A 50,731-nucleotide genomic window follows, 5' to 3' on the forward strand; every position below is an offset into this window, starting at 1 on the left:
ATCGGGGTGCGGGGGGTGTGGTTGCCTTGGGTGGGTGCATCGGCTGCGGTTGGGTGGGTGGGTGGGTGCTTGGGTGAAAGTACGTGAGGGGAACCCTGAGGGAATCTGATTCCCTCAGGGTTCCCCTCACGTGCATTGGGTGCGGCTTATTCCGTTTCTGCCATGGCTTCTGCGAATTGGGCCGCGTAGAGGCGGGAGTACGCGCCGCCCGCGTTGATCAGCGTTTCGTGGTTTCCCTGTTCCACGATGTTGCCGTTTTCCATGACCAGGATTACATCTGCGTCCCGGATGGTGGAGAGGCGGTGGGCGATCACGAAGCTCGTCCGGCCGGTGCGCAGGGAGTTCATCGCGTGCTGGATCAGCACCTCGGTGCGGGTGTCCACCGAGCTGGTGGCCTCGTCCAGGATCAGGATCGCTGGCTTGGCCAGGAAGGCTCGGGCGACGGTGATCAGCTGTTTCTCGCCCGCACTGACCGTGCCGCCCTCGTCGTCCAGGACTGTGTCGTAGCCGTCTGGGAGGGTGCGGACGAAGCGGTCCACGTAGGTCGCCTTCGCGGCTTCGATGACCTGTTCGCGGGTGACGTTGTCCGCGCCGTAGGCGATGTTTTCCGCGATCGTGCCGCCGAACAGCCACGCGTCTTGCAGGACCATGCCGGTCTTCGAGCGGAGTTGTTCGCGGTCCATGGCCTTGATGTCGACGCCGTCCAGGGTGATCCGGCCGCCGTCGATTTCGTAGAACCGCATCAGGAGGTTGACCAAAGTGGTCTTGCCCGCGCCGGTCGGGCCGACGATGGCGACGGTGTGGCCTGGTTCGACCGACAGCGACAGGTCTTCGATGAGTGGGGTGTCTTCCAGGTACCTGAACGACACGTGCTCGAATTCGACCTGCCCGTGCACGACCTCGGGGAGTTGCGGGTGCTCCGGCTCCGGTTCCTGCTCCTTGGCGTCCAGCAGAGCGAACACCCGCTCGGCCGAGGCCACGCCGGACTGCAGGAGGTTCGCCATGCTCGCGATCTGCGTGACGGGCTGGCTGAACTGGCGCGAGTACTGGATGAACGCCTGCACGTCGCCCAGCGTCAACGTGCCCGAGGCGACGCGCAGCGCGCCGACGACGGCGACCAGGACGTAGCTCAGGTTGCCGATGAACATCATGACCGGCTGGATCGTGCCGGAAATGAAAGCAGCCTTGAAGCTTGCCTGGTACAGCGCCTCGTTCTGCTGCCGGAAGACCTCCTCGGCCTCGTTGCGGCGGCCGAAGACGTGCACCAGCGAGTGGCCGGTGTACATCTCCTCGATGTGCGCGTTGAGCTTTCCGGTCGTGCCCCACTGCCGGATGAACTGCGGCTGCGCGCGTTTGCCGACCTTGGCCGCGACGAACACCGACACCGGCACCGTCAGCAGCACGATCACGCCCAGCAGCGGAGAGATCACGAACATCATCACCAGCACGCCCAGCACGGTGAACAGCGAGGTGACGATCTGCGACAGCGTCTGCTGCAGCGACTGCGCCAGGTTGTCGATGTCGTTGGTGACCCGGCTCAGCACCTCGCCGCGCGGCTGACGGTCGAAGTAGCGCAGCGGCAGCGTCGCGAACTTCGCCTCGATGTCCTGGCGCAGCCGGAAAACCGCGCCCTGCACGAGATCGGTGGTGAGCCGCGCCTGGATGACGCCCAGGAACGACGCGAAGACGTACAGCGCCAGCACGATCATCAAGACCTGGCCGACCGCGGTGAAGTCGACGCCGTGGCCGGGCATCAGGTCGACGTTGGTGAACATGTCGGCGAGCGTGGTGTCCCCGCGCGCCCGCAGGCCCTCGATCACCTGCTCCTTGGTCGCGCCCGGCGGCAGGTGCCTGCTGGTGATGCCGGCGAAGATCAGGTCCGTCGCCCTGGCGAGCACCTTCGGCCCGAGCACGGTCAGCGCGACGCCGATCGCGCCGAGGACCAGCACCCCGGCCAGCGCCGCGCGTTGCGGGCGGAGCAGCCGCAGCAGGCGGGCCAGCGAGCCCTTGAAGTCGAGCGCTTTTTCCGCGGGCATGCCGGCGGACATCATCCGGCCGGGCCCTACCGCGGGCGCCTGCGGCCGCGTCTTGTCCCGGGCGACGGCGGCGGGTTCGTCGGCGTCGGGCGCGGTGGCGGTTTTCGTTTCCTCGCTCACGCCGCCTCCTGTGTCTTGCGGGACACCCGCACCCGGTCGGCGTCGTGAGTCGGCTGGCGCAATTGTGTACTCACGCCGCCTCCTGTTCGGTCAGCTGCGAAAGCACGATTTCCCGATAGGTTTCGTTGGTGTCCATCAGCTCGTGGTGGGTTCCGGTGCCGACGACGCGGCCGTCGTCGAGCACGATGATCCGGTCCGCGCCGCGGATCGTGCTGACTCGCTGCGCGACGATGACGACGGTCGCGTCGCGGATTTCCTCGGCGAGCGCGCGGCGCAGCGCGGCGTCGGTGGCGTAGTCGAGTGCGCTGAACGAGTCGTCGAACAGGTAGATCTCCGGCCGGTGCACCAGCATCCGCGCGATCGCGATCCGCTGCCGCTGCCCGCCCGAGACGTTCGTGCCGCCCTGGGCGATGGGGGAGTCGAGGCCCTGTTCCATCCGTTCCACGAAGTCCTTGCCCTGGGCGACTTCCAGCGCGTGCCACAGCTGTTCGTCCGTGGCGTCCGGATTGCCGTAGCGCAGGTTGCTGGCGACCGTGCCCGCGAACAGGTACGGCTTCTGCGGCACCATGCTGACCGCCGACGACAGCACCGTCTGGTCGAGCCGGCGCACGTCGACGCCGTCCACCCGGACGGAGCCCTCGGTGGCGTCCATCAGCCGCGGGATCAGGTTGAGCAGCGTCGTCTTCCCGCTGCCCGTGCTGCCGATGATCGCGGTGGTCTCGCCGGGCCGCGCGAACAGCGAAACGTCCTGCAGCACCGGCTTTTCCGCGCCGGGGTACCGGAATTCGACGCCCTCGAGGTCGAGGTGCCCGCGCTCGGACCCGGCCGGGAGCGGCTCGTCCGGCAGGCGCACGCTCGATTCGGTGTCCAGCACCTCGGTGATGCGCTCGGCGCTGACTTCCGCGCGCGGCACCATCATGAACATGAACGTGGCCATCATGACCGCCATCAGGATCTGCAGCAGATAGGCCAGGAACGCGGTGAGCGCGCCGATCTCCATGGCGCCGTTGTCGACCCGCTGCCCGCCGAACCACAGCACGGCGACGCTGGAGACGTTCACCACCAGCATCACGGTGGGGAACATCAGCGACATCAGCCTGCCGACCCGCAGCGACACGGTGAACAGCTCGTCGTTGGCGCGGCCGAAGCGCTCGCGCTCGTGCTTGTCGCGCACGAACGCGCGGATCACCCGGATGCCCATGATCTGCTCGCGCAGCACCTGGTTGATCTTGTCGAGGCGCACCTGCATGAGCCGGAAGGCCGAGCGCATCCGCATGACGATCAGGCCGACGGCGACGCCCAGGATCGGCACGATCACGACGAGCAGCGACGACAGCGGCACGTCCTGCTGCAACGCGAGCAGGATGCCGCCGACGCACATGATCGGCGCGGACACCATCAGCGTGAAGGTGAGCGCGGCGAGCAGCTGGATCTGCTGGACGTCGTTGGTGGTGCGGGTGATCAGCGACGGCGTGCCGAATTTCCCGATCTCGCGCGCGGAGAAATCCTGCACGCGGTGGAAGACTCCGGCGCGGATGTCGCGGCCGGCGGCCGCGGCGACGCGGGAACCGTAGTAGACCGCCCCGATCGACCCGGCGATCTGCACCAGCGTGATCAGCAGCATCACGCCGCCGATCTTCATGATGTAGCCGGTGTCGCCCTTGACGAGGCCGCCGTCGATGATGTCGGCGTTGAGCGTGGGCAGGTACAGCGCGGCGATCGTCTGCACCAGTTGCAGCGCGACGACGAGCCACAGCGTGGCCCGGTACGGGCGCAGGTAGCTGCGCAACAGTTTGACCAGCACGGTCGGGTACTCCCCCAAAGAAGTGAATGGCGTCGGTTCGGGTCTAGCGGGCCGCGCCGGACGCGGCCAGGGCCGGCATCCCGGCGGCGGCCTCCCGCAGGAGGCCGGTGAAAGCGGTTACGAACTCTTTGTCGTCGGAGTCCGAATTGAGCCAGGTATCGAAGGCGATGCGCGAAGCGTTCTGCACAATGCTCGCCATCAGCCGGGCGTGCAACGGATTTGCGTGCTCGCCCGCTCGCTCGGCGATCGCGTCGGCCAGCACGCGTTCGACAGTGGCGTACGCGCGCAGCATCTCGCCGAACAAGCCGCCGTTCTCCATCATCGCCCGCACGCGCCGCACATCCTCGCGAATCGGACGGTCGTCCTCGGAGAACCGGGTGATGGAGGCGTTGACGACCGCCTCCCACAGCGGTTCGTCAGCGGGCCTTGCCAGAAGCGCCTCGCGCACGCGCTCCTGCCGTTCGACGATGAACGCGCAGACAGCTTCCTCCTTGCTGGAAAAATAGTTGTTGAAGGTGCGCGGGGAAACGCCCACCTCGTTCGCGATGTCCTCCACCCGCAGTTGCTCGACCCCCCGTTCGAGCGCGATCCGCAGCGCGGCTTCGGCAAGCGCCCTTCGCGCGGCTCGCTTCTTGCGCTCGCGCAGGCCCAGAGGTGCAGTGGAGTTCACTGGGACGAGAGTAGCAGCAAAAGTTGCGTGGCGCGAAAAATTATGCGGACTGCGAAAAGTTTCGTTCTCGCAGAAGGACGGCCGGCCGAGGCAGGGGAGGCCTGGGCGATGGGGAATGATCGGGTGGTGCGGGGAGAAGAGTTGCCACGGAGCGATCGTCGTAGTCCGCTGTCACCGGCCCGTCACGTCGGCGCCCTGCCGAGTTCGGACGATCTGTCCGAGTGGTGGCAGCGGCAATGGTCCGAGCGTCCGTCGGCGGCCCACCGGCTGAAGGACGCTTACCGCGACCGGTGGGTCCGTTTCCACAGCCTGCCCGAGTCGAAGCGCTATCCCGGCACCGACGCGGAGTACGCCATCGTGCTCGACCGCTGCAACACGGTCTTGGACGAGTTGTTCCGCGGCCAGGAAGTCTGGATCGTCACCACCGACTGGTCAGGCTCGGCCGAACCTCCGGGCTTGTCGGAGCGGTACGCGCGGTGGAATCCCGGTGCCCGGCACTGGACCACCGTGCGCGCCAACGAGGACGAAACCGACCCGGAGTTCATCACCTACGCGCATCTGTACGCCAGTCGCAGGCGCTGGCGGACCGGTCTCGTGGACGTCCTGCTCCGCGCCGTTGCCGACGACGTCACCGCCAACGCGATGATCACCAGCCTGTCCTTCGACCGCGTGCACCACCCGTACGACGGAGGTGCCGATGTCCTGCTTCCCACGATGGCGGAACGCGATCGGCTGAAAAGTCGCCACACCGACCGGCTCTCCGCTCATCCCCTCGGCTTCTGAATTCCGCGTGGCTGCCCAAGCCCCGCGGAGGCGCGGGCGTAAGAATGGGGGCATGTCGGAAGAAGCCCCGGCCGGCGCGCCGCGCACGCGCAATCGCTGGGGAGAGGGCGAGCTGCTGCGCGGGGAGATCCTCGACGCGGCCAGCCGCTTGTTGTCCGAGCTCGGCGGGGAGGACGGGCTGACCATCCGCGGAGTCGCCCGCGCCGCCGGGATCGCGCCGGCCAGCATCTATCAGCACTTCACCGATCGGGCCGCGCTCGTGGCGGGCCTCGCCGAGCACGAGTTCGGCCGCCTGCGCGTCGCGATGGAGGCGGCCGAGGCGCGCGTGAACTCCGCCGACGCGGTGGGCCGCGTGCGGGCGATGCTGCACGCCTCCTGCCGGTTCGCGGTCGACAACCCCGGGCACTACCGGCTGATGACGGCCAACGGGCCTCCCCGGACCGAATCCGGCGCGCGACGGGTCGGGCCCTTGGCTGACGTGATCGGGTTGCTCGTCGACGGGTTCGCGCGGTGCGCCGAGGCGGGGATCGCGCTCCGGGTGCCCGCGGAACGCGCCGCCGTGATCGCGTTCGTCGGGGCGCACGGACGCGTCGCCCTCTTCCCGAACTCCGCCGAGCACTCCGGCGCGGACGCCGTGCTGGCGTTCGTCGACGAGTTCTTCTCGCTCGTTTTCGCCTGAGACACAACGGCTTCTCCCGTTCGAAGCGGCGGCCTTGACGAAGCGAGCGGACAAGCCGGGCCGAGATTCCTAACATGTGTTCAGTAAGTCTCTGAACATTCGTTTGGTAACTCTCCGCAAGAAGGACTCCGTTGCTACGGGATGCGCGAGCTCCCCGTGACCTGGTGAATCCGGAAGGACCAGCATGTTCCACCTCGATCACCTCTGCCTCGGCGTCCCCGACCTGGACGAGGGCGTCCGCCGGGTGCGGGAGGAAACCGGACTCGCCTGCTACGACGGGGGCGCCTTCGCCGCGGGCATCGCGAACACGATCTTCCCGCTCGGCGGGGACGCCTACCTGGAGGTCGAGGCGGTGACGGCTCCCGCGGCCGAACGGGAGGCGGCGGTCGCCTGGTTCGACCGGGTCGTCGCGGACGGCGACCGGTGGATGTTCTGGAGCCTGCGCGCTGACACCCTCGAAGAGCTGGCCGAGGTCGCGCAACGGCTCGGCGGCGAAGTCGCGCGGGTTCCGGGGCGCATTCAGCCCGACGGGACGCAGCGCATCATCACCACTGCTCCCGGCCCCGCCCGCGCGCTCGACACGTGCTGGCGTCGCGGGCTGCCGAACTGGTTCTACCGCGAGGATCCGGCCACCAATCCGGATCGCGGGGCGGCGGAGAACGGCGAGCGCGGGGCGGTGGTGACCCGGTTGGAGATCGGCGCGGACGCCGACGAACTGCGGGAGCACATCGGCGCCGAGACCTTCGACCGGCTGCCGCTGACAGTCGTGTCCGGCCCGCCTGGCGTGCACGCGGTGACGGTGCGCACCGAGTCCGGGCGCGAGGTCACCCTGCGCCGGGACCCAGCAGATTTGTAGAGATGCATTCACGCGAATGCGGGGAGGATCGACACAAATGATCATCGACGTGCACGCCCATTACTTTCCTGCCGCGTATCGGCCGATGCTGGGAAAGCTGGCCGCGAAGTCCACGGCCTCGACCACGGCCAGTTCAGTGCTGGGGGAGCGCAAGACACTCGCGGTGCTGACTGACGAACTGGGGATGATCGACCAGCGCATCGCCATGATGGACGAGGCCGGAGTAGCACGGCAGATCCTCTCCGCCGCTGGTATCGCGCCCTACGCAGCGGATTCTTGAGTGGCGGTCGAGGCAGCACACGTACTCAACGACAGCTACTGCGAACTGGCCGCGTCGCACCCCGGCCGGTTCTCGGCGTTCGTTTCCTTGCCGTTGCCGCACATCGACGCGGCACTCGAGGAAATGCGGCGCGGGCTCGACGAACTGGGCATGGTCGGCGTGACCATGAACTGCTCGGTGTTCAACCGTTCCGCGGCGGAAGAGGAATTCGAACCGCTGTACGAGGAGATGAACGAGCGCGGAGCGACCCTTTTCTTCCATCCGGCGCAAAACGGCATCTGCTCGCCGTTCATCAACGACTACGGCTTCACGGCGGCCGCCGGAGCGTCCCTTGAGGACGCCGCGCTCGTGCTCCACCTGATCAAGCGGAACATCCCGGTGCGCTATCCGGACATCAAGATCATCGTCCCGCATCTGGGCGGCCTGATCCCGATGCAGCTGGCGAGGCTCGACGGCCAAGCGAACACGCCGGATCTGCTCAGCCCGCCCAGCGTGACGGCGCGCAGCCTCTACTACGACACCGTCGGCTGGGGCTCGCAAGCCGCGCTCCGGTGCGCCTGTGAGGCCTTCGGCGCCGACCGTCTCGTGCCCGGCAGCGACTTCCCCGTTCTGTTGTCGGTCGAGTCCTATCGGCGGACGTTCGAGTACATCAAGGAATCTCGTTTGCCTGAGGAGGAGATCGAGAAGATCCTCCACCGCAACGCGTCGGCTCTCTTCGACTTCGACGCGACGGTCGCAAGCTGATCCGAGTCAGTTGTCAGGCCAACTCCAGGAAGATGCCATCCTCGGATTCGTCACCACCGGGGCCATGCGTACGGACGATGCCGACGATGTCGTCGAACAGTGTCGGGCCGTCCCGCCGCTGTGCCGCGGCGATCCGGGCTTCGATGGCTGACCGATTCGACGGATGGCAGGTGAGGAGGAGCTGGTTCAGCTGCTCGATCGTCGCGTCGTAACCGAGCGCGACACGGGACGAATCCGAGTTGAGCCATCGCAGAACCCAGCCGCGCTCGGGCGTGCCGAAGCCTCCTCGGAGCACGTCGTTGAAGGCGTCGAGATTCCCGTGCCAGGTGTGGTTGTCGAGAAGGCGCGAGAACTCACGAGCGAACCCGGCGAAGTCGGAGAAGGCGGCGCCGTCGATGACTAACACAGGAAGGTCATCGCTACGGCTGGTCACGGTGCCAGCATGGCACGATCCATGCTGGCGTTCCGTCATTCCCGCCAGGAAGCTTGACGCAGGTCGGCTGTGCCAGGATGAACACATGTTCGATGGACTGCGCACGATCGTGTATCCGGCCGACGACCTGGCCGCGGCCAAGGAGTGGTGGACCCGCGTCCTCGGGGTGCCGCCGTACTTCGACGAGCCGTTCTACGTCGGCTACAGCGTGCACGGCTACGAGCTGGCGCTCGACCCGAACGGCCGCGCGGAGAACGGCGACGGGCCGGTGACGTACTGGGGAGTGTCCGATGTGGAAGCCGCGGTGGCGAAGCTGGTCGGGGAGGGGGCGGCCGAGCACTCGGCGGTGACCGATTTCGGCGGCGGGATCCGGACCGCGCTGGTGCTCGCGCCGGACGGGAACCTGGTCGGGGTGATCGAGAACCCGCACTTCCCGGGCGCCCCGGCCTGACGACGAAGCGACCGTAAAGACGGCGCCGCCGGTGAGCGGCCGCGCACTCGTGGTGGCCGCGCGCAGAGCCCGGACCTGCGCGGACTGTCGGATTCGGACGATCGCGGCTACGGTGGTCACCGAGCGTGAATACGTACCGGCGAACTCGGCGGAGGTGCGCGGCATGCGGTCGATGTGGAAGGGCTCGGTGTCCTTCGGGCTGGTCAGCATCCCGATCCAGCTGTACGCGGCGACCGAGAACAAGAACGTGTCGCTGCGCCAGGTGCACGTCGCCGACGGCGGGCGGATCCAGTACAAGCGGTTCTGCTCCGTCGACGGCGAAGAGGTGCCCTACTCCGACATCGCCAAGGGGTACGAACTGCCCGACGGCGAGATGGTCGTGATCACCGACGCCGACCTCGCCGAACTGCCGCTGCCCACCCAGCGTTCGATCGACGTGCTCGAATTCGTGCCGCTGGAGTCGATCGACCCGATCCGGTTCGACCGCACCTACTACCTGGAGCCGCAGAAGAACGCGGTCAAGCCGTACATCGTGCTTCGGGACGCGCTGCAGAAGGCCAGCCACGTGGCGATCGCGAAGGTCGCGGTGCGCCAGCGGGAGAGCCTGGCGCTGCTGCGCGTCGTGGACGACGTGCTCGTGATGACCACGATGCTGTGGGCCGACGAGGTCCGGGTCCCGGATTTCCCGTTCCTGCGCGAGGACCCGCCGCAGGTCCGCCCGCAGGAGGTGACGATGGCCGGCTCGCTGATCGACTCGCTGTCCGAGCCGGTGTTCGAACCGGAGAAATACTCGGACTCCTACCGGGAAGCGCTCGAAGCGATGATCGAGGCGAAGGCGGGCGGCGGCGAGACGGTCGGCGCGCCGAAACAGGGGGAGAAGGCCGAGGTCGTCGACCTGATGGCGGCGCTGGAGGCGAGCGTGTCGGCGGCGAAGAAGACCCGCGGGCCCGCCAAGGAGACGAAAAAGGCCGCCGGCGAAGGCAAAACGGCGGCCAAGAAACCGGCCCGGCGGCCGAAAAGCGCCTGACCGGCGCGAAACCGCCGGTACCGCGCGGGCGAACCGCGGGCAAGGCTGTTCCACAGCGCGGAACAGTGAATTTTCTCCGCCGCCGTCCGGAAAATGCCGATCGTCACGCCCGGTGAGCACGTGCGCCCGACTTCACCGGATGGGGAGCCCGACACGCCGCCGGGTATCCTGCGACGGCGAGTTTTCCAGTGGTACCAAAGAGGAGTCCGGCCCCGGAGCACCTGGCGCCGGGGATTCGAAAACCTGAGCGGAAGGCGGCTGAGCATGGAGTGCGCGTTCTGCACGAGCGGCATCGACCACTGTCACGGAACCCTGGTGGTCCACCCGGACCGCGGGTTCGCCGAGTGCACCGACCCGTCCTGCCTGGACCTCGACCGGGTCCGGCACGGCCTGATCATCGACTGTCACACCCTCGACGCGGACTGCGCCTGCACCGGAGCGGGGAAACCCCTGCTGCGGCAGGCTTCCTGACCTCCGGCGATCCCAGGGAACGTCACGCTGCGCGGCCGGCGCATCTGTACCCGATCGGGTACCGGGCCGTGTACAAGCTGCTTGGCAGTGTGCTAACACTACCGGGGGTCCTTCGGCTCTCCCTCCCCCTCGGAGCCGGAGGACCCCTTTCAGCGCGCACGCCCCGGATCGCCCGGCAGCTGCTCAGTACCAGTGCGCCCGGCCTCCCACGCGACGGCCGGCGGCCCCGGCGATCGCCACCGCGGTTCCGGCCACGGCGAGGATGATCCCGACCGTCCGCAGCACCGGGATGCCGAACACGAGCAGGATGATTCCGAGAGTGAGCACGAAGCGTTCTCCTTGAGGCAGGCGGGCGGCCGCCCGGCGGGCGCCGGGCGGCCGGTGCGCACTCCAGGAGGATCGCCGCCGCGCACCGGGCGGAAACGGGAGCATTCGGCGCAGCCCCTGCTCCGTCCGGCGGAATCCGGCGCTTCCGGCGTCAGTAGCGGTAATGGTCCAATTTGTACGGACCGTCCACGTCCACGCCGATGTACTCGGCCTGTTCCTTGCTCAGCTTCGTCAACCGGACACCGAGCGCGTCCAGGTGCAGCCGCGCGACCTTTTCGTCAAGGTGCTTCGGCAGCCGGTACACGTCATTCGCGTAGTCGCCCGGCTTGGTGAACAGCTCGATCTGCGCGAGCACCTGGTTCGCGAACGAAGCGGACATCACGAACGACGGGTGCCCGGTCGCGTTGCCGAGGTTCATCAGCCTGCCCTCGGACAGCACGATGATCGCGTGCCCGTCCGGGAACCGCCACGTGTGCACCTGCGGTTTGACCTCGGTCTTGACGATGCCCGGGATCTTCGCCAGCCCGGCCATGTCGATCTCGTTGTCGAAGTGCCCGACGTTCGCGACGATCGCCTGATGCTTCATCCGCGCCATCTGCGCGGCGGAAATGATGCCGAAGTTGCCAGTGGTGGTCAGGAAAATGTCGGCGCGCTCGACGACGTCGTCGAGTTCCACTACGTCGAGCCCGTCCATCGCGGCCTGCAGCGCGCAGATCGGGTCGATCTCGGTCACCACGACGCGCGCGCCCTGTCCGCGCAGCGCCTCGACCGCGCCCTTGCCGACGTCGCCGTACCCGCACACGACCGCGTACTTTCCGCCGATCATCACGTCCGTGCCGCGGTTGAGGCCGTCCGGGAGCGAATGGCGGATTCCGTACTTGTTGTCGAACTTTGACTTGGTGACCGAGTCGTTGACGTTCATCGCCGGGAACAGCAGTTCGCCGCTGGCGGCGAGCTGGTAGAGCCGGTTCACGCCGGCGGTGGTCTCCTCGGTGACCCCGCGCATCGCGCCGGCGATCCGGGTGAACCGCTGCGGATCCTCGGCCAGGCTGGCGGTCAGGGTGCGCAGCAGGATCCGGTAGTCCTCCGGGTCGTCCTCGTGCGCGGCGGGCACCGCGCCCGCCTTCTCGAACTCGGCTCCCTTGTGGACGAGCAGGGTAGCGTCGCCGCCGTCGTCGAGGATCATGTTCGGCGGCTCGCCGCCGGGGAAACGGAACAGCTGATCGGTGCACCACCAGTATTCGTCGAGGGTTTCGCCCTTCCACGCGAAGACCGCGGTGCCCTCGGGGCGTTCCGGAGTCCCGTTTCGGCCGACGACGACGGCCGCGGCCGCCTCGTCCTGGGTGGAGAAGATGTTGCAGGACACCCAGCGCACCTCGGCGCCGAGCGCGACGAGCGTTTCGATCAGCACCGCGGTCTGCACGGTCATGTGCAGCGAGCCCGCGATGCGCGCGCCCTTGAGCGGCTGGGACTCCGCGAACTCGCGGCGGATGGCCATCAGGCCGGGCATCTCGTGCTCGGCGAGGTCGAGCTGGATGCGTCCGGCCGGGGCGAGCGACAGGTCGGCGACCGCGAACTCCAGGCCGTCGGCGGTACGCAGGGTGGGCGACATTTTCCGGTCCTTTCAGGGGTTTTCGGGCAGAATTGGGCACGGACGCCTTGCTGGCGCCCGAAAAGGGAGGTGTGCGCGGTGCGGATCAGGCCAGAATGAACGGCATGACGGAGCGCGCGTTGAGTTTTGGGTCGGTGGCTGCGGCGTACGAGCGGTTCCGCCCGGGGTATCCCGCCGAACTAGTCGAGAAGGTGCTGGACTACGCGGGCGCGCCGGTGGCCGACGCGCTCGAAATCGGGGCCGGGACCGGGAAAATGACCCGGCTGTTCGCGGCGCGGGGGATCGCGGTCACCGCGACCGACCCGGATCCGGCGATGCTCGCCGAACTGCGCAAACACGCTTCCGCCGAGATTCGTCAGAGCGCGCTGGAAGACCTGCGGCCGGATCGGCAGTACGGCCTCGTGTACTCGGCTTCGGCGCTGCACTGGACGGACCCGTCCGGGCGGTGGCCGCGCATCGCCGCGTTGCTCGCTCCGGGCGGGGTGTTCGCGTCGTTCGGCGGACCCGTCGAACCGGCGGATCCCGCGGTGCGGAAAGCGATCGAGGACGCGCAGGCTCCGTTTCTGGAGAGCGCGCAGCTCCCGTCGCCGGACGGCACGCCGCCGGAGAACGAACTCCAGTGGCCGGGCACCGAACTCGAGCGGTCGGAGTTGTTCGCCGACGTCCGGCAGGTCGTCGTCCAGCAGCGCTTGACGCTGAGCGCGGACGACCTCGTCGGGCTGCTTTCCACCGTCTCGGCGTACCTGATACTGCCGATTTCGGTGCGGGAACAGGTTTTCCAGCGGATCCGGCGGGCTTTGCCGGATACGATCGAGCTGGTCTCCGACCACACGGCGCACCTCGCACGACGGTGCTGACCGGGCCGGAATCGCCAGTGGCACGCGACACCTCCTGAACCAGGAGGCGCCCTTCACTCGCGTTCTCGCGGGCCGAGCGTGGCGGGGAAAACCCGTCGCAGCGCCTCTCGGCCCCGAGCCGCGCCCCGGCGGGCGCGTGGGTTCCACCTTGGCAAGGCCGGTCCGGGCCTGTCAAGCGCGCGGGAACTCCGCCCGGACGCCGAGCAGCCGCACCGGTTTGCCGAAACTGAAGCGCCCCAACACTTCCTGCGCCGCCGCGGCGAGCACCGCCGGATCTGACGTCGGTGCGGGCAGCGTCACGCTGTGCGTGTGCGTGAGGAACGGCGCGAACCGCACCTTGACCGCGACGCGCGCCGCAGGACGCCCTTCGTCGGCGACGTCCTGCGCGACGCGGGCGGCAAGGGTCGCGGTCTCCTTCGCGATGGCCTCCGGGTCGGTGAGATCTTGCTGGAATGTTGTTTCCCTGCTTCGGGAACGTGCGACGTACGGGGTCGCGCTGACCTCGGCGTCGCCGATGCCGCCAGCCAGCAGGCGGTACCACGGGCCCAGCTTCGGCCCGAACCTCGCCGCGAGCGCGTCCGGGTCGGCAGCAGCGAGGTCGAGAATGGTGGAATACCCGGCCTCGGCGAGTTTCTTCGCGGTTTTCCGGCCGATTCCCCACAACGCGTCCGTGGGTCTTTCCGCCATCACGTCCCACCAGTTTTCCTGGGTGAGCCGGTAAATTCCGGCCGGTTTCGCGAAACCGGTGGCAAGCTTGGCGCGGAGCTTGTTGTCGCCGATTCCGACTGAGGACGAAAGGCCGGTTTCCTCCTCGATGCCGCGTCGGATTTCCGCCGCGAGTGCTTCGGGGTCGTCGGCGGTCGCACCGAGGAAGGCTTCGTCCCAGCCGAGCACTTCGACGACCACCGGGAACTCCCGGAGCCGCGCCATGACGCGGTCGGAGACTTCCTGGTAGGCCGGAGCGTCGACGGGGAGGAGGACGGCGTCCGGACAGCGTTTGACGGCCAGCCGCAGCGGCATGCCGGAGTCGATGCCGAACTCCCGCGCCTCGTAGGACGCGGTGGCCACGACGGCGCGCTCGGCGGGGTCGCCGTTCCCGCCGACGATCACCGGCCGCCCCCGCAACTCCGGCCGCCGGTCGACCTCGACGGCGGCGATGAACTGGTCGAGGTCGACATGCAGCACCCACTCGGACACATGACCAGTGTGCGGTGCGCGGGGCGGGCGGCGCATCCGGGAATGGCGGGGGGTGCATCGCGGACTGGTCGGCGAGGCAGGGGTTGGTGCGGGCGTGCCCAGCGCGGTGCTTGCGGAGACGGTTGTGGCGGAGGCGGACGGCCCAGCGGAGTTCTCGCTTGGGCGGCCGGGCCGAGCGCGATCCAGCCCGCCGCAGTGCGGTGCTTGCGGGAGCGCCCCTTGGCCGGACGCGAGAGCCCGTTGTTTCCGGTCTGGCCAAGAACTGCCGCCAGCTCCGGCCCGCAGCGCGGCCGGGCGAGGTTTCGATCCTCCGCGGTCCGGGTTGGACGCGGGCGAACCCGGCCCACAACCGCCCGCGACTCCAGCAGAACGCGTCAGCTGGTCACCCGCGGTCGCGGCACCCGGCGACGTGCGCGGCCACCCCGCCCGCCGCGGCGAACAGGGAGCACACCGTCAGCACGGGGCTCGACCCGACGAGACCGGCCACCAGCAGGCCGCACGCGGCGACGTCCAGCAGAATCGCGAACGCGGTCAGCAGCGCGGCCGAGCGGGCCGGTTTGCCCCGGCGCAGGGCGGCGGCCAGTTCCGGGTCGCTGGTTTCGAACCAGCGCTCGATCTTGTCCAGCTCGACGCGTTCGTGGTGACTGAGCATGGAAGTCTCCTTCGGCGGCCCGCCTGCCGTCCCGGAGGAAGTACCCGGCCCGTCGCGTCGTGAACCGCGTCACCTTCGATTCACCCGACTGCCCGAATCCGGCGCGAATCCGGGCAGCCTCGGTCACGGTGCGCTGTCGGCGAGACCGTCCACAAAGGTCACGGAGCGCAAGCGGGCTCCGGGCCGACGTAGCCCTCGCGCGAGGAGTCGTCGATGCCGACCTCGCATGGGATCGACGGGTCCACGCGGTTGCCCTCGACGCGCGCGCCGGTCGAGTGGATCGCCAAGCCGATCGCGTGGTCCGGGCCCGCGGCGAAGGTGTTGCCGGTGATGGTGGCCTGCTGGACGTCCTCGAACATCAGCGTCTGCGAAGCCACGAGCGTTTCGCAAAAATTGTCCTTGACGAGGAAATCGGTGGTGTGTCCTTTTCCGTCGCCCTCGCCGTCGTTCGGGCCTTCCGCCATCAGGCACATGTTGTCGATTTTCTCGCAGCGGTTTCCTTCGATCCGGATGTGATTGCTCGGCGGGCTGTCGCTGGAAAAGGTTTGCATGCAGTCGGCGTGCGCGCCGTCGCGGTTGGCCGTCTTGCTGATCGTGTTGTGCTCGATGGCGATGTAGTCGCCGAAGAACCGGATGCCGTCGCCGTCGCCGCCGTGCGGGGCGGTGATCCTCGTGTTCTTCAGGGTCACGTGATTGCCGCGGATTTCGACGCCGGGCGCGGACGGTTCGTCGAGGACGAAGCCGTCCAAAACGACCCAATCGGCGTCGACGTCGATGCCGGATACGGATTTCGCACCGCCGGTGTACACGCGCGGCTGATTCGGCGTGCCGCCCGCGGTGATGTGCAGGCGGGAATCGGCGGCGTGCGCGGCCGGGGCGAAGACAGCCGCCAGGACAGCGGCGGCGGCCGGGAAGAGGGCGCGCATCGGAACTCCTTCGATCGCGCGGACGGGGACGTCGGCGAAGGTAGGGCGCAGCGGCGGGAGGGGTCCCGGGCCGCTTTCTGCCGACGGAGGCGATGCAGTATCGTTACTGCGAGTTACCTCACAGGGGTCAGGCCACGCCGAGGGGAGCGTCGGTGGACGCGGACCAGCTGATCGCGGACCGGTACCGGCTGCGGGAACGGGTGGGCAGCGGCGGCATGGGCGTCGTCTGGCGGGCTCACGACGACCGGCTCGGCCGCGAGGTGGCGCTCAAACAGGCCCGGCTGTCCGACGTCGTGAGCGGGCGGACGCTGCGCCGCGAAGCCCGGCTGGCGGCCGGAGTGCTGCACCCGAACGTGGTCACTTTCTTCGACGTCGCGGCCGACGGCGACGAACTGTGGCTCGTGATGGAGTACGTCCCGTCGCGCAGCCTCGCGGAAATCCTCGCCGCGGAGGGAAGGCTGCCCGCGCGCACGGTCGCTGAAATCGGCGTGCAGATCTCGGCGGCGCTCGGCGCGGTGCACGCGCACGGCATCGTGCACCGCGACGTCAAGCCGGGCAACGTCCTCATCGCCTCGGACGGCCGCGCGAAGCTTACCGACTTCGGCATCTCCCGTTCGGTCCGCACGGACGAGACGGTGACCGATTCGCCGCTCATCGGCGGCACGCCGGACTACCTCGCCCCGGAGGTCGCGCAAGGGCATCCGCCCACCGCGGCGTCGGACGTTTTTTCCTTGGGGGCGACGCTTTTCGCCGCTGTCGAGGGCAAGGCGCCGTTCTCGGGCGGCAACGAGTACGCCACGATCCGCCGGGTCGCCGAGGGGTCGGTTCCGCCGACCCGGCACGCGGACGGGCTCGCCCCGACGCTGGAACGGCTGATGCGGCTCGACCCCGCCGAGCGGCCGAGCGCGGTGGCGGCGGGGGAACTGCTGGCCGAGGGGATCGACTCGCTGCCGGTCGTGGTGCCGCGACCGCCGGCCAAGCGGCGCGGGCTGCTGATCGCCGGGGTGGTCGTCGCGGCGGCGGTCGTGGTCGCCACGTATTTCGTGACGCGCCCGGCGAAAACCTCCCCGCCGGTCGCGCCGGTGGCCCAGACGAAGCTCGGGCTCGGCCCCGATCCGAGGGCCGCGGATCCGTGCCGGCTGGTCGATCCCGCGCCGCTGAAACCGTTCGGCGAACCGGAAGTCGTCCCGGACTACGGGAACTTCAACCGCTGCGACGTGATCCTGCACCAGGGCGACCTGAAGGCGGACGTCCTGGCGGAGCTGCACGATCCGCCCGCCTCGGCGCTGGAGGGCACGCAGTCGAAGTCCGGGCCGTTCACGGTGTTCTCCGCCTCGGACAAGGACCAGTGCGTGCGGCAGATCCCGCTGCAGGACCGGTTCGTGGTGCAGGTGACGGCCAAGAAACAGGACGACGCCTACAAGCTCGACCTGTGCCAGGCCGCCGACGCCGCAGTCGCTTCGGCGACGAAAGCCATGACGACGGCTGGGGTTCCGGCGCGCGCATCGGCGTTCCCGGCGGGTTCGCTGGCGTACGTGGACGCGTGTTCGCTGCTCGACGCGGTCACGGTCGCCTCGACGGCCCGGGTCGTCGCGCCGGTCCAGATCAAGCCCGGTTTCAGCGGCTGGTGGTGCGACTGGAAGAGCCCGGCGAGCGACCGTTCGGTCACCGTCATGTTCGACCGGGACCAGCCGCCGGACAGCACGACCGGCCAGCTCGTGCAGATCGGCGGACACGACGCGTATCTCAAGACCAACGATTACGCCGACGGCAGCTGCCAGGCGGTCCTCGTCTACCGTTCCTACACCGACGCGCACGGGGAACCGAGGGTGGAACGGCTGCGGGTCGTGGTGAAGGGCGACGGGCCGCCGGAACAGCTGTGCGCGCCGGCGTCCGCGTTGGCCGGTTCGCTGGCCGGAAAGCTGCCGAAGAAATGACCGCGTTTCCCGCACCGCCGGAAGAGCTAGGCCCGGATCACGGCAGCCTCGCGCACGGCGTCCCGCCTTCCCCTCCGGGCACGATTTTCGCGCTCGCCGTCACCGGCGGCGTGCGCATGCCGCCGCGCGACGGCAGGCAGGTGCTGTTCGGGCGCAACCGCGACGACGTGCACGTGTGCGTCGGCGAGGACGACCGGAAAGTCAGCAGGCAGCAGGGATTCCTGGTGCGTCGCGGGGATTCCTGGTGGATCCACAACACCGGGAAGCTGCCGATCCGGCTGCCCGGTTCGCGGCTGCTGTTCCCGGAGGAGGAACCGGTGCCGCTGGCCGAGGGCTACACCGCGGCGTTCGTGCGCGGATCGGCCGGGCGCGAGCATCTGCTGGAGGTGTACGTCGCGGGCGCGGACGGCCGCCGGCCGGATTCGCGGCCGCAGGACGTCACCGAACCGCCGCGGATGTGGCGGCTCACACCGGACGAACGGCTCGTCCTGGTTTCGCTGGCGCAGCGGTATCTGCTGCAGGACCAGTATCCGCAGCCGCTCGCGTGGCGGCAGGTGGCGGAGCAGCTGTCCGAGCTGAATCCGGAAGCGCCCTGGACCGGCAAGCGCGTGGAACACCTCGTCGGCGCGGTGCGCACCCGGCTGGCGCGCGCCGGGGTCGCCGGGCTGACCAGGGAAGAGGTCGGCGAACCGGTCGGGAACGCGTTGAACGACAACCTGATCAAGGAACTCCTGCTGTCGACGTCGCTGGTCCCGCCGGATCTGGCGCTGCTCGAACCCGGCGACGATCCGGGAGGGGTCCCGGCTCCGCCTGCTTGACTCGCGGTGCGCGGCGGATCCGGCCCCGCGCCCCCGGAGGGCCGTCGCGGTCGCCCGGCCGGGGCCGGCAGCGGCTGCGCGGGGGGTGTCCGTGGCAGGGGAGGCGATGCGGACGCTGCCCGCGGGACACCCGAGCCTCGCGCTCGGGTTCGCGTCGCCGCCGGGCACGCTGGCGGTGCTGGGACGCGCGGGGGGAGTCCTGGTGCCGCCGGCGGCGCGCGGGCCGGTCACGTTCGGGCGGAACACCGCGGAGGTGACGGTGCCGCTCGGCGAGGACGACCGGCGGGTCAGCCGCCGCCACGGCGTGCTGGAGCAGCACGCGGGGCGGTGGTGGGTGCGGGCGACCGGCAAGGTGCCGCTGCGGCTGCCGCGGTCGCGGCTGTTGTTCGCCGGAGCCGAGCCGGTCCCGCTGCCGCCCGGCTATCTGCCGGTGTACGTGCGCGGTTCGGGGGATCGCGAGCACGTGCTGGAGGTGCGGATCGCCGACGGGACGCCGACGCCGGCCCCGGCCGGGCGGCTGCGGCCGGACGAACGGCTCGTGCTCGCGATGGTGGCGCGGGGGTTCTTGCGGTGGGAGGAACGGCCGCGTCCGGTGCCGGTTTCGTTGGCGGCGCGCCGATTGTCCGCGCTGGATCCCGATGGCGGCTGGACCGCGGAGGTCGTGACGGCCGTGCTGGACTCGGTGCGGTTCCGGTTCCGACCTGGGTCCGCGGACGACGATCTGGTGGCGGCGCTGGTGTCCGCGGCGGTGTTGGTGCCGCCGGATCTGGCGTTGCTGTCGCCTGCGTTGCCGCCGGTGGGGGACGCGGGGTGGATGCCGGCTACGTGGGGGAGTTAGGCGGTCCGGAACGGACGGAAGAAGTCGCGAAGTTCCCGCGCGTACAACTCCGGCTCTTCGAACGGCGCGAAATGCCCGCCGCGCGCCGGTTCGGTGACCCGGACCGTGTTCGCCATCCGGTCGAGCCACGGACGCGGCGTGCGGACGAGATCAGCCGGGAACAGCGAGAATCCCGACGGCACTTCGACCCGCCGGGCGTACTGCTCGGGCGGGATCGCGGCGTTGGCCCGGTACATCCGCATGGCCGAGCCGATGGTGCCGGTGAGCCAGTAGATGGTGATGTTGGTGAGAATCTCGTCCTTGGTGAAGGCGTCTTTGCCGCTCCAGGCGCGGAGCTTCTCCACGATCCACGCGGCCAGCCCGGCGGGCGAATCGGTCAGCCCGACGGCCGCGGTCTGCGGTTTAGTGCGGTGCATCGAGGCGTACGCACCTTCGGCCGCGCCCCAAGCCGCGACGTCTTGGAGCCATTCTCGTTCCTCCGGCGTCACGTCGTCCGGGACGACCACGGGCAGTCCGCCGTCCATCCGGTGCACGGCGACGACCCGGTCCGGGTGGTCGAGGGCGAGGAAACGGCTGACGCTGCTGCCGATGTCGCCGCCCGCCGCGGCGAAGCGCGGGTAGCCGAGGACGGTCATCAGCTCGGCCCACAGTCCGGCGACGGCGATCGAGTCGGGCGCCGGGCCGGTGGGGCGGTCGGAATAGCCGTAGCCGGGCATGTCCGGGACGATGACGTCGAACGCGTCCGCCGGGTCGCCGCCGTGCGCGCCGGGGTCGGTGAGCAGCGGGATGACCTTCGCATAGCGCCAGAACGAGTCCGGCCAGCCGTGGGTCAGCACGAGCGGCAGCACCGGACCGCTGGGCGCGACCGCGCGGGCGTGCACGAAGTGGATCCGCGATTCGCCGAGCCGGACGCGGTAGCGCGGCAGCTGCGCGAGCGCGGCCTCCTGCTTCGCCCAGTCGAACTCTTCCGCCCAATAGGTGATCAGTTCGCGCAGGTAGCCGACGTCGGCGCCGAGCGCCCAGCCGTCCTCCGGGGCGTCCGGCCAGCGGGTCGCGCGCAGCCGGGAGCGCAGGTCGGCGAGCTGCGCGGGATCGGCTTCGGGGACGAACAATTCCGGGCGGTCGGCCATGCCCTCGAGCTTACGTGATCTCGGCCGCACTCCGGGAACGCGTTTCTGTCGGTGGTTCTGGGTAGGGTCGGAATCGTTCAGGGGGAAAGGAGTTGCCCGATGACGACAGTTCCACAGGTGCGCACCCGCGTACGGATTCCGCTGCGGTTCGGCGACGGCCCCGCGGTGCCCTCGGAAGCGGTCACCTTCACGGGGCTGTCCGACGGGCTCGAGCATCTCGCCTTCGTGCTGGGCGAACCCGGTCCGGTGCCGTTGGTACGGCTGCATTCGGAATGCCTCACCGGCGACGTCTTCGGATCTGCGCGCTGCGATTGCGGCCCGCAACTGGCGGAGTCGGTCGCGCGGATTTCCGAGGTGGGCGGGTATGTGCTCTACCTGCGGCAGGAAGGCCGCGGAATCGGGCTATACAACAAGCTCGACGCGTACGCGTTGCAGGATTCCGGTTTGGACACCTACGCGGCGAATGCCGCGCTCGGCCTGCCGGAAGACGCGCGCGACTACACTGCCGCCGCGCAAATGCTCACCGTGCTCAGTGTAGAGCAGCTGGATCTGCTGTCGAACAACCCGGACAAGGCGGCGCAGCTGGCGCGCCACGGCGTCGCGGTGCGCGAGCAGGTCCGCACCGGGGTTTTCGCGAACGAGAACAACGTCCGGTACCTGCGCGCGAAAGCCGAGCAGACCGGGCACACGCTCGCGTTGCCGTTCGAGGACTGGCCGGCTAGTTCGGCGGTGTGAGTGCGAGCCACGTATCGGACGGGTTTGGTGAGGGCGACGGACGTGGTGCGTTTGCGGTCTGGCCGGGCGGCTTCGGCGTGGGTCACGCCGTCGGCGGTGTGAGGGCGGAGAAGCGGGTGAGGTTGGCGTCGCCGGGTCGCCAGTCGAGGGTGTGGAGGGCTAGGTATCGGACTGGTTTGGTGAGGGCGATGGGGGAGGCGCGCTTTCGGCGGGCGGCTTCGGTGCAGGTCACGCCGTCGGCTGTGTGAGGGCGGAGACGCGCGTGAGGTTGGCGTCGCCGGGTCGCCAGTTCAGGGTGCGGACAGCCAGGTATCGGACCGGTTTGGCGAGGGTGACGGAGGTCGTGCGTTTGCGGCCGGGCCGGACGGCTTCGGTGTAGGTGACGCCGTCGGTGCTGGTCTCGACGACGGTGGCGGGGATCCGCCCGGTCGTCCAGGCGAGTTCGGCGGTCGCGATCGGCAGCGGTGCGCCGAGGTCCACCACCAACCGGCCGCCGGGGCCGGGTTGCCATGCTGTCGCCGGGTTGTCGTCGACGGCGGCGTCCGGGCTGGTCATCCCCGGCGGCAGCGGTTCGGCCGGGAAGGTCACGGCGCCGAGCGCGCGGTCGTTCAACGGGTACGGCCGGGTTCCGGCGAAGACGACGGGCACGGTGTGGCGCGGCGGCAACGCGACTGTGCGCGGACGGCCGCCGGTCGGGGCCACGGTCACGACGGTCGGCAGCAGCCCCGGCGGTGCGGTCAGGTCGACGCGGCTGGCGTCGTGCACCACGGCGGTCAGGCCGGGCGGTACGGCGGCGCCGGACATGCCGCGCACGGTGAAGCGGGGCGGTTCGATCCGGCCTTCGGCAGGAGCCAGTTCGTAACTGAACGAACTGCCAGACTCGGTGACTTTCTGCGTGCCTCGGTACAGCAGCAGTGCGGTGCGATTCTGTGGCAGGGAAGCGGTTCCGGATGCGGTGGTGGCGGAAAGGTTTGCCAGCACTAGGAAATCGTCCGTCACGCTCGTGTGGATTCCGGTCGCGGTGGCGCGGGCCCGCTGGGCGAGCTTCGGCAGGTTCGCGCGGCCGGGATACAGCTCGGCCAGCAGCGGCGCGGGCGGACCGGCGGAGAGCGTGACGTGGTCGCTCGTGACGGTGAGCGGATTCGGGCTGGTGACGACGATCCCGGCCCGGCCGTCGATGTCCAGCCAGCCGCCGGTGCTGTGCAGCGCGGGCGTGGGGTAGGTCGCGACGGGGGTCCAGGTGGTGCCGTCGGGCGAGGTTTCGATCCGGTACTTCCGTCCGGCGGCGGCTTCCCAGCTGAGGCGCACACTGCTGAACCGTTGCGGTGCACCGAGATCGACGGCAAGCCAGCTGTCCGCCCGTGGACGGTCCGATGTGGACACTGCCCAGCGTGTCGCGGAATTGCCGTCGGTGGCGTGCTTCGCCTCCTTGCCCGGCGCGGCCGACGACGCGGACGCGGTTCTCGCCAGCGCGAGGTCAGGGCTGTCGCCGTCATGGATTTCGAACGACCAGAGCGAGTAGCCGTACTGCGGATCCGGCTGCACGCCAAGCATCCGTACGTGCCGCGCGGTCACCGGAGCGAAGCTCAGCTCATCGGTGCGGGCACCGGTGGACCCGGACTGTGCCGGGAGCGTCACTGCGCCCTCGGCGGCGGTGTAAGTGCGATCGCCATCGAGGCCGGGAACGCCTGGCATGGCGAGGTTGTAGACGTTGAGCACCCCTTCGTCCGCCGCGAGGCCGGTGCTGGTGTAGACCGCGGCACCGGTGGGAAGAGTGGCGAGCGCGGCGTATCCCGTGTCGAACCGCAGGACGCCCACCGTGCCATCGAATCCGTCACGCACCTTGCGATACACCGTGGCATGGCGTTCGCGCACGGCGATGTTCGTGGCGGGCAGCAGCATCGGGTTCGCTCCGCCGAGCACGAACAGCCAGTCGTCGTGGTTCGGCTGCCAGGCGAATTTCACGAAACCGGGTTTGCTGACGGTCGCGGCCCACGCGGCGGGGGAGCGGTGCGCCAGCAGACCCGGCCCGGCGCCGAAATCGGCGGCGCGAGCGGCGTGGGCGTCGAATTCTTCCTTGCGCACCGCACTGATCGGGCCTCCGTGGTCGGCGCGCCATTCGTGCAGCAGGTAGCTGATGGCGAGTTCGGCGCGGGCTTCCGGTTCGTACTTGGGTTCGCCGGAGAACTTCGTGATCCGGTCGACCGGCGGGTACGCCTGGTACGGCTCCAGCCGTGCGGCCAGCTGGGCCTCGGCGTAAGCGGCGTAGCGGTCGCCGAGCACCTGGGCGCGGAAGGCGAGCGGGATGACGTCGCGGCCGTAGAGGTGTTCGCGGTCGGCGACCATCGGCATCAGCGGTTCGCCGGCGTCACTGGTCATCAGGAGCATGGTGCGCCACAGCAGTTCGCCGTTCGGCTGCGCGGTGAGCACCTCCGGCAGCGGGACGCCGGCGGCGAGGAAGTGCATCGCGTTGCGGCCGGACGTGCGCCAGAGTTCTTCCTGGTAGTGCGGGCCGAACGAGCCGTGGTTCTCGACGAGGAACGTGTCGTACAGGTTGGTCGCGGTGTTGTCGCTGACCGGTTTTCCGTCCACCAGCCGGGGATTCGCCAGATCAGCCGCGGGCAGACCGCCCTCGTTGCGGCTCCAGGAACCGAACCCCGCGCGCCATCCGGGAGCGCGCGGATCGTTCGGCGTCCAGGCGAGCGCCGGGGCGAGCGACTGCGCGTAGACGCCCATCTCTTCGAGTTTCGTGTCGCCGACGTAGCCGCCGCGCAGGCCGTTGGGCGTCCAGTCGCCGGAGGCAGGGTCGTTGCCGGTGCCGAGGCTGGTCGTGTAGGCGGCCTGTTCGGTGGCGATGCGCTCGACGTTCCGTTGCGTCGCGGCGTCCAGCTCTGTCCACAAGAGACGGGCAGCGAGCTGGAAGTAGGACTGGAAAGTGGTGTCGAAGAACAGCTTCCGGCCCCATTCGGCGCCGCCGGTGAGCCGGTTCGAGGCGGCGAAGTGCTTGATGGTGGCGAGAGTGTGCTCGCGGAGAGTTTCGCGGTCTACTCCGGCGATGGCGGCGTCGTAACTGTCGCGGGTCAACAGCAGGGCGTTGCCGAGGACGACCGCGAAGGTGAAGTCGCGGGCGGGGTAGATCCCGGCCGCCCGGTCGAACTGCTGCTCGGCCCAGCGGGTGTGCCGGAGGAGGACCCGCAGGTACGTCGCGGCGACGGGATCCGGCGCGGACCGGGGTGCCGCCCGCGCTGTCCCCGCGGTCAGGAGGAGCGCCGCGCCAGCGCCCGCGAGACCGAGCGCCTGCCGCCGGGTGAACCCGTCCATCGCGCGTCCTCCAGGATCGCTGACAACCTTGTCAACGCGGGATTCTGTGCGGCGGTCGAGCGCCCGGGCAAGCATCCCGGCCGATCCCGTCCGGTTTCGGACAACGGCGGACGAAATCGTATAACGCCCTATACACTTCGGCGGAGGAGCGGCGACCCGGATGGCTGGGACCGCGGTGATCGTCGGGCTGCGGAGGCGATCGTCGCTGACGAGGTCGCGGACATGTCCGTCGCGGCCGTCGAAGATTCGGGCACATCGAACGAATGGAGTCCGAGGCGATTGTGCACTGCCGCCCCGTGCTTGTAATTTGATCGCGCTGTCGGCGGGAATCCGTTGACGAGAATCGTCCCGCGTGAACTGCCAGCGCGAAAGTTCCCAGCATAATTCGATAAAAGCAGCGAAAGGCACTTTTCAATGCGGAATAGTTTTCGATCAAGGCGAAGAAGGTTGCTTTTCGTGCGACAGGCGGCGGCTGGTGTCATGTCGCTGCTGGTGTTCTCCTTGGTGCAGTTCGGCGCCGCCGACGCCGCGCCTGCCGGAAGCACGGCCCCGCCCGCCCCGGCCGCGGACACAAACCAGTCCCCTCAGGTCGGGCCGCCTTTTACTTTCACCACAACGGACGACTGCCAGACCGTCAAAGCCAAGATCGCGAACCACCTGTTCGGCTCATCGGGTCAGGTCGCCTGCATCGTCCGGGCAACGGCGGATACATCGCCCGCCGACGGAACAATTCCGGCCCCTTCGTGAGGCACGGAAAACGGGGTCCTCGAAACGGCGTCGTCGCGTTGGATAAGTTCTACTGCCGGGCGATCGAGGAAACCCCGTTCTGAGTGACGACCCGCTAGCCGAGGCCAGGAGGAACGCGTGACCAAGCCGGTGAGGACAGCGACCGCTGAGCTGTACGTGGACTACGGCCACTTCTGCGTCACGGACTACGCCGCGGATGTCCCCGAACTGGGCCCTGCCTACGCCAACGGTCTCGTCGGGACGGATTCCGGCGGGGCGGCCGTCCTGACCGGCACCGCGACGGGCAAGGTCAGCGTGACCTTGCACGTGCTCGAGGCCGAGCCCGGCTCGGTCGAACCCGACGGCTGGGACGAAGTCTCCGAGATATCGCTGGAGAGCGAAGAGGGATTCGTTCTCGTCCACAACATGATGGACGGCCCGCCGCGGGAACTCGACGAACTGGCTTACGTGGGGCCCGGCACCTACCGGGTGCGCGTGCACGCCCGCGGCCGCGACATCGCCCCCCACTCCAACGCCGACACTCCCAACGAGCACTACCTGATCTCCGTATGGCCGGCGCCGGAAGCACCGGCGACCGTCTGCAAACAGACCGACAAGTACGGGCACGAAGTCCGAGCCCGAGCAACGAAGCGGCAGGCGAACACCGCCGACGGGTAGCCCGGGAACTCGGAATCCTGCACCAGGAACCTGGCGTACCCGTCTCAGAACCGCATATCGGCTGCGGTCGCCATGGCGTCCCCCGCCGGAAGGCGCCCGGACCGCCGTGTTGAGATGACAACGTGATCACTGGCCCCGGCGGATTCCTGCTTCTCGTGCTGGCCGGGGTCGGGGCCGGGCTGACCGGCGCGACCGCGGGCCTCGCGTCGCTGGTGTCGTACCCGGCGCTGCTGGCCGCCGGGCTGCCGCCGGTGATCGCGAACATGACCAACACGGTGGCGATGCTGGGCACGACCGCCGGGGCCGCGGTCGGCGCGCGCCCGGAGCTGGAGGGCCAAGGCCGTCGGCTGCTGCCGTTGTGCCTGATCACCACGGCGGGCGGGGCGTGCGGCGGGCTTGTGCTGCTTGTCAGCTCGCCGGACGCGTTCACCGTCGTGGTGCCGTGGCTGATCGGCGGCGCGTCGATCGTGCTGATGGCCGGCCCGCGGCTGCGGCGGATGGCCGAGCACAGTGAACACCGTGGGATCGGCCCGCTCACCGGGATCGCCGCGTTCCTGGTCGGCGTGTACGGCGGGTACTTCGGGGCCGCGGCCGGCGTGCTGATGCTCGCGCTGCTGACGACGGTGTGGAGCCAGTCGCTGGCCCGCACGAACGCCGCGAAGAACATCGCCACCGGCACCGCGAACCTGATCGCCGCGCTGGTCTTCGCCTTCACCGGCAAGGTCTACTGGCCCGCGGCGATCGCGGTGTGCCTCGGTTCGGTGGCGGGTTCGTGGCTGGGGTCGGTGCTGGTGCGTTACCTGCCCGCGACGCCGTTGCGGATCGCGATCGGGCTGGGAGGGCTTTCTTTGGCGGCGGTGCTGGCTTGGCAGGCGTACTCGGGTTGAGTAACAGGCGGCTGGCCGGTCGCGACTGCGGGGCAAGACAGAGAGGCTCAGCCGACCGAGTTTGACTATGCCACTGCCAACAGGGCGCTTCGACTGCTCCAGCGCGCACACGACCGATGGCTGCAAGATCTCGTCATGTTCGACGGTGCCCGTTTCGAGGACGGGCTGACCCGCGAAGAGGCGGGTTTTCTGCTTCACGGCGGAGCCGTGGAGGTGCTGGTGTGGGTGCGAGGACTGTCTGACTGGTGCAAGAACATGCCGGGCTACAGCGCTGGACACATGGCCGGACAGCTGGCTGGGGCCCGCTACGCGGTGAACCGGTCGATCCATCAGCTGCTGGATTTCGCCGAGGTGGCTGGCGCGATGCGCTTCCCGCTGCGGCTTGGCCAGAGCGGCATCTTCAACACTTTCGCCGAGATCCGTTGGGCAGGCGAACAAGCGCTGCCTCTCGAAGGCAGCGAGCTGCGGGACCAGCTCCGGCTGCGCAAGGAGTATCTGGAGCATCTCGCAGGCCAGAACATCGCGGAGACGCTGAAGTCGCTCCGCGTTTGGTTCGAGGAGCAAGTCCCCGCAGCGGGTACGCGGTCACGATGAAGAGCCGCTCCTGAACGGGAGCCGCCCGTCAACGGCCGTAGATCATCAAGCGGAGTCAGCTGCCAGCCCAGCCAGGCTGGTGCGCTATCTTCCGCCACGCCACCGCACGCACTCCGCACACCAGTTTCGGCGTGGCAAACCAAGAGAGACTGACGCGCAGCCGCACAAACGGGCATAGTCGGCGGGGTACCCGAGCAGGAGGACAGATGAGCATTGTCGGCACCCGGGTGGTGCGCGTCGAAGACGAGAAGCTGATCACCGCGGGCGGAACGTACGTCGACGACCTCAAGGAAGAAGCGCTCGCCGGCGCCGTGCACGCGGTTTTCGTGCGCAGCCCGATCGCGCACGCGCGCATCGCCGGGATCGACGTCGAGGAAGCCCGTACCGCGCCGGGCGTTGTCGGCGTTTACACGGCGGCGGACCTCGACATCGGACCGGGCAAGGCCGGGCCGGTCGCGGAGCCGTTCTTGGCCAAGGACGTCGTGCGGTATGTCGGCGAGCCGGTGGCGCTGGTGCTCACCGAGGAGCGGTACCAGCTCGCCGACGCGGCCGAACTGGTCGATGTGGACTACGACCCGCTCGAAGCGGTCGCGGATTTCGACACCGCGCTCGCCGGGGAGACGCTGGTGTTTCCGGACCACGGCAGCAACGTGGTCCACTCGAACGGCCCCGAGGAGTTCGACGATTCGGTGTTCGAGGGCTGCGAAGTCGTCGTCACCGAGGACATCCTCAACCAGCGCGTGGCCCCGGCCCCGGTCGAGCCGCGCGGCGCGTCCGTCGCGTGGGGCGAGGACGGCCGGGTCACGCTGTGGCTTTCCACGCAGAACGCGCAGATCGGGCGCAGCATCGTGGCCGGCGGGCTCGGCATCGGCGAGGACCGGGTGCGGGTCGTCGCGCCGGACGTCGGCGGCGGGTTCGGCGCGAAGATCGGCGCGGATCCGGAAGCGGTGCTGCTCGCCTGGGCGGCGCAGCGTGCCGGTCGCGCGGTGCGGTGGGCCGAATCGCGCAGCGAGAACCTCACCTCGATGACGCACGGCCGTGCGCAGCGCAACACCGTGACCATCGGCGGCAAGCGCGACGGAACCGTGCTGGCGTACCGGCTCGACGTCCTCCAGGACACCGGCGCGTACCCGCGGGCGCTGTTCCTGCCGACGCTCACCGAGATGATGGCCCCGGGCGTCTACCGCTTCCCAGTGGTGCAGACCCGCAGCCGCGGCGTGGTCACCACGACGACGCCGATCGCGGCCTACCGCGGCGCGGGCCGTCCCGAGGCGACCGCCGCGGTCGAGCGTGCGATCGACCTGTTCGCCGCGGAAATCGGGATGGACCCGGCCGACGTCCGGCGGGTCAACTTCATCCGTCCCGAGGAATTCCCTTACCAGACACCGACCGGCGGCTCTTACGACACCGGCGAGTACGCGGCGGCGCTCGACAAGGTGCTCGACGCGGCGGGATACGCGCAGCTGCGCGAAGAACAGCGGAAGCGCCGCGACGCCGGCGATCCGGTGGCGCTGGGCCTCGGCATCGCCTCCTACGTCGAGATCACCGGCGGCGACGCGGCGGGCGAGAGCGGCCGGGTCGACGTGCACCCGGACGGTTCGGTCACCGCGTGGACCGGCAGTTCCCCGCACGGGCAGGGGCTCGGGACGTCGCTCGCGATGCTGCTGTCGGACCAGCTGGGCGTGCCGCTGGACAAGATCACCGTCCGGCACGGCGACACCGACGAGGTCCCGCGCGCGATCGGCACCTTCGGCTCGCGGTCGCTGCAGCTCGGCGGTTCGGCGATCCGGCAGGCGGCCGAGGAGGTCGTGGCGCAGGCCCGCCAGGTCGCCGCGGAACTGCTCGAAGCCGCGCCGGACGACCTGGAGCTGGACGTCGAACGCGGCGTCTGGCAGGTCCGCGGCGCGCCGTCCAGCACCACGCTCGACTGGGCCCGCGTCGCCGCCGAGGCAGAGGGCTTCACCGCCGACGTCTGGTTCGGCGACGGCGCTCCGACGTTCCCGTTCGGCGCGCACCTCGCGGTCGTCGAGGTGGACACCGAGACCGGCAAGGTCGAGGTGCGCCGGCTGGTCGCGCTCGACGACGCGGGCCCGATCGTGAACCCGCTGACCTTCCGCGGCCAGCGGCACGGCGGGCTCGGCCAGGGCATCGCGCAGGCGTTGCTCGAGGTGATGAGCTACGACGCGGACGGCAACCCGACCACGGCGACGCTGGCCGACTACTCGTTCGTCACCGCGCCCGAGCTGCCCGATTTCGAACTGGTGGACATGGAGACGCCGACAACCCGGAACCTGCTGGGGGTCAAGGGAATCGGCGAGGCGGCGACCATCGGGTCGACGCCGGCGGTGCACAACGCGGTGGTCGACGCGCTCGCCCACCTCGGCGTGGCGCACCTGGACATGCCGACCACCCCGCTGCGGGTGTGGACGGCCTTGAACGACGCTAGGAAGGCGAACTGACGTGCGGGTCTCGATCGAGGTGAACGGGAAGACGGTCGAGCAGGAAGTGCCCGACCGCACCCTGCTCGTGCACTACCTGCGGGACACCGCGGGCCTCACCGGCACGAACATCGGCTGCGACACCACGTCCTGCGGGGCGTGCACGGTGCTGCTCGACGGCGAATCGGTGAAATCCTGCACGGTGCTGGCCGCGCAGGCGGACGGGCACGAAGTGACCACTGTGGAGGGTCTGGCCTCAGGAGACGGCCTGCACCCGGTGCAGCGCGCGTTCCGCGAGCAGCACGGCCTGCAGTGCGGCTTCTGCACGCCCGGCATGATGATGGCGACGGTGTCGCTGCTGAAGGAAAACCCGAAGCCGACGCGCGACGAGGCCCGTGCCGCGCTGGAGGGCAACCTCTGCCGGTGCACCGGGTACCACAACATCGTCAGCGCCGTCATCGACGCGTCCGGGCAGGAGGTGGCGCAGTGATCCCGGCTGGGTTCGCCTACCGGCGTGCGTCCACTGTGGACGAGGCGCTCGCGTTGCTCGCCGAGCACGGCGAGGACGCGAAGCTGCTCGCGGGCGGGCATTCGTTGCTGCCGTTGATGAAGCTCCGGTTCGCCGCGCCGGAGGTCGTGGTGGACATCGCGCCGTTGCGGGAGCTGAAGTTCGTCCGGACCGACGGCGACGAGGTGGTGATCGGGGCGTTGTCCCGCTACCACGACCTCGAGCACGACCCGGTGCTCGCCGAGCACGCGCCGCTGATCGCGCACGTGTCCGGATCGGTCGGCGATCCGCAGGTGCGCCACCGCGGGACGATCGGCGGATCGCTGGTGCACGCCGACTCGGCGGCCGACCTGCCCGCCGCGGTCCTCGCGGCGGACGGGACGCTCGTCGCGCGCGGGCCGCGGGGGGAGCGGCGGATCCCGGCCGCGGAGTTCTTCCTCGGGCCGTTCACGACGCCGCTGGAACCGGACGAGCTGCTCACCGAGATCCGGCTGCCGAGTCAGGCCGGACTCGGCTGGGGCTTCGAGAAGTTCACTCGCCGGGCCATCGACTGGGCGATCGTCGGCGTCGCGGTCACCGGTAGGTCGGTCGGCCTGATCAACATGGGCGGCACGCCACTGCGCGCTTCGGCCACCGAACGCGCGCTGGCTGACGGAGCCACCGCGGCGGAAGCGGCGAAACTGGCCGCGGAAGGCACTTCGCCGCCGGAAGAGCCGCACGCCACGGCCGAGTACCGGCAGCACCTCGCCCGGGTCCTCACCGGCCGCGCGCTGTCCGCCGCTGGCATCGCCTAGCCGTCCGTGAGGGGAACCCTCAGGGAATCTGATTCCCTCAGGGTTCCCCTCACGGCTTTCCCGGGCCGGAAAGCGACGGCCGATTTCCGCCAGCGGCGCACCGGCGGCGGTAGCCAGACTGGGCGATGTGAACACGACTTTTCCTACCCACACAGCGATCGAGCCCGGAATCCTGTACTTCGGCACGCCGGTGGTGCTCATCTCGACGTCCAATGAGGACGGTTCGGCCAACCTGGCCCCGATGTCGTCGGCGTTCTGGCTCGGCTGGCGCGCGATGCTCGGCCTCGGCGCCCGCTCGAAGACCACGCTCAACCTCCTGCGCACGCGCGAATGCGTGCTGAACCTGCCTTCGTCGGCGATGGCCGCCGCGGTCGACCGGCTCGCGCTGACCACCGGGTCCGACCCGGTGCCGCCGCGCAAGGAAGAACGCGGCTACTTCCACGTCGCGGACAAGTTCGGCCGCGCGGGGCTCACTCCGGTGCCGTCCGAGACGGTGGCGCCGCCGCGGGTCGCCGAATGCCCGGTCGCGATGGAGGCCGTGCTGGAGTCCGTGCATCCGTTCGCCGAGGACGACGAGGCGCAGCGCGGCGGCATCGTCGGCCTGGAGGTGCGTGTGCAGCGGGTGTTCGTGCACGACGACATCCGGCTGCCGGGCACCGACGACCACGTCGACCCGGACGCGTGGCGGCCGCTGATCATGAGCTTCCAGAAGCTGTACGGGCTCGGGCCGCAGGTGCACGAGTCGACGCTGGCGCGGATCCCGGAGCGGATGTACCGCTCTCCGGACATCGAACGGGCGCGCGGCGCCTCCTGACGCCGTGTCCACTGTGGAGCAACGAACCGGCGAAACGACGGCGAAGGACAGAAGAACAACTCGGTAAAACCGGGCACGGCAACGGGCCGCCGCGATCCGCGGCGGCCTTTTGTCGGCTTTCTCGCATCAAGGAATTTCCGCCGCTCCCCGGCCGGGCGTCAAGCGCCGCGCGCGGCGAAACCGCAGGTCGTGTCTGTTCGGACACGGCCCTCGGTACATTGGGGCAGCAGTCCCCGTGGTGATCACCGGCCCCCGCCGGACTGATAGTCTTTCCCCATTGCGAATCCCAGGCACGGCAACGCAATTCGGCGTCACTCACAAGGGTGCCGAAGCGGCTGTGCCCGACCCGGCTGTGGGAAGGATGCCCTCGGGATGGCGGACAGGTTCGAGTTCGTTCTCGACGTCGTCGAAGCTTTGGTGGTCGGGGAGGCGACCGGCGGGAACATCCGCCAGTTCCCGCTCCGGATCGGCACCGTGCCGGCGGAACCGGAGCGGTACGTGCGGGTCGCGAAGATCGTCAACGACGCGATCGAGGAGCGCAGGCTCTCCAGCGGCGACGAGCTGAGCCCGTACGTGCGCACCGCTTTCGAGCTGCTCGCGAAGCCGCGGGTCTCGGTCGCGGTCAGCGGGATCGACGGCCTCGGCGCGGACATCGCGGTGGTCGCGCTCACCGACGGCAGGCAGGCGCTCGGGATCACGCAGGACCCGAAGACCGACAAGCTGCTGTTCTCGCTCTTCGACGACGAAGAACTCGTCGAGGTGATCGCCGGCGTGCTGCCCCAGGCGCGCCCGGCCAGCACCGGCGCGCACACGATCCGCCAGGCGGCCTCGCAGGAGGTGTCCGCGATGACCGCGCGCCGCCGGGCCGAGGCGGCCGAGGACGAGGAAGAGACCGACGCGTTCGGGATGATCGAGGTCAGCGGGCGCGTGCAGCCGCGCCGCCCGGACCCGCGGGTCTCCCGCCCCGCCCCCGGCGGGGTCGAGGTGCTCGAACGCGTGCTGGCGCAGCCGCGGCTCGGCGGCGGGCACATCGCGGTGAGCGGCTGGGGCCGCCACGGCGAGCGGCGCGGCGGCGACCCGATCGGCTGGCTCGACACCGCCGACGGCCGCTACCTGATCAAATCCACCGTCAGCGACGCCGGCGACTTGACCGCGGAATACGTGCCCGCCGGGCCCCGCGAGCTCAAGCGCGCCGTGCAGCAGGCGGTTTCCGAGGTTTACTGACCATTCCCCCGCAAGCGGCGACAGTTCACGAGGAGAACGAGGTCCCGATGACCGACGAGGCACCGATGGCGATGGAAGCGAGGGTGGCCCCCGAGGCCCCGGTGGGCTTCTCGCTTCCCGCGCGCCAGCTCAAGACGCTGGCCGAGCGCGGATCGTTCGCGGTGGACGACAGCACCGGCGACAAGATGATCGCCGCGCTCCAGGGCGTGCTCGACGCACTGGAGGCGCACGTGCAGCTGATCGAGAAGATCGCCGGGGTCCCGGCGATGTCGAAGAGCCCGGCCGGGATGTTCGTCAGCAAGCACATGGCCGAGACCGCGCGCGACCAGCAGGGCCTGGTCACCCAGCTGCAGGCGGCGCACAAGGAGTTCCCGACCTACGTCGAGGCGATCAAGCTCGCGAAGAAGAACTACAAGGAGCGCGAGCACACCTCCAGGGAAACGTTCGAGCGCATCCACCGCACCGCGCAAGAGCAGGGCTGAAGGGGAGACCAGTGGCCGACAAGAAGCAACCGACCGCCGAGTCCGTCTCCGATCCGTCCTCGACGGACTACGACCCCGGCAACACCGCGCTCTACAACCCGACGCTGGACCCCTCGTCGAAGTACTACATCGGCCCGGTCCGCCCGGACGACGTGGCCTCGGGCGACCAGCTGCGCCAGGACGCGACCACGAAGATCGACGCGATCTTCAACGGCTGGCTGCTGCCGAACGTCCAGGGGAAGGCGCGCGACCAGCTGATCCAGGCGATGTACCAGCGGAACCTGGAGGAGTCGAAGAAGCATCTCGGCAAGGACCTCGAGATGCGCGACCCGGGCGCCGCGCCGCACACCGACTGGAAGAACGCGACGCACGAGCAGATGATCGACGCCATCACCACGCACGCGGACCCGGCCGGGGTGGCCGAGTCCTCGGAGGCATGGGTGAGCCTCGGCAACGAGCTGGCGACGCACCAGAAGAACCTCGGCGACGCGATCAACGCGAGCACCTCGAACTGGAAGGGCGACGCCGGCGACGCGGCGCGCGTGCACCTCGCCAACGTCGGCAAGTGGCTCGGCACCACCGCGCAGGGCGCGACGCTGACCGGGCGCCAGCAGGAGGTCCACTCCCAGGCGCTCAACGAGACGCAGAAGGCGATGAACGCCAACCCGCCGGTGAAGTTCTCGGCGCAGGACGCGAACAAGGTCCTGATGACGATCAAGGACCCGACCGCGTACGTGCTGGCCTACTCCTCGGCCATGAAGACGTACAACGACCAGCAGGCGGCCCGGGACCAGGCCGCGCAGATCATGACGCGGTACGACCAGACGATCGGCGGCGCGGTCGCCACGCCCCGGTTCGCCGAGCCGCCGAAGCTGCCCACCGCGCAGATGTCCCCGATGCTCAAGGGCACCCCGATGAAGCCCGGCGGCGGCGCGGGCGCTCCGGGCGGGGTGCGGGTCGGCCCGGACGGACGGCCGCTCGGCCCCGACGGCAACCCGATCGGCCCGCCCGGGACCACGGTCGGCCCGAACGGCCAGCTCATCGGCCCGGACGGGCGTCCGCTGGGTCCCGACGGCAAGCCGATCGGCCCGCCGGGGACGACAGTGGGCCCGAACGGGCAGCCGATCGGCCCCGACGGACGGCCGATCGGACCGGACGGCAAGCCGTACGGCCCGGGCGGCGGACCCGGCGGCGGCGGACCGGGCGGGGTCCCCGGAGGCCCCGGCGGACAGAGCCCCGAGCGCAGGTTCGATCCCGCGTCGCTGCAGATCCCGCAGGGCGGCCCCGGCGGAGCCACCGGCGGACCGGGCGGCGTCCCCGGCGGGCCCGGCGGCTCGTTCCCGTCCATCCCGGACACCAACCCGGATTCGACCAAGGCGCAGGGCTTCACCCCGCCGAACATCCCGCCCATTCCGGGTCCCGGCGGCGGCAACCCCGGCCCCGGCTTCACCCCGCCGAACATCCCGCCGATCCCTGGCGGCGGCAACCCCGGCGGCACCGGCCCGGGTTTCAACCCGCCGCCCATCCCGTCCTTCCCGACCGGCAAGGACGGCGACCCGTACAAGCCGACCCCGTACAAGCCGCAGCCGTTCAAGCCCTCGATCCCCGAGGGCCCGGGCGGGATCAAGCCGTTCAACCCCGGCAAGATCGGCCCGGACGGCAAACCGCTGTTCCCCGGCGGCGGCACCGGCCCGAGCGGCGAGAAGCTCGGCGGCATCGGCAAGGTCGGCGGCGTCAACGGCGAGAGCATCAGCAGCAGGCTCGGCGGCGGCGCGGGCGGTCTCGGCGGAGCCAAGGGCGGCTCCGGCGGCGCGTTCAGCGGCGCGGGCGGCTCCGGCGCGGCCGAGGAAGGCGTCGCCGGGCGCGGCGGCCCCGGCTCGGGCGGCGCCGGCGGCAAGGGCGCGACCGGCGCTCCCGGCATGGGAGCCATGGGCGGCGGCAAGGGCGGCAAGGGCCCGGAGGACAAGGAACACAAGGTCGCGAGCTTCGTCGAGTCGGACGATCCGTCGTTCTTCGCGCCGGACGAGGTCGTCGCCCCGCCGGTGATCGGCGACTGGAAGAACAAGGACTGGAAGTGAGGCGGCGATGAGCGGAGGCGCACAGGGGTTCCGCGTAGAACCCGACGACCTCGTGGCGCACGCGAGCCACCTGGACGGCCTGGTGGACCGGCTGAACACCGCGGCGCAGGCGGCGAACTACGCGATGTCCGACGACGCGTACGGGCTGCTGTGCGCTTTCCTCCCGCCGATCATCAACCCGACCGGCGAGAAGGCGAAGGAAGCGATCAGCGGGGCGATCGAGGGCGTCCAGGCGACCTCGGACAACGTCCGGACCGCCGCGAAGTCCTACCAGGAGGGCGACGAGGGGCAATCGAAGCCGTTCAAGAAGGTCGCGACCGAGGGGATGCTCAGCAAGACCGACAGCGGGGAGCTCAAGGAGCGGTTCCGCGTCGGCGGCGTGCAGGCTCCGACCGGGCAGAACGCGCCGTTCAACCGGGACGGCGTGCCCGCGGAGGCCCGGTACGACAGCGCGGAGCCCTTGCAGCCGAAGCAGCGGGTCGACGTCGCGCAGCCGGTCGACCGGGGCGTTTCGCCGGGCGAGGCGTAGCGAAGCGGTGGCGCTCTCGCGGCGCCGCGGCGGGCGGGTACCGTCGACAGATGACGGTGCCCGTCGCGGCGAGGATTGGACCCGCCCGCAGGCGGCGCGGGTGACGGGATTCGAGGAGAACGAAAAGCATGACCAGCGCGGGTGGGCTGGGTGACCTGATCAGGGACCCCGACGACGCAATCCGGCGAATGGACGAATGGGCGGCCGGGTTCGCCCGCAAGGCGGAGCGCTACGCGGCGGCCCAGCAGGAAACCGAACAGCTGCGGCTGACCGCGACGAGCCCGGACGGGACCGTCAAGGTCACCGTCGGGGCCGACGGGGTCGTGTCCGACCTGGTGTTCAGCTCCCGCACGCGCACCATCCCGCCGGAGGAGCTCTCCAGGATGGTGCTCGAGACCATGCGGAAGGCGCAGTCGGGCATCACCGACCGCGTGGCCGAGGTCATGGGCCGCAGCCTGGGCGACGAGGACCCGGACACCCGTGCCGTCATGCTCGATTCGCTCCGCAACCGCTTCCCGGATCCCGACCCGGACCCGGCCGAGCAGCAGGACAGCGCGGAGGAGCAGCCGGAGCCGCCCGCCAAGACGCCGCCTCCCGCGGGGGGCGCCCCGCGTCCGCCCGCGACGCCGCCCGCGCCGGGCGGGCCCGCTTCGCCGCCGCAGGGCCGCCGTCCGGGCGGGATCGATCCGGACGAGCAGGACAACAATCCCTGGTGACTTTTGGTGCGCCCCGGCCTTGTCGGCCGGGGCGCACTGTCGTTTGTGGACGGTCCGATGTGGACGCGGCGGGGCGGGGCCGCGGTCGGGCAAGCAGATCAGACCGTTCGCTGAGACGCGTTGGCGGCAGACGGATTGGCCTGATGCGGATCCGGCCAACGGAACCGGTCGGCGAGGTTTCAGCGCCGCGCCTTGCGGCGGGCTGACCGCGGCGGATCAGCCCGATACGACTCCGGCCAACGGAAGCGCTCTGCGGTGGGCGGGGTTTTCAGCGCCGCGCCCTGAGCCGGGTCGGCGGCGGCCCGGTCCGATGTGGACTCCGGCTCACAGAACCTGTTTGCGGTCGGCGAGGTAGCGCAAGTAGAGCAGCGCCAGAATCGCCCCGCCGATCAGAACCTTGCCCCACTCCTGCGGGTTGGCGTAGAACGGGCCGCACGAAGGGGGCTGGTCCTGGCCCAGGAGGCACGCGCGATCGGTCCCAGCGGCGAAAAGCGGCTGCCACACCAGGAACACCCCCACGGCCAGCACCCCGAACGCCACCAGCACCTGCACCGACCGCCGCGACACCGCAGACCCCCTTCGCCAGAACACGAAGAAGATCGCCGGAACCCGCCGGGTCGTTACCCGATTTGCCGGATTGTCAGAGCTGCGGCAGCGGGACCTCGGCCGCCAGGTCTTCCGGGGCGGAAAGCCGCCACGCCTCGTACACGAGTTCGGCCAGTTCGTCGGCCTCGATGCCGCTCAGCTGCACCACCACCCAGCCGAACCCGCCGGAGGTGAACTGCTCCTCGAAAACGTCCGGGCGTTCCGCGACGAGCGCCTGCTGTTCCGCGATGGTCTGCTTCAGCCCGACCGTGTCGGTGCGCGGCCAGTGGTAGCCGAAGCGCTTGCCGCGCACGCTGAACGACGTGTAGTCGCGGCCGCTGGCGCGTTCGACCTCGCGCAGCTTGCGGATGATCCGTTCGAAATCCTTGCTCGGCACCGGTCCTGGCCCCCTCCATCGTGGACTCCGCCATCTTACGGCGGCGGATCCGGCGGGTTCGGCTTACGGTGGTGCGCGGAGGTGCCCGAATGTCCGAACCGTCCCGCGGCATGCCGCCCGCGATAGAGCCGATGCTGGCGTCGCCCGACGGCGGCACGCTGCGCGACGATCCGGCGTACGCCTACGAGTTCAAATGGGACGGTTACCGGGCGACCATGCGCGTCGCGCCGGACGGGAGCACGTTGCTGACCAGCCGCAACGACAACGACTTCACCACCAGGTTCCCACAGCTGTCCGGCGCGCTCGGCGACGCGCTCGGCGGCCGTCCCGCGGTGCTCGACGGCGAGATCGTCGCCCTCGACGAGCACGGCCGCCCCGATTTCGGGCTCCTGCAGAACCGCACCTGGCAGGCCGTCGCGTACTTCGCCTTCGACATCCTGAGCCTGGACGGTGAAAGCCTGCTCGACGCGCCGTACGAGGAGCGCCGCGAGATTCTCGCCGAGATCGAGCCGCCGGACCGGCAGCTGGTCGCGATCACGCCCTGGTACCGGCACAGCGACCTCGCCGAAGACGGCATGACCCCGGCCGGGCTGCTCGACGTCGCGCGGAAAATGATGCTCGAAGGCCTGATGGTGAAGGCCCGCACGTCGCGGTACCACCCGGGACGGCGCAGTCCGGAATGGCTCAAACACCCGCTGGTGCAGACGACCGAGGTGATCCTCGGCGGCTGGCGTCCGGGACAGGGCCGCCGTGAAGGCACGATCGGCGCGCTGCTGCTCGGCGCGCACGACCCGGATTCGGGGGAGCTGCGGTACCTGGGCGACGTCGGCACCGGCTTCACCGACGCGATGCTTCAGGATCTTCAGGCGCAGCTGGTTCCGTTGGAGCGCAAGACAAGCCCGTTCGCCGACCAGGTGCCGCGCGACCGGGCGCGCGGCGCACATTGGCTGAACCCGGAAGTGGTCGGCGAGGTGGTGTACCGCCGCCTGACGCCGGGGGACGGCCGGTTGCGGCATACGGCTTGGCGGGGGCTACGTCCGGAACGGCGTCCGGACGAGGTCGAGGTTCCGGCGCGGTGAACCGTCATCCAGGAACGCGCGGCCAGGCCTAGGCGGACTCGGCTGCGCGTCCGAGGACATCCTTACTCGGCTTGCCGCAACCCAGTAATCAGCAGCGCGGCCAGGCGGCGCGCGTCGTAGCTGTCGTCGGCTTCCGCGCCGATACACAAGTTCCCCACGCCCCGCATCAGGTGCACCGCCTCCAGGTCGGTGTGGATTTCCCCGGCCTTCGCGGCGGCATCGAGCAACTCGGTGCACACCGGCACAAGCCGCTCCAGGAAGTACGAGTGCAGGGCCTCGAAGCCGCTGTGGTCGGACTGCATGATCCCGGCCAGCCCGTGCTTCGTGACGAGGAAGTCGACGAACAGGTCGATCCACTGCGCGAGCGCGGCGTGCGGGGAATCGTTGTCCGCCAGCAGTTTCGGCCCCGCGTCGGCGCACGCTTCGACCTGGTGCCGGTAGACCGCGATGATCAGGTCCGCGCGGGTGGGGAAGTGCCGGTAGATCGTGCCGACGCCGACGCCCGCCCTGGTCGCGATGTCGCGCACCGGTGCGTCGACCCCGGATTCGACGAAGACCGCCGACGCCGCGTCGAGCAGGGTTTTCTCGTTGCGCCGGGCGTCCGCCCGTTTCGCGCGGGCTCCCGCGTTCTCACCCACGTGCCACTCCCTCCGCGTGCCGCCGGTGGACAAGCGGAACAGTGTTCCGTATAGTTACCGGAGCAACGTTCCGTTTGCTCATGATGCCAGATCGGGCCGCCGGCCACCACACCCTCGCGCCCGACGGCGAAAGAAGGTACTCCCATGTCCGCAGTACAGCTCTCGGCTCCGGTCGTCTCGGTCAAACCGGTGCGGCTCGACGCGCCGGGCCGGGGCGAGGACCTGCCGGTGCGCGTGTCCGCCCCGGTGACCGGCGGGGACCTCCCGGTGATCGTGTTCTCGCACGGCTTCAGCCAGTCCCTCGACAGTTACGCTCCGCTCGCCGACTACTGGGCCGCGCACGGATTCGTTGTCGTGCAACCGACTCACCTCGATGCGCGGACCCGCGCCCTGCCCGCGGAAGACCCGCGCACGCCGAACATCTGGCGGCTGCGCGTCGACGACCTCCGGCACGTTATTGACCAGCTGGACACCGTCGAAGCTGCGGTGCCTGGGCTCAGCGGGCGAGTCGACCGCGGCCGGATCGCCGTCGCCGGGCATTCCTGGGGCGCGCAGTCGGCGAGCATGCTGCTGGGCGCGCGCATTGTCGAAGCGGACGGCAGCATCGGGGAGGATCTGTCCGATTCGCGCGTGAGCGCCGGGGTGCTGTTCGCGCTCACCGGCATCGGCGGCGCGGACCTGTCGCCGTTCGCGGCTGAGCATTTCCCGTTCATGAGCCCGAGTTTCGACGATCTGAAGGCTCCCGCGCTGTTCATCGCCGGGGATCAGGACGATTCGATGCTGTCCGTGCGCGGCCCGGACTGGTTCACCGACGCCTACCGGCTCAGCCCGGGGGAGAAGAGCCTGCTGACGCTCTTCGGCGCGGAGCATTCGCTCGGCGGCATCTCGGGCTACGAGCACAAAGAAACCACCGACGAAAGCCCCGAACGCGTCGCGCTGCAGCAGCGGCTGACCACAGCGTACCTCCGCAGCGCGCTCATCCCGGGCGACGACAGCTGGTCCCGGATCGAGGACAGCCCGCTCGGCCGCGTCGAATCGCACGAGTGAAAGGACTTCCCGCGATGACCACGAAACCGCGGTTCGGCATCATGACCGCGCCGATGCAGACCAGTTACGCCTCGCTGCAGCAGGTGTGGCTCGATGCGGACGCGATCCCGTCGATCGAGCACGCCTGGCTGTTCGACCACCTCCTGCCCATCGCGGGAGAACCGGACGGGCCGATTTTCGAAGGCTGGACACTGCTTTCGGCCCTGGCCGCGCAAACCGAACGGCTGCGGCTCGGGCTTTTGGTAACCAGTAACCGGTTCCGTCCGCCGGCGATGCTGGCGAAGATCGCCGCGACCGTCGACATCGTGTCCGGCGGACGGCTCGACTTCGGTATCGGCGTCGGTTCCCGGCCGAGTCACCCGCTCGCTCGCCGGGAGTACGAAGCGCACGGCCTGCCGTACCTGGAAACCGCCGACGCGGTGGGCCGGTTCGCCGAGGCGTGCACGGTGATCCGGAAGCTGTGGACGGAGGACAAGCCGTTCGATTTCGCCGGTCAGCACGTTCAGTTGACCGGTGCGTTCGGCAATCCGAAACCGGTGCAGCGCCCGCACCCGCCGTTCGTCATCGGCGGCCGGGCCCGCGCGACGCTGCGCGTGGTCGCCGAGCACGCCGACGTCTGGAACATCCCTGGCGGGGACATCGCGGACGCCGTCGAACGCAGCGCGATGCTGGACGGGTACTGCGCGGACATCGGCCGCGATCCGGCGGAGATCACACGCTCGATCCACCTGCCGGTGTCTTACGACCAGCCCGCTAGGACCCGGTCGGCGGTCGGGGAGGCGCTGCAGGCCGGGTTCAGCCATGTCGTGCTCGGGCTGCCCGCGCCGTATCCGGCCGGGGTCGCGCAGTGGGTCGCGGATGAGCTGATCGCCAAGGCGGGCTAGGGCTGGCCTGTTTTTCGGCGGCGGTCGGGTGCTGCGGCGGCTTGTGCGGGCGGCGCCCCGAAGGCGATGGTGATGACGGGCGAGTCGGGTGCGCGGGTGTGGCTTGGGTGAGGGTTGGGGCTTGCGCCCCAATGCCACATTGGGTGCGTCCCATGCACCCAATGTGGCATCGGGTGCGCGGGACGCACCGAACGCCACATTGGGTGCATGTCGGTGGGCGGCCTAGGTCTGTGAAGGGCTCCTTGCGGGAATCTGATTCCGTGAAGGGGCCCCTCACGGACGGAGGCGGGTCCGGCGGGTCCGGAGGGCCGTGAGGGAATCTGGGGCTGTGAGGGTTCCCCTCACGGCGCGAGGCCGGGGCGGGGAGATGGGTGAAGCCCCCGCCTTCCGGTGGTCGACCGGAGGGGAGCCGCCGTGCCAAGATGACGCGCCTGAACGAGAAGGGGGCTCGGCAGTGGTGCTTGAGCAGGACGTGAACACGGCGGGACGGGTCCGGCGGGTGGCGCTCGCGAGCGCGATCGGGACGACGATCGAGTGGTACGACTACTTCGCCTACAGCACGGCGACCGCCTTGGTGTTCAACAAGCTTTTCTTTCCGTCGCTTTCTCCGTCCTCCGGCACGCTCGCCGCGTTCGCGACGCTCGGCGTCGGGTTCGTCGCGCGGCCGCTGGGCGGGATCGTCTGGGGCCACTTCGGCGACCGCGTGGGGCGCAAGGCGATGCTGGTCGCGTCGCTGGTGCTGATGGGGCTCGCGACCGCGGGCGTCGGGGCGTTGCCGACGTACCACCAGGCGGGCGTGATCGCGCCGATCCTGCTCGTCGTTCTCCGGGTCCTGCAAGGGATTTCGGCCGGCGGCGAGTGGGGCGGCGCGGCGCTGATGGCGGTCGAGCACGCTCCGGAAGGCAAACGCGGCCGGTACGGATCCTTCTCGCAGATCGGCGTCCCGGCCGGGCTGATTCTGGCGCAGCTGGTGTTCTTCCTGGTCGACAACTCGCTCTCGCCGGAGGCGTTCCGGTCGTGGGGCTGGCGGATCCCGTTCCTGGTCAGCCTCGTGCTGGTGGCGGTCGGGCTGGTGATCCGGCTGCGCGTGGAGGAAAGCCCGGTGTTCGCGAAGCTGCGCAGCACCGGCGAGCGGAGCAAGCTGCCGATCGTGGAGGTGCTGCGCGCGCGGCCGAAGCAGGTGCTCGCTGCGGCGGTCAGCTTCATCGCGAACACCGCGTTCGGCTACATCTTCTTCGCGTACCTGCTGTCGTACGGCACTTCGGTGCTGAAGCTGTCCAGCACGACGATGCTGGTCGTGGTGATCGTCGGCAGCGTGGTGTGGCTGGTGAGCATCGTCGCGGCGGCGATCTGGTCCGACTCGGTAGGCCGGAAACCGGTCTATTTGGCGGGTTCCGTGCTGCTGGTGGTCTGGTCGATCCCGTTCTTCCTGCTCGTGGACACCGCGCAGCCGTGGCTGCTGATCGTCGCGGTGGTGGTGCTGAACATCGGCCTCGGCGCGACGTACGGCCCGCAGTCGGCGTTGTTCTCGGAGCTGTTCGAATCCCGGTTCCGCTACAGCGGATCGTCGTTCGCGTACGCCGTCGGCGCGGTGCTGGGCGGCGGGTTCGCCCCGCTGATCGCGGCGTCGCTGCAGAGCTCGACCGGGACTTCGTTGTCCGTCTCGCTCTACATGGTGGGAGTCGGCGTGCTCAGTCTCCTTGCCGTGCTGGCGTTCCCGCGCAAGCCGCTCGTTCCGGTCACAGGAGGTTGAGCGGCACCGCGTCGGCCATGCGCTGGTATCCGGCGTCGTTGGGGTGAAGGTGGTCGCCGGAGTCGTAGGCGGGGAGCATGGCGAGCGGGTCGGCGGGGTCCCGGATGGCGGCGTCGAAGTCGACGACGCCGTCGTAGATTCCGCTGGTGCGGATGAAGGTGTTCACCGCCTGGCGGGTCTTCTCCAGGGTCGGGTCGTAGATTTTCCAGCCCTTGAACGGCGTGAGCGTGCCGCCGATGACGCGGATGCCTTGCGCCTTGGCCTGCGCGACCACCTGCCGCAGCGCGGAAACGATCATCGCCGGATCGGTCTGGTGCGGGTTCTGCTGGATGTCGTTGATGCCTTCGAGCACGATCAGCGTACGGACGTCGCCGCTGGTCAGGACGTCGTCGGCGAGTCGGGCGAGTGCGTTGCGGCCCGCGGTGGCGCCGTCTAGCAGCAGCCGGTTTCCGCTGATCCCGGCGTTGAGCACGCCGAGTTGTCCGTGCAGTCGGTCGCTCAGCCGGTCCGGCCAGCGGCGGTTCGCGCCGGGCGTGGAGTGCGCGCCGTCGGTGATCGAATCGCCGAGCGTCACTACGGTGCCGCGTGCCGGTCCGCGGACGTCGACTTCGCTCACGTAGTGCCACACCGCGGTTTGCTCGGTGAACGACGCGCCGGATTCCTCGCCCGCGAAATCGCCGGCGCGGGTGAAGAACGACGTCTGCTGGGCGAGCGGATGGTAGGTGACCGGGCCGGACGGCGTGGGCACGTAGGTGGTCACCAGCAGATCGGCGTCGGCCGGGACGCGCAGCCACGCCGGGTCGCTGAGCACCTCGGCTCCGGGCGGAACGACCACTGTGGACTGTCCGCCGAACGTCAGCGTGCGCATCGTTCCGCCGGCGGCGCGCGGGCCATCGGCGGCGACGGCGAGCGTCACGTGGCCGAAGGTGAGCGGCGCGGTGCCGAAGGTGTTGGAAAGCCTTACCCTGGCCTGATTTCCGCCCGCGCTGGTGTGCACGACGTTGCGGATCGAGTAGTTCGGATACCCCTGCGGCGTGTTCGCCACCGCGGCCGCGGGCGACGCCGCCCACGTGCCGACCCAGCCGTGCGCGGCCAGGTCGCCCTCGGCACTGCCGGACGCGGTCACCGCGCCCAGCGTGAGCACGGCGGCCGTGCTCAGAGTCAGGATCCGTTTCATGGAGACACTGTGCGCGCGCCCGGGCAGCACGGCATCCGCGGTCCCAGCCATCGGGTCGACAAAAAACCGGACAGGTTTTGCCGCCGGACGGGGGATACGACGGTGGTGTGCGGAGCTCGCGGGGGTGACCATGGAGTGATGACAGACGCACAGTGGGTATCGCTATCCGGAAGCCTGCGTCCCGCGCTCTCCGAGGCCGAGGTGCTCGGCCCGCTCGACGCGGACGCCACCGTCACCGCGACCGTCGTGCTGCGGCGGCGCGCCGATCTGGACATCGCCGCGCTGAGCGAGCCGCTCGCTCCCGCGGACTTCGCCGAACGCTACGGGGCCACCGCGGACGACCTCGACTTGGTGCGCACCGTCCTCACCGACGCCGGCCTCACCGTCACCGACGCGCACGCCGGCTCGCGCCGCGTGTCGGTCCGCGGCCCGGCCCGCGCGATGACGGCCGCGTTCAAAACCGAACTGAACCGCGTCCGCCACGGCGAAGCTGGCGAATTCGCCGCGCGCAGCGGGGAACTGGAAGTCCCCGCCGCCCTCGGGGACGTCGTGGTCGCCGTGCTCGGCCTGGACGAGCGGCCGCAGGCGCGCGCACAGTTCCGGCTGCACAAGCAGGCCGCCGCGAAGGGGTACACGCCGGACCAGGTCGGGCAGCTCTACGGGTTCCCGGCCGACGCCGACGGCACCGGGCAGACCGTCGCGGTGATCGAACTCGGCGGCGGGTACAAACCGGACGACCTCAAGAAGTACTTCGCCGGCTTGAAGATCACCGAACCGAAAATCACCGCGGCCGGGGTCGACGGCGGCAAGAACGCGCCGACCGGCGACCCGAATTCGGCCGACGGGGAAGTGCTGCTGGACATCGAGGTCATCGGCGCGCTCGCGCCGGGAGCCGCGCAGGTCGTGTACTTCGCGCCGAACACCGACCAGGGTTTCCTCGACGCGGTGAGCACCGCGGTGCACGCGACGCCGACCCCGGTCGCGGTCAGCATCAGCTGGGGCCAGTCCGAGGACCAGTGGACGCCGCAGGCCCGCACCGCGATGGACCAGGCGTTCGCCGACGCCGCCGCGCTCGGCGTGACGGTGTGCTGCGCGTCCGGCGACAACGGCAGCGCCGACGGGCAGACCGACGGGGCGCAGCACGTCGATTTCCCGGCGTCGAGCCCGCACGCGCTCGCCTGCGGCGGCACCAAGCTCGACGGCACCCCACCGTCCACAGTGAACTCCGAAACGGTCTGGAACACCGCCGGCGGCGGGGCGACCGGCGGCGGCGTGAGCGACGCGTTCCCGGTGCCGGACTACCAGAAGGCCGCGGGCGTGCCGACGCGAGCGGGCGACGGGAAACCCGGTCGCGGCGTCCCGGACGTGGCGGGCAACGCGGATCCATCGACGGGGTACCAGGTTCTCGTCGACGGACAGCAGATCGTGGTCGGCGGCACGAGCGCGGTTTCGCCGCTGTGGTCGGCGTTGCTGGCGAGGCTGGCGCAGGTGTCCGGGCGCGGATTCGGGCTGGTGCACAGCAAGCTGTACGCAGGGGTCGGCGCGGGCAAGGCGCAGCCGGGGTTCCGCGACATCACCGAAGGCGGCAACGGCGCGTACTCGGCCGCCGCCGGATGGGACGCGTGCACCGGGCTCGGGGTGCCCGACGGCGCCGCGCTGCACCAGGTTCTCGGCGGCAAGAAGTCCTGAGTGGACAGTCAGGAGCCGAATTCCTTCCGGATCCTCGGAAGGACCTCGGCGCCGAGCAGTTCGATCGCTTTCATGACCTTGCGGTGCGGCACGCCGGACCAGTCCATCTGCATGGCGTAGCGGTCGGCCCCGGTGAGTTTCCCGACGGTGATCAGCCGGTCGGCGACCTCGTCGGGGCTGCCGACGAACAGCGCGCTGGCGTCCCGCGTGTACTCGTCGTACTCCGCGCGGGTCGGGATCTGCCAGCCGCGGGCCCGCGCGCCGTACTTCATCGTTTCCAGCCAGTACGGGTAGAAACTCTCCTTGGCGTCCTGCGAATTCTCCGCGACGAGGCCGATCGCGCTCATCGTGACGTGCAGGTCGCCGGGGGAGTGCCCGCCCGCTTCGCCCGCCCGGCGGTAGAGGTCCACGAGCGGCGCGAACCGTTCCGGCTCGCCGCCGATCACCGCGTACACCACGGGCAGGCCGAGCAGCCCGGCGCGCACCGACGACTCCGGATGCCCGCCGGTGCCGACCGAAATCCGCAGCCGCCGTCCGTACGGGCGCGGGTAGACGTGCGCGTCGGCGAGCGGCGGGCGGAACCGGCCGGACCAGGTGATCGGGTCCTCGCGGTCGAGCCGCAGCAACAGGGCCAGCTTCTCCTCGAACAGTTCGTCGTACTCGGCGAGATCGGCCCCGAACAGCGGGAACGACTCGGTGAACGAACCCCGCCCGGCGAGCAGTTCCGCGCGGCCGCGGCTGAGCTGGTCCAGCGTCGTGAACTGCTGGTACACGCGAACCGGGTCCTCGGTGGACAGCACGGTGACCGCGCTGGAGAGCGTGATGCGCTCGGTGACGCTCGCCGCAGCGGCCAGCACGGTCGCCGGATTCGAGATCGCGAACTGCTCCAGGTGGTGCTCGCCGAGGCCGTAGAAGCCGAGGCCGAGCTCGTCGGCCAGCCGGATCCGCTCCAGCGTTTCGGCGAGCCGCTGCGCGACCGGGACCTGCTCGCCGGTCACCGGGTCGGCGGGCCGGTCGCCGAAACTGTAGATGCCGAGTTCCATCGCTTCACTTCCTCGTCGTCGCCCGCGACGATACCGGTTGTTGACACGTCATCGGTGCAACCTTCCGGCCCGCTCGCCCGTAGAACTAGAGCGGAGCGAACGGCGGGAGCGGACGGATGCGCGGGAAGATCGTCGCGATGGTGCTGGCCGGGACGGCAGCGGTCGCGGCAGGCTGCGGGGCGCAGGCGGAACCGGAGGCGCGGGCGGCCGGGCAGCCGCTGGCGCCGTCGCCGGAACTGCCCGTGCCCCGGGTGACGCACGGCCCGCCGCGCCCGCCGTGTTCAGTCGAGACCGGCGCGTGCGCCAGCCTCTCGCTGCGGCGGGCGTGGCTGCTGGAGAACGGCGCGGTGGTGCGCTCGGTCCCGATGGAGCCGGGCGCACCGGGCCAGCCGACTCCGACCGGGACGTTCCGGGTGGCGTGGAAGGACCGCGTGCACCGCAGCGACGAGTACGGCGACGACATGCCGAACTCGGTCTTCTTCGCCGCGGGCGGCATCGCCTTCCACGCCGGGCCGCTCGACCGGCCGTCGCACGGGTGCCTCCACCTGACCGAAGAGGATTCGGCGCTGTTCTTCGACCGGCTGCCGCTGGGGGCCGAGGTGGAAGTGCGGAGCTGACCGACGGCTCAGCCGGGCTGGCCGATGTTGACCATCCAGGAGATCCCGAACCGGTCGGTGCAGGCGCCGAATTCGTCGCCCCACATCTGCTTCGCCAGCGGAACCGTCACCGTCCCGCCGTCGGACAGCTTTTCCCAGCAGCCGCGCAGCAGGTCGCCGTCGTCGCCGCTGAGGCTGATCGAGATGTTCGTGCCCGGGTTGTGCTCCATGCCGGGCGGGACGTCGGAGGCCATGAGCGTGAACCCGTTGCCGCCCTCCAGCATCGCGTGCATGATGTTGTCCGCGTTGCCGGCTTCCGCGGGTGCGCCGGCCTCCCCGTAGGTGTTCAGCGCGAGGTCGCCGCCGAACACGCCGTGGTAGTACTCCATCGCCTCGCGCGCGTTGCCGGCGAAGCTGATGTACGGGTTGAGTTTCGCAGCCATCAGGCCCTCCTCAGGTACTGGACGGACTCGAATCGTCGCAGCTGCGAAGGAGAGCGACAACGGGATCAAGCCCGGTCGGGCGACCCCCGTCGCGGGCTTTCTCAGGGGTCGCCGGTGAGCTTGTCGCGCAGCTGTTCGAGGGTTTGCGACAGCAGCCGGGACACGTGCATCTGGGAGATCCCGACCTGCTCGGCGATCTGCGTCTGGGTGAGGCCGCCGAAAAACCGCATCACCAGGATCGCGCGCTCCCGCTTGGGCAGTTCGCGCAGCAGCGGCTGCAGGGCCTCGTGGTTCTCGATGTGCTCGATCTCCGGGTCGTCGCTGCCGAGCGTGTCGGCGAGCAGCAGCGGCTCGGCGTCGTCGTGCACCGGCTTGTCCACGGACAACGTCTGGTATGCGTGGCCCGCGACGAGGCCTTCGTGGACCTCGGACAGTTCGAGGCCGAGGTGCTCGGCGAGCTCGGTGGGCGTCGGCGCGCGGCCGAGCGTCTGCGACAGGGCGGCCGAACCGCGGCTGAGCGCGAGGTGCAGTTCCTTGAGCCGCCGCGGCACGCGCACCGACCAGCCGGTGTCGCGGAAGTACCGGCGGATCTCGCCCATGATCGTCGGCACCGCGAAGGACAGGAAGTCCGGGCCGCGGTCCGGGGTGAACCGGTCGATCGCGTTGATCAACCCGATCCGGGCGACCTGGACCAGGTCCTCGCGGGGCTCGCCGCGCCCGGTGAACCGGGTGGCGATGTGCTCGGCGACCGGCAGGAATTCGGTGACGAGCTGTTCGCGCAGCCGCGGCCGCCGCCCGTCGTCGGCGGGCAGTGCGGCGAGCTCCTCGAACAGCGGCGCGGTGTGCGCGTATTCGTCGCGGTGGCGGGTGACCGGCTGCTGGTTCACCCGCTTCCCTCCCGGTGCAGATCGAGGTCGAGGGTGAGCGCGTAGCCGCCTTCGGCGGGATCAGGCACGCACCGCGCCGACACGTTGGCGGCCAGGGTGGTCAGCACGTGCCAGCCGAAACTTCGCTCGCTCGGCGGCTCGGCGTGCTGCGTGCGGGTCCGGACGCCGAACCGGATCCCGTCGGGCGAAACGGTGAACTGGCAGGTCATCGCGGCCCCGGGGGCGGCGGTCGAAACAACCTGGGCACACGCCTCGTCGACGGCCATCTTGGCGTCGGCGATCGCGTCGAGCCCGTAATCGGCCCGCGCGGCGACAGCCTGCGCGAGCATGCGGACAAGCGGGATCTGGTACGTCTCCGCCGGAAGCCGAAGCTCGATCACCTCGTCGAGCAAACGGTCCACGGCTGGCATGCCGCCGCTGGCGCGGCTGCCGGGGCCCTCGTCGTTCATGGCTCCCGCATACCCAGGCGCGACGCGATCGACACGTGCGGCCGGGCACCCGAATTGTGCGCAGGGGCACGTTTGCGGCCTCGCTCTCCTGGTTCGCGGGGTCCGCCCGGCTGCTGTGGCGCGTGAATCTCCGGTGAGGCGTCCGGCGATTTCGCGTGACAAACCGCCGGGCGTTGGGTAGTCAGCAGGGAGAACCTTTTCGGAAGCGGGGTGACCCCCATGGTGCAGGTGCGGGTGCAGGGGCTGGCCGTGGTGGCGCAGGAGTCGGCGCCGGTCGTGCTGCTGCGCGAGGAATCCGGCTCGCGCCGGTGGCTCGCCATCACCATCGGCGCGCCGGAAGCGCAGGAACTGGCCGCCGCGCAGGAACAGGTCGTGTCGGCGCGGCCGGGGACGGTCGAGCTGATCATCGAGGTGCTGGCGGCGCTGGGCCAGCGCGTCGAGCGGATCGAGATCACCCAGCTGCTGGACAGCATCTTCCACGCGGACCTCGTCCTGACCGGCGGCGTGCGAGTCTCGGCCCGCCCGAGCGACGCGCTCGCGATCGGGCTGCGGACGCATGCCCCGCTGGAGGTCGCGGAGGCGGTCCTGGACGAGGCGGCGGTCGACGTGACGGTGGCGGCGGGGGACGAGGCGTCTCTCGGCTCCGCGCTCGAGGCGGCGGGGGATCTGGAGGAACCGGCTGAGGCCGCTGAGGACGAGATCCGCCGGTTCCGGGATTTGCTGGACGACGTGAGTCCGGAGGACTTTCGGGATCCGGACGCCTGAGGCTTCGCGGGTCCCGCGCGGCGCCCCAGTCTTCGTGGGTGCCGCGCGGCACGGCGTTGGTCGTGAGGGGAACCCTGAGGGAATCTGATTCCCTCAGGGTTCCCCTCACGTACCTGAAGACGCGGTC

At 70.0% G+C, this 50,731-nt stretch carries 51 protein-coding genes and 1 pseudogene; 33 read left to right on the forward strand and 19 right to left on the reverse strand.

The annotated features are described in order from the left end of the window. Positions 1-146: 146 nt before the first annotated feature. From ACWDNU_RS27670 to ACWDNU_RS27680, 3 genes are all read right to left on the reverse strand, one after another. Positions 147-2,036 (reverse strand): ABC transporter ATP-binding protein, encoded by a 1,890-nt coding sequence (locus ACWDNU_RS27670; RefSeq protein WP_449671080.1) that lies wholly within the window; start codon positions 2,034-2,036, stop codon positions 147-149. A 190-nt stretch (positions 2,037-2,226) separates the two neighbouring features. Next, on the reverse strand, positions 2,227-3,960 hold the full coding sequence (locus ACWDNU_RS27675; RefSeq protein WP_449671038.1) for an ABC transporter ATP-binding protein: 1,734 nt from the start codon (positions 3,958-3,960) through the stop codon (positions 2,227-2,229). A 43-nt stretch (positions 3,961-4,003) separates the two neighbouring features. Then, entirely contained in the window at positions 4,004-4,516 is a 513-nt protein-coding gene (locus ACWDNU_RS27680) for a TetR/AcrR family transcriptional regulator (protein ID WP_449671039.1), read from the reverse strand. A gap of 255 nt (positions 4,517-4,771) precedes the next feature. Between ACWDNU_RS27680 and ACWDNU_RS27685 the strand changes: the two genes are divergently transcribed. The 5 genes from ACWDNU_RS27685 (at position 4,772) to ACWDNU_RS27705 (ending at position 7,972) form a co-directional block, all read left to right on the forward strand. Continuing rightward, positions 4,772-5,413 (forward strand): DUF3885 domain-containing protein, encoded by a 642-nt coding sequence (locus ACWDNU_RS27685; protein WP_449671040.1) that lies wholly within the window; start codon positions 4,772-4,774, stop codon positions 5,411-5,413. Between the two features lie 52 nt (positions 5,414-5,465). Continuing rightward, positions 5,466-6,092, forward strand: a complete 627-nt coding sequence (locus ACWDNU_RS27690; RefSeq protein ID WP_449671041.1) for a TetR/AcrR family transcriptional regulator — start codon at positions 5,466-5,468, stop codon at positions 6,090-6,092. A gap of 184 nt (positions 6,093-6,276) precedes the next feature. Next, the gene (locus tag ACWDNU_RS27695; RefSeq protein WP_449671042.1) at positions 6,277-6,948 is read left to right on the forward strand and encodes a VOC family protein; all 672 of its coding nucleotides are present in this window, start codon (positions 6,277-6,279) and stop codon (positions 6,946-6,948) included. Between the two features lie 37 nt (positions 6,949-6,985). Next, complete coding sequence (locus ACWDNU_RS27700) at positions 6,986-7,228, forward strand: hypothetical protein (protein WP_449671043.1); 243 nt, start codon at positions 6,986-6,988, stop codon at positions 7,226-7,228. Then, complete coding sequence (locus ACWDNU_RS27705; protein WP_449671044.1) at positions 7,229-7,972, forward strand: amidohydrolase family protein; 744 nt, start codon at positions 7,229-7,231, stop codon at positions 7,970-7,972. Positions 7,973-7,985: 13 nt separating this feature from the next. On the opposite strand, the gene ACWDNU_RS27710 is transcribed toward ACWDNU_RS27705, so the two are convergent. Beyond that, positions 7,986-8,405 carry a barstar family protein gene (locus ACWDNU_RS27710; protein WP_449671045.1) on the reverse strand — a complete coding sequence of 140 codons (420 nt, stop codon included), beginning with the start codon at positions 8,403-8,405 and terminating at the stop codon, positions 7,986-7,988. An 85-nt stretch (positions 8,406-8,490) separates the two neighbouring features. Here ACWDNU_RS27710 and ACWDNU_RS27715 point away from each other — a divergent pair, with 85 nt between their 5' ends. The 3 genes from ACWDNU_RS27715 (at position 8,491) to ACWDNU_RS27725 (ending at position 10,354) form a co-directional block, all read left to right on the forward strand. Further along, positions 8,491-8,856 carry a VOC family protein gene (locus ACWDNU_RS27715; RefSeq protein WP_449671046.1) on the forward strand — a complete coding sequence of 122 codons (366 nt, stop codon included), beginning with the start codon at positions 8,491-8,493 and terminating at the stop codon, positions 8,854-8,856. Between the two features lie 163 nt (positions 8,857-9,019). Next, positions 9,020-9,883, forward strand: a complete 864-nt coding sequence (ku, locus tag ACWDNU_RS27720) for a non-homologous end joining protein Ku (RefSeq protein WP_449671047.1) — start codon at positions 9,020-9,022, stop codon at positions 9,881-9,883. 264 nt (positions 9,884-10,147) lie between these two features. Continuing rightward, positions 10,148-10,354 carry a hypothetical protein gene (locus tag ACWDNU_RS27725; protein WP_354746612.1) on the forward strand — a complete coding sequence of 69 codons (207 nt, stop codon included), beginning with the start codon at positions 10,148-10,150 and terminating at the stop codon, positions 10,352-10,354. 183 nt (positions 10,355-10,537) lie between these two features. Here ACWDNU_RS27725 and ACWDNU_RS27730 read toward each other — a convergent pair whose 3' ends face one another. Beyond that, positions 10,538-10,681 (reverse strand): hypothetical protein, encoded by a 144-nt coding sequence (locus ACWDNU_RS27730; RefSeq protein WP_449671048.1) that lies wholly within the window; start codon positions 10,679-10,681, stop codon positions 10,538-10,540. Positions 10,682-10,832: 151 nt separating this feature from the next. Next, positions 10,833-12,293: an adenosylhomocysteinase gene (gene ahcY, locus ACWDNU_RS27735; protein WP_449671049.1), complete on the reverse strand. Its 1,461-nt coding sequence runs from the start codon at positions 12,291-12,293 to the stop codon at positions 10,833-10,835. 104 nt (positions 12,294-12,397) lie between these two features. Here ahcY and ACWDNU_RS27740 point away from each other — a divergent pair, with 104 nt between their 5' ends. Further along, a complete protein-coding gene (locus tag ACWDNU_RS27740) occupies positions 12,398-13,150 on the forward strand; it encodes a class I SAM-dependent methyltransferase (protein WP_449671050.1) in 753 nt (250 codons plus the stop codon). 171 nt (positions 13,151-13,321) lie between these two features. Here the strand turns inward: ACWDNU_RS27740 and ACWDNU_RS27745 are convergent, their stop codons facing one another. The 3 genes from ACWDNU_RS27745 to ACWDNU_RS27755 form a co-directional block, all read right to left on the reverse strand. Further along, positions 13,322-14,383 carry a DNA polymerase IV gene (locus tag ACWDNU_RS27745; protein WP_449671051.1) on the reverse strand — a complete coding sequence of 354 codons (1,062 nt, stop codon included), beginning with the start codon at positions 14,381-14,383 and terminating at the stop codon, positions 13,322-13,324. 346 nt (positions 14,384-14,729) lie between these two features. After that, positions 14,730-14,999 carry a DUF3040 domain-containing protein gene (locus ACWDNU_RS27750; RefSeq protein ID WP_370936541.1) on the reverse strand — a complete coding sequence of 90 codons (270 nt, stop codon included), beginning with the start codon at positions 14,997-14,999 and terminating at the stop codon, positions 14,730-14,732. 158 nt (positions 15,000-15,157) lie between these two features. Further along, a complete protein-coding gene (locus ACWDNU_RS27755) occupies positions 15,158-15,925 on the reverse strand; it encodes a right-handed parallel beta-helix repeat-containing protein (RefSeq protein WP_449671052.1) in 768 nt (255 codons plus the stop codon). A 152-nt stretch (positions 15,926-16,077) separates the two neighbouring features. On the opposite strand from ACWDNU_RS27755, the gene ACWDNU_RS27760 reads away from it, so the two are divergent. The 3 genes from ACWDNU_RS27760 (at position 16,078) to ACWDNU_RS27770 (ending at position 19,518) form a co-directional block, all read left to right on the forward strand. Continuing rightward, positions 16,078-17,862 (forward strand): serine/threonine-protein kinase, encoded by a 1,785-nt coding sequence (locus ACWDNU_RS27760; RefSeq protein WP_449671053.1) that lies wholly within the window; start codon positions 16,078-16,080, stop codon positions 17,860-17,862. Beyond that, positions 17,859-18,680 carry an FHA domain-containing protein gene (locus tag ACWDNU_RS27765; RefSeq protein ID WP_449671054.1) on the forward strand — a complete coding sequence of 274 codons (822 nt, stop codon included), beginning with the start codon at positions 17,859-17,861 and terminating at the stop codon, positions 18,678-18,680. The genes ACWDNU_RS27760 and ACWDNU_RS27765 overlap by 4 nt, the downstream gene beginning before the upstream one ends. Before the next feature lie 106 nt (positions 18,681-18,786). Further along, on the forward strand, positions 18,787-19,518 hold the full coding sequence (locus ACWDNU_RS27770; protein ID WP_449671055.1) for an FHA domain-containing protein: 732 nt from the start codon (positions 18,787-18,789) through the stop codon (positions 19,516-19,518). Here the strand turns inward: ACWDNU_RS27770 and ACWDNU_RS27775 are convergent. Continuing rightward, positions 19,515-20,648, reverse strand: a complete 1,134-nt coding sequence (locus ACWDNU_RS27775) for an epoxide hydrolase family protein (protein ID WP_449671056.1) — start codon at positions 20,646-20,648, stop codon at positions 19,515-19,517. The genes ACWDNU_RS27770 and ACWDNU_RS27775 overlap by 4 nt on opposite strands. Before the next feature lie 99 nt (positions 20,649-20,747). On the opposite strand from ACWDNU_RS27775, the gene ACWDNU_RS27780 reads away from it, so the two are divergent. Further along, positions 20,748-21,383, forward strand: a complete 636-nt coding sequence (locus ACWDNU_RS27780) for a GTP cyclohydrolase II (protein WP_449671057.1) — start codon at positions 20,748-20,750, stop codon at positions 21,381-21,383. Positions 21,384-21,611: 228 nt separating this feature from the next. Here ACWDNU_RS27780 and ACWDNU_RS27785 read toward each other — a convergent pair whose 3' ends face one another. Beyond that, positions 21,612-24,704, reverse strand: coding sequence for a discoidin domain-containing protein (locus ACWDNU_RS27785; RefSeq protein WP_449671058.1), 3,093 nt, complete (start codon positions 24,702-24,704; stop codon positions 21,612-21,614). Between the two features lie 480 nt (positions 24,705-25,184). Here ACWDNU_RS27785 and ACWDNU_RS27790 point away from each other — a divergent pair, with 480 nt between their 5' ends. The 13 genes and pseudogenes from ACWDNU_RS27790 to ACWDNU_RS27850 all read left to right on the forward strand — a co-directional run bounded on the left by ACWDNU_RS27790 (position 25,185) and on the right by ACWDNU_RS27850 (position 37,172). Continuing rightward, positions 25,185-25,451, forward strand: coding sequence for a hypothetical protein (locus ACWDNU_RS27790; protein WP_449671059.1), 267 nt, complete (start codon positions 25,185-25,187; stop codon positions 25,449-25,451). A gap of 117 nt (positions 25,452-25,568) precedes the next feature. Continuing rightward, positions 25,569-26,108: a hypothetical protein gene (locus ACWDNU_RS27795; protein WP_449671060.1), complete on the forward strand. Its 540-nt coding sequence runs from the start codon at positions 25,569-25,571 to the stop codon at positions 26,106-26,108. Between the two features lie 122 nt (positions 26,109-26,230). Next, entirely contained in the window at positions 26,231-26,995 is a 765-nt protein-coding gene (locus ACWDNU_RS27800; protein WP_370936554.1) for a sulfite exporter TauE/SafE family protein, read from the forward strand. 135 nt (positions 26,996-27,130) lie between these two features. Continuing rightward, positions 27,131-27,589: a hypothetical protein gene (locus tag ACWDNU_RS27805; protein ID WP_449671061.1), complete on the forward strand. Its 459-nt coding sequence runs from the start codon at positions 27,131-27,133 to the stop codon at positions 27,587-27,589. Positions 27,590-27,795: 206 nt separating this feature from the next. After that, positions 27,796-30,048: a xanthine dehydrogenase family protein molybdopterin-binding subunit gene (locus ACWDNU_RS27810; protein WP_449671062.1), complete on the forward strand. Its 2,253-nt coding sequence runs from the start codon at positions 27,796-27,798 to the stop codon at positions 30,046-30,048. A gap of 1 nt (position 30,049) precedes the next feature. After that, positions 30,050-30,517 carry a (2Fe-2S)-binding protein gene (locus ACWDNU_RS27815; RefSeq protein ID WP_449671063.1) on the forward strand — a complete coding sequence of 156 codons (468 nt, stop codon included), beginning with the start codon at positions 30,050-30,052 and terminating at the stop codon, positions 30,515-30,517. Further along, entirely contained in the window at positions 30,514-31,329 is an 816-nt protein-coding gene (locus ACWDNU_RS27820; protein ID WP_449671064.1) for an FAD binding domain-containing protein, read from the forward strand. The genes ACWDNU_RS27815 and ACWDNU_RS27820 overlap by 4 nt, the downstream gene beginning before the upstream one ends. 127 nt (positions 31,330-31,456) lie before the next feature. After that, entirely contained in the window at positions 31,457-32,143 is a 687-nt protein-coding gene (locus ACWDNU_RS27825; protein ID WP_449671065.1) for a flavin reductase family protein, read from the forward strand. 372 nt (positions 32,144-32,515) lie between these two features. Beyond that, positions 32,516-33,367, forward strand: coding sequence for an ESX secretion-associated protein EspG (locus ACWDNU_RS27830; protein WP_449671066.1), 852 nt, complete (start codon positions 32,516-32,518; stop codon positions 33,365-33,367). 47 nt (positions 33,368-33,414) lie between these two features. Then, positions 33,415-33,849 carry a hypothetical protein gene (locus tag ACWDNU_RS27835; RefSeq protein ID WP_370936561.1) on the forward strand — a complete coding sequence of 145 codons (435 nt, stop codon included), beginning with the start codon at positions 33,415-33,417 and terminating at the stop codon, positions 33,847-33,849. Positions 33,850-33,860: 11 nt separating this feature from the next. Continuing rightward, the gene (locus tag ACWDNU_RS27840) at positions 33,861-35,927 is read left to right on the forward strand and encodes a PPE domain-containing protein (RefSeq protein WP_449671067.1); all 2,067 of its coding nucleotides are present in this window, start codon (positions 33,861-33,863) and stop codon (positions 35,925-35,927) included. A 7-nt stretch (positions 35,928-35,934) separates the two neighbouring features. After that, a pseudogene (locus ACWDNU_RS27845) lies at positions 35,935-36,234 on the forward strand (type VII secretion target); the annotation flags it as partial. Between the two features lie 350 nt (positions 36,235-36,584). Next, positions 36,585-37,172 carry a YbaB/EbfC family nucleoid-associated protein gene (locus tag ACWDNU_RS27850; protein WP_370936563.1) on the forward strand — a complete coding sequence of 196 codons (588 nt, stop codon included), beginning with the start codon at positions 36,585-36,587 and terminating at the stop codon, positions 37,170-37,172. Positions 37,173-37,496: 324 nt separating this feature from the next. Here ACWDNU_RS27850 and ACWDNU_RS27855 read toward each other — a convergent pair whose 3' ends face one another. Then, on the reverse strand, positions 37,497-37,739 hold the full coding sequence (locus ACWDNU_RS27855) for a hypothetical protein (protein WP_449671068.1): 243 nt from the start codon (positions 37,737-37,739) through the stop codon (positions 37,497-37,499). A gap of 73 nt (positions 37,740-37,812) precedes the next feature. Then, a complete protein-coding gene (locus ACWDNU_RS27860) occupies positions 37,813-38,154 on the reverse strand; it encodes an MmcQ/YjbR family DNA-binding protein (RefSeq protein WP_449671069.1) in 342 nt (113 codons plus the stop codon). An 89-nt stretch (positions 38,155-38,243) separates the two neighbouring features. On the opposite strand from ACWDNU_RS27860, the gene ligD reads away from it, so the two are divergent. After that, positions 38,244-39,233: a non-homologous end-joining DNA ligase gene (ligD, locus tag ACWDNU_RS27865; RefSeq protein ID WP_449671070.1), complete on the forward strand. Its 990-nt coding sequence runs from the start codon at positions 38,244-38,246 to the stop codon at positions 39,231-39,233. Positions 39,234-39,295: 62 nt separating this feature from the next. Here ligD and ACWDNU_RS27870 read toward each other — a convergent pair whose 3' ends face one another. After that, a complete protein-coding gene (locus ACWDNU_RS27870) occupies positions 39,296-39,871 on the reverse strand; it encodes a TetR/AcrR family transcriptional regulator (protein WP_370936567.1) in 576 nt (191 codons plus the stop codon). A 144-nt stretch (positions 39,872-40,015) separates the two neighbouring features. Here ACWDNU_RS27870 and ACWDNU_RS27875 point away from each other — a divergent pair, with 144 nt between their 5' ends. The 3 genes from ACWDNU_RS27875 to ACWDNU_RS27885 all read left to right on the forward strand — a co-directional run bounded on the left by ACWDNU_RS27875 (position 40,016) and on the right by ACWDNU_RS27885 (position 43,555). Next, entirely contained in the window at positions 40,016-40,918 is a 903-nt protein-coding gene (locus ACWDNU_RS27875; protein ID WP_449671071.1) for an alpha/beta hydrolase family protein, read from the forward strand. A 14-nt stretch (positions 40,919-40,932) separates the two neighbouring features. Further along, positions 40,933-41,802 (forward strand): LLM class flavin-dependent oxidoreductase, encoded by an 870-nt coding sequence (locus ACWDNU_RS27880; protein ID WP_449671072.1) that lies wholly within the window; start codon positions 40,933-40,935, stop codon positions 41,800-41,802. A 454-nt stretch (positions 41,803-42,256) separates the two neighbouring features. Further along, positions 42,257-43,555 (forward strand): MFS transporter, encoded by a 1,299-nt coding sequence (locus tag ACWDNU_RS27885; protein WP_449671073.1) that lies wholly within the window; start codon positions 42,257-42,259, stop codon positions 43,553-43,555. Here the strand turns inward: ACWDNU_RS27885 and ACWDNU_RS27890 are convergent. Beyond that, positions 43,542-44,732, reverse strand: a complete 1,191-nt coding sequence (locus ACWDNU_RS27890; protein WP_449671074.1) for an SGNH/GDSL hydrolase family protein — start codon at positions 44,730-44,732, stop codon at positions 43,542-43,544. The two genes, ACWDNU_RS27885 and ACWDNU_RS27890, sit on opposite strands and share 14 nt — an antisense overlap. A gap of 138 nt (positions 44,733-44,870) precedes the next feature. Between ACWDNU_RS27890 and ACWDNU_RS27895 the strand changes: the two genes are divergently transcribed. Continuing rightward, on the forward strand, positions 44,871-46,421 hold the full coding sequence (locus tag ACWDNU_RS27895) for a S53 family peptidase (RefSeq protein ID WP_449671075.1): 1,551 nt from the start codon (positions 44,871-44,873) through the stop codon (positions 46,419-46,421). 8 nt (positions 46,422-46,429) lie between these two features. Here ACWDNU_RS27895 and ACWDNU_RS27900 read toward each other — a convergent pair whose 3' ends face one another. Next, positions 46,430-47,464 (reverse strand): LLM class flavin-dependent oxidoreductase, encoded by a 1,035-nt coding sequence (locus ACWDNU_RS27900; RefSeq protein ID WP_370936575.1) that lies wholly within the window; start codon positions 47,462-47,464, stop codon positions 46,430-46,432. A gap of 116 nt (positions 47,465-47,580) precedes the next feature. On the opposite strand from ACWDNU_RS27900, the gene ACWDNU_RS27905 reads away from it, so the two are divergent. Next, on the forward strand, positions 47,581-48,081 hold the full coding sequence (locus ACWDNU_RS27905; protein WP_449671076.1) for a L,D-transpeptidase family protein: 501 nt from the start codon (positions 47,581-47,583) through the stop codon (positions 48,079-48,081). An 8-nt stretch (positions 48,082-48,089) separates the two neighbouring features. Here ACWDNU_RS27905 and ACWDNU_RS27910 read toward each other — a convergent pair whose 3' ends face one another. The 3 genes from ACWDNU_RS27910 to ACWDNU_RS27920 all read right to left on the reverse strand — a co-directional run bounded on the left by ACWDNU_RS27910 (position 48,090) and on the right by ACWDNU_RS27920 (position 49,839). Beyond that, positions 48,090-48,503 carry a VOC family protein gene (locus ACWDNU_RS27910; protein ID WP_449671077.1) on the reverse strand — a complete coding sequence of 138 codons (414 nt, stop codon included), beginning with the start codon at positions 48,501-48,503 and terminating at the stop codon, positions 48,090-48,092. A 101-nt stretch (positions 48,504-48,604) separates the two neighbouring features. Then, the gene (locus ACWDNU_RS27915) at positions 48,605-49,390 is read right to left on the reverse strand and encodes a SigB/SigF/SigG family RNA polymerase sigma factor (protein WP_370936578.1); all 786 of its coding nucleotides are present in this window, start codon (positions 49,388-49,390) and stop codon (positions 48,605-48,607) included. Beyond that, positions 49,387-49,839, reverse strand: coding sequence for an ATP-binding protein (locus ACWDNU_RS27920; RefSeq protein WP_449671078.1), 453 nt, complete (start codon positions 49,837-49,839; stop codon positions 49,387-49,389). The genes ACWDNU_RS27915 and ACWDNU_RS27920 overlap by 4 nt, the downstream gene beginning before the upstream one ends. A 219-nt stretch (positions 49,840-50,058) precedes the next feature. Between ACWDNU_RS27920 and ACWDNU_RS27925 the strand changes: the two genes are divergently transcribed. Next, a complete protein-coding gene (locus tag ACWDNU_RS27925) occupies positions 50,059-50,604 on the forward strand; it encodes a bifunctional nuclease family protein (RefSeq protein ID WP_449671079.1) in 546 nt (181 codons plus the stop codon). The last annotated feature ends 127 nt before the right edge of the window (positions 50,605-50,731 follow it).

It is taken from the genome of Amycolatopsis sp. NPDC003676 (assembly GCF_053587275.1).

Excerpts from the sequence above, each read along its gene's own strand:
- ACWDNU_RS27670 (WP_449671080.1), bottom strand. The coding sequence starts at position 2,036 with ATGCCCGCGGAAAAAGCGCTCGACTTCAAGGGCTCGCTGGCCCGCCTG.
- ACWDNU_RS27690 (WP_449671041.1), top strand. The coding sequence starts at position 5,466 with ATGTCGGAAGAAGCCCCGGCCGGCGCGCCGCGCACGCGCAATCGCTGG.
- ACWDNU_RS27695 (WP_449671042.1), top strand. The coding sequence starts at position 6,277 with ATGTTCCACCTCGATCACCTCTGCCTCGGCGTCCCCGACCTGGACGAG.
- ACWDNU_RS27700 (WP_449671043.1), top strand. The coding sequence starts at position 6,986 with ATGATCATCGACGTGCACGCCCATTACTTTCCTGCCGCGTATCGGCCG.
- ACWDNU_RS27715 (WP_449671046.1), top strand. The coding sequence starts at position 8,491 with ATGTTCGATGGACTGCGCACGATCGTGTATCCGGCCGACGACCTGGCC.
- ku (WP_449671047.1), top strand. The coding sequence starts at position 9,020 with ATGCGGTCGATGTGGAAGGGCTCGGTGTCCTTCGGGCTGGTCAGCATC.
- ACWDNU_RS27725 (WP_354746612.1), top strand. The coding sequence starts at position 10,148 with ATGGAGTGCGCGTTCTGCACGAGCGGCATCGACCACTGTCACGGAACC.
- ahcY (WP_449671049.1), bottom strand. The coding sequence starts at position 12,293 with ATGTCGCCCACCCTGCGTACCGCCGACGGCCTGGAGTTCGCGGTCGCC.
- ACWDNU_RS27740 (WP_449671050.1), top strand. The coding sequence starts at position 12,398 with ATGACGGAGCGCGCGTTGAGTTTTGGGTCGGTGGCTGCGGCGTACGAG.
- ACWDNU_RS27745 (WP_449671051.1), bottom strand. The coding sequence starts at position 14,383 with ATGCGCCGCCCGCCCCGCGCACCGCACACTGGTCATGTGTCCGAGTGG.
- ACWDNU_RS27750 (WP_370936541.1), bottom strand. The coding sequence starts at position 14,999 with ATGCTCAGTCACCACGAACGCGTCGAGCTGGACAAGATCGAGCGCTGG.
- ACWDNU_RS27755 (WP_449671052.1), bottom strand. The coding sequence starts at position 15,925 with ATGCGCGCCCTCTTCCCGGCCGCCGCCGCTGTCCTGGCGGCTGTCTTC.
- ACWDNU_RS27765 (WP_449671054.1), top strand. The coding sequence starts at position 17,859 with ATGACCGCGTTTCCCGCACCGCCGGAAGAGCTAGGCCCGGATCACGGC.
- ACWDNU_RS27770 (WP_449671055.1), top strand. The coding sequence starts at position 18,787 with ATGCGGACGCTGCCCGCGGGACACCCGAGCCTCGCGCTCGGGTTCGCG.
- ACWDNU_RS27775 (WP_449671056.1), bottom strand. The coding sequence starts at position 20,648 with ATGGCCGACCGCCCGGAATTGTTCGTCCCCGAAGCCGATCCCGCGCAG.
- ACWDNU_RS27780 (WP_449671057.1), top strand. The coding sequence starts at position 20,748 with ATGACGACAGTTCCACAGGTGCGCACCCGCGTACGGATTCCGCTGCGG.
- ACWDNU_RS27785 (WP_449671058.1), bottom strand. The coding sequence starts at position 24,704 with ATGGACGGGTTCACCCGGCGGCAGGCGCTCGGTCTCGCGGGCGCTGGC.
- ACWDNU_RS27790 (WP_449671059.1), top strand. The coding sequence starts at position 25,185 with ATGTCGCTGCTGGTGTTCTCCTTGGTGCAGTTCGGCGCCGCCGACGCC.
- ACWDNU_RS27805 (WP_449671061.1), top strand. The coding sequence starts at position 27,131 with ATGTTCGACGGTGCCCGTTTCGAGGACGGGCTGACCCGCGAAGAGGCG.
- ACWDNU_RS27810 (WP_449671062.1), top strand. The coding sequence starts at position 27,796 with ATGAGCATTGTCGGCACCCGGGTGGTGCGCGTCGAAGACGAGAAGCTG.
- ACWDNU_RS27830 (WP_449671066.1), top strand. The coding sequence starts at position 32,516 with ATGGCGGACAGGTTCGAGTTCGTTCTCGACGTCGTCGAAGCTTTGGTG.
- ACWDNU_RS27835 (WP_370936561.1), top strand. The coding sequence starts at position 33,415 with ATGACCGACGAGGCACCGATGGCGATGGAAGCGAGGGTGGCCCCCGAG.
- ACWDNU_RS27850 (WP_370936563.1), top strand. The coding sequence starts at position 36,585 with ATGACCAGCGCGGGTGGGCTGGGTGACCTGATCAGGGACCCCGACGAC.
- ligD (WP_449671070.1), top strand. The coding sequence starts at position 38,244 with ATGTCCGAACCGTCCCGCGGCATGCCGCCCGCGATAGAGCCGATGCTG.
- ACWDNU_RS27875 (WP_449671071.1), top strand. The coding sequence starts at position 40,016 with ATGTCCGCAGTACAGCTCTCGGCTCCGGTCGTCTCGGTCAAACCGGTG.
- ACWDNU_RS27880 (WP_449671072.1), top strand. The coding sequence starts at position 40,933 with ATGACCACGAAACCGCGGTTCGGCATCATGACCGCGCCGATGCAGACC.
- ACWDNU_RS27890 (WP_449671074.1), bottom strand. The coding sequence starts at position 44,732 with ATGAAACGGATCCTGACTCTGAGCACGGCCGCCGTGCTCACGCTGGGC.
- ACWDNU_RS27895 (WP_449671075.1), top strand. The coding sequence starts at position 44,871 with ATGACAGACGCACAGTGGGTATCGCTATCCGGAAGCCTGCGTCCCGCG.
- ACWDNU_RS27900 (WP_370936575.1), bottom strand. The coding sequence starts at position 47,464 with ATGGAACTCGGCATCTACAGTTTCGGCGACCGGCCCGCCGACCCGGTG.
- ACWDNU_RS27905 (WP_449671076.1), top strand. The coding sequence starts at position 47,581 with ATGCGCGGGAAGATCGTCGCGATGGTGCTGGCCGGGACGGCAGCGGTC.
- ACWDNU_RS27910 (WP_449671077.1), bottom strand. The coding sequence starts at position 48,503 with ATGGCTGCGAAACTCAACCCGTACATCAGCTTCGCCGGCAACGCGCGC.
- ACWDNU_RS27920 (WP_449671078.1), bottom strand. The coding sequence starts at position 49,839 with ATGAACGACGAGGGCCCCGGCAGCCGCGCCAGCGGCGGCATGCCAGCC.
- ACWDNU_RS27925 (WP_449671079.1), top strand. The coding sequence starts at position 50,059 with ATGGTGCAGGTGCGGGTGCAGGGGCTGGCCGTGGTGGCGCAGGAGTCG.